Source organism: Rhizobium sp. CB3060 (genome assembly GCF_025200735.1).
Lineage (GTDB): Bacteria > Pseudomonadota > Alphaproteobacteria > Rhizobiales > Rhizobiaceae > Rhizobium.
On sequence record NZ_CP104159.1, the window covers coordinates 1,095,146 to 1,151,484 of the forward strand.

At 58.0% G+C, this 56,339-nt stretch carries 59 protein-coding genes (2 of these 59 running past the window's edge); 28 read left to right on the forward strand and 31 right to left on the reverse strand.

Going from position 1 to position 56,339, the window contains the following annotated elements; all coding sequences use genetic code 11:
* The 8 genes from N2601_RS24410 to copC form a co-directional block, all read left to right on the forward strand.
* A protein-coding gene (locus N2601_RS24410) for a FadR/GntR family transcriptional regulator (RefSeq protein WP_104827900.1) crosses the window boundary here: on the forward strand, nt 1-245 show its final stretch. It extends 451 nt beyond the left edge of the window; 245 of the gene's 696 nt are visible here — the last part of the coding sequence; its start codon lies off the left edge, out of view; it ends in the stop codon at nt 243-245.
* Entirely contained in the window at nt 242-1,408 is a 1,167-nt protein-coding gene (locus tag N2601_RS24415) for a PLP-dependent transferase (protein ID WP_104826889.1), read from the forward strand. Before N2601_RS24410 ends, N2601_RS24415 begins: the two co-directional genes overlap by 4 nt.
* A 42-nt stretch (nt 1,409-1,450) precedes the next feature.
* Entirely contained in the window at nt 1,451-2,710 is a 1,260-nt protein-coding gene (locus N2601_RS24420) for an ABC transporter substrate-binding protein (protein ID WP_104826890.1), read from the forward strand.
* A 90-nt stretch (nt 2,711-2,800) separates the two neighbouring features.
* On the forward strand, nt 2,801-3,736 hold the full coding sequence (locus tag N2601_RS24425; protein WP_104827901.1) for a carbohydrate ABC transporter permease: 936 nt from the start codon (nt 2,801-2,803) through the stop codon (nt 3,734-3,736).
* Between the two features lie 3 nt (nt 3,737-3,739).
* Nucleotides 3,740-4,570 carry a carbohydrate ABC transporter permease gene (locus N2601_RS24430; RefSeq protein ID WP_104826891.1) on the forward strand — a complete coding sequence of 277 codons (831 nt, stop codon included), beginning with the start codon at nt 3,740-3,742 and terminating at the stop codon, nt 4,568-4,570.
* A gap of 4 nt (nt 4,571-4,574) precedes the next feature.
* On the forward strand, nt 4,575-5,633 hold the full coding sequence (locus tag N2601_RS24435) for an ABC transporter ATP-binding protein (protein ID WP_104826892.1): 1,059 nt from the start codon (nt 4,575-4,577) through the stop codon (nt 5,631-5,633).
* A gap of 65 nt (nt 5,634-5,698) precedes the next feature.
* On the forward strand, nt 5,699-6,115 hold the full coding sequence (locus tag N2601_RS24440) for a hypothetical protein (protein ID WP_104826893.1): 417 nt from the start codon (nt 5,699-5,701) through the stop codon (nt 6,113-6,115).
* 294 nt (nt 6,116-6,409) lie between these two features.
* Complete coding sequence (gene copC, locus N2601_RS24445; protein ID WP_104826894.1) at nt 6,410-6,778, forward strand: copper homeostasis periplasmic binding protein CopC; 369 nt, start codon at nt 6,410-6,412, stop codon at nt 6,776-6,778.
* 71 nt (nt 6,779-6,849) lie between these two features.
* Here copC and N2601_RS24450 read toward each other — a convergent pair whose 3' ends face one another.
* Nucleotides 6,850-8,343 (reverse strand): hypothetical protein, encoded by a 1,494-nt coding sequence (locus N2601_RS24450; protein ID WP_158704577.1) that lies wholly within the window; start codon nt 8,341-8,343, stop codon nt 6,850-6,852.
* A gap of 245 nt (nt 8,344-8,588) precedes the next feature.
* Nucleotides 8,589-9,356, reverse strand: coding sequence for a methyltransferase family protein (locus N2601_RS24455; protein ID WP_260305201.1), 768 nt, complete (start codon nt 9,354-9,356; stop codon nt 8,589-8,591).
* 147 nt (nt 9,357-9,503) lie between these two features.
* Here N2601_RS24455 and N2601_RS24460 point away from each other — a divergent pair, with 147 nt between their 5' ends.
* The 4 genes from N2601_RS24460 to ehuR all read left to right on the forward strand — a co-directional run bounded on the left by N2601_RS24460 (nt 9,504) and on the right by ehuR (nt 14,606).
* On the forward strand, nt 9,504-9,998 hold the full coding sequence (locus N2601_RS24460) for an Lrp/AsnC family transcriptional regulator (protein WP_260305202.1): 495 nt from the start codon (nt 9,504-9,506) through the stop codon (nt 9,996-9,998).
* 121 nt (nt 9,999-10,119) lie between these two features.
* Nucleotides 10,120-11,616 carry an NAD-dependent succinate-semialdehyde dehydrogenase gene (locus N2601_RS24465; protein ID WP_260305203.1) on the forward strand — a complete coding sequence of 499 codons (1,497 nt, stop codon included), beginning with the start codon at nt 10,120-10,122 and terminating at the stop codon, nt 11,614-11,616.
* A 34-nt stretch (nt 11,617-11,650) separates the two neighbouring features.
* A complete protein-coding gene (locus N2601_RS24470) occupies nt 11,651-13,030 on the forward strand; it encodes an aspartate aminotransferase family protein (RefSeq protein WP_260305204.1) in 1,380 nt (459 codons plus the stop codon).
* A gap of 145 nt (nt 13,031-13,175) precedes the next feature.
* On the forward strand, nt 13,176-14,606 hold the full coding sequence (ehuR, locus tag N2601_RS24475; RefSeq protein ID WP_260305205.1) for a MocR-like ectoine utilization transcription factor EhuR: 1,431 nt from the start codon (nt 13,176-13,178) through the stop codon (nt 14,604-14,606).
* Nucleotides 14,607-14,627: 21 nt separating this feature from the next.
* Here the strand turns inward: ehuR and ehuA are convergent, their stop codons facing one another.
* From ehuA to N2601_RS24580, 21 genes are all read right to left on the reverse strand, one after another.
* Complete coding sequence (ehuA, locus tag N2601_RS24480) at nt 14,628-15,392, reverse strand: ectoine/hydroxyectoine ABC transporter ATP-binding protein EhuA (protein ID WP_260305206.1); 765 nt, start codon at nt 15,390-15,392, stop codon at nt 14,628-14,630.
* On the reverse strand, nt 15,389-16,081 hold the full coding sequence (ehuD, locus tag N2601_RS24485; RefSeq protein ID WP_260305207.1) for an ectoine/hydroxyectoine ABC transporter permease subunit EhuD: 693 nt from the start codon (nt 16,079-16,081) through the stop codon (nt 15,389-15,391). Before ehuD ends, ehuA begins: the two co-directional genes overlap by 4 nt.
* Nucleotides 16,078-16,743 (reverse strand): ectoine/hydroxyectoine ABC transporter permease subunit EhuC, encoded by a 666-nt coding sequence (ehuC, locus tag N2601_RS24490; protein WP_104826903.1) that lies wholly within the window; start codon nt 16,741-16,743, stop codon nt 16,078-16,080. Before ehuC ends, ehuD begins: the two co-directional genes overlap by 4 nt.
* A gap of 91 nt (nt 16,744-16,834) precedes the next feature.
* Nucleotides 16,835-17,695 carry an ectoine/hydroxyectoine ABC transporter substrate-binding protein EhuB gene (gene ehuB / locus N2601_RS24495; RefSeq protein WP_260305208.1) on the reverse strand — a complete coding sequence of 287 codons (861 nt, stop codon included), beginning with the start codon at nt 17,693-17,695 and terminating at the stop codon, nt 16,835-16,837.
* Between the two features lie 104 nt (nt 17,696-17,799).
* Complete coding sequence (gene doeB, locus N2601_RS24500; protein ID WP_260305239.1) at nt 17,800-18,813, reverse strand: N(2)-acetyl-L-2,4-diaminobutanoate deacetylase DoeB; 1,014 nt, start codon at nt 18,811-18,813, stop codon at nt 17,800-17,802.
* Between the two features lie 15 nt (nt 18,814-18,828).
* Entirely contained in the window at nt 18,829-20,007 is a 1,179-nt protein-coding gene (gene doeA / locus N2601_RS24505; RefSeq protein ID WP_260305209.1) for an ectoine hydrolase DoeA, read from the reverse strand.
* Nucleotides 20,004-21,020 (reverse strand): ectoine utilization protein EutC, encoded by a 1,017-nt coding sequence (eutC, locus tag N2601_RS24510; RefSeq protein ID WP_260305210.1) that lies wholly within the window; start codon nt 21,018-21,020, stop codon nt 20,004-20,006. Before eutC ends, doeA begins: the two co-directional genes overlap by 4 nt.
* A complete protein-coding gene (eutB, locus tag N2601_RS24515) occupies nt 21,020-21,994 on the reverse strand; it encodes a hydroxyectoine utilization dehydratase EutB (RefSeq protein ID WP_445945038.1) in 975 nt (324 codons plus the stop codon). Before eutB ends, eutC begins: the two co-directional genes overlap by 1 nt.
* Before the next feature lie 299 nt (nt 21,995-22,293).
* Complete coding sequence (minE, locus tag N2601_RS24520; RefSeq protein WP_260305212.1) at nt 22,294-22,554, reverse strand: cell division topological specificity factor MinE; 261 nt, start codon at nt 22,552-22,554, stop codon at nt 22,294-22,296.
* Nucleotides 22,551-23,366 (reverse strand): septum site-determining protein MinD, encoded by an 816-nt coding sequence (minD, locus tag N2601_RS24525; RefSeq protein WP_104826908.1) that lies wholly within the window; start codon nt 23,364-23,366, stop codon nt 22,551-22,553. The genes minE and minD overlap by 4 nt, the downstream gene beginning before the upstream one ends.
* Nucleotides 23,367-23,398: 32 nt before the next feature.
* Entirely contained in the window at nt 23,399-24,136 is a 738-nt protein-coding gene (gene minC / locus N2601_RS24530; RefSeq protein WP_260305213.1) for a septum site-determining protein MinC, read from the reverse strand.
* Nucleotides 24,137-24,425: 289 nt separating this feature from the next.
* Nucleotides 24,426-25,130, reverse strand: a complete 705-nt coding sequence (locus N2601_RS24535) for an EAL domain-containing protein (protein ID WP_260305214.1) — start codon at nt 25,128-25,130, stop codon at nt 24,426-24,428.
* A 321-nt stretch (nt 25,131-25,451) separates the two neighbouring features.
* Nucleotides 25,452-25,790 carry a slr1659 superfamily regulator gene (locus N2601_RS24540; RefSeq protein ID WP_104826911.1) on the reverse strand — a complete coding sequence of 113 codons (339 nt, stop codon included), beginning with the start codon at nt 25,788-25,790 and terminating at the stop codon, nt 25,452-25,454.
* Between the two features lie 9 nt (nt 25,791-25,799).
* Complete coding sequence (locus N2601_RS24545) at nt 25,800-26,369, reverse strand: slr1658 superfamily regulator (protein WP_260305215.1); 570 nt, start codon at nt 26,367-26,369, stop codon at nt 25,800-25,802.
* A gap of 4 nt (nt 26,370-26,373) precedes the next feature.
* Nucleotides 26,374-28,734, reverse strand: a complete 2,361-nt coding sequence (locus tag N2601_RS24550; protein WP_260305216.1) for a SpoIIE family protein phosphatase — start codon at nt 28,732-28,734, stop codon at nt 26,374-26,376.
* On the reverse strand, nt 28,731-29,909 hold the full coding sequence (locus N2601_RS24555; protein WP_260305217.1) for a class I SAM-dependent methyltransferase: 1,179 nt from the start codon (nt 29,907-29,909) through the stop codon (nt 28,731-28,733). The genes N2601_RS24550 and N2601_RS24555 overlap by 4 nt, the downstream gene beginning before the upstream one ends.
* A complete protein-coding gene (locus tag N2601_RS24560; RefSeq protein ID WP_260305218.1) occupies nt 29,906-30,427 on the reverse strand; it encodes a ubiquinone biosynthesis methyltransferase UbiE in 522 nt (173 codons plus the stop codon). Before N2601_RS24560 ends, N2601_RS24555 begins: the two co-directional genes overlap by 4 nt.
* A 200-nt stretch (nt 30,428-30,627) precedes the next feature.
* The gene (locus N2601_RS24565; RefSeq protein WP_260305240.1) at nt 30,628-32,298 is read right to left on the reverse strand and encodes a putative bifunctional diguanylate cyclase/phosphodiesterase; all 1,671 of its coding nucleotides are present in this window, start codon (nt 32,296-32,298) and stop codon (nt 30,628-30,630) included.
* 488 nt (nt 32,299-32,786) lie between these two features.
* On the reverse strand, nt 32,787-32,993 hold the full coding sequence (locus tag N2601_RS24570; RefSeq protein WP_260305219.1) for a KTSC domain-containing protein: 207 nt from the start codon (nt 32,991-32,993) through the stop codon (nt 32,787-32,789).
* Between the two features lie 195 nt (nt 32,994-33,188).
* The gene (locus N2601_RS24575; protein ID WP_260305220.1) at nt 33,189-34,049 is read right to left on the reverse strand and encodes an alpha/beta fold hydrolase; all 861 of its coding nucleotides are present in this window, start codon (nt 34,047-34,049) and stop codon (nt 33,189-33,191) included.
* A gap of 342 nt (nt 34,050-34,391) precedes the next feature.
* Complete coding sequence (locus N2601_RS24580) at nt 34,392-35,012, reverse strand: CGNR zinc finger domain-containing protein (protein WP_260305221.1); 621 nt, start codon at nt 35,010-35,012, stop codon at nt 34,392-34,394.
* A 243-nt stretch (nt 35,013-35,255) separates the two neighbouring features.
* Between N2601_RS24580 and N2601_RS24585 the strand changes: the two genes are divergently transcribed.
* From N2601_RS24585 to N2601_RS24610, 6 genes are all read left to right on the forward strand, one after another.
* On the forward strand, nt 35,256-35,441 hold the full coding sequence (locus tag N2601_RS24585) for a hypothetical protein (RefSeq protein ID WP_104826920.1): 186 nt from the start codon (nt 35,256-35,258) through the stop codon (nt 35,439-35,441).
* 647 nt (nt 35,442-36,088) lie between these two features.
* Nucleotides 36,089-36,241, forward strand: a complete 153-nt coding sequence (locus tag N2601_RS24590; RefSeq protein WP_260303997.1) for a hypothetical protein — start codon at nt 36,089-36,091, stop codon at nt 36,239-36,241.
* A gap of 41 nt (nt 36,242-36,282) precedes the next feature.
* The gene (gene rpsU, locus N2601_RS24595) at nt 36,283-36,519 is read left to right on the forward strand and encodes a 30S ribosomal protein S21 (RefSeq protein ID WP_104826922.1); all 237 of its coding nucleotides are present in this window, start codon (nt 36,283-36,285) and stop codon (nt 36,517-36,519) included.
* A 69-nt stretch (nt 36,520-36,588) separates the two neighbouring features.
* A complete protein-coding gene (locus N2601_RS24600) occupies nt 36,589-36,783 on the forward strand; it encodes a hypothetical protein (RefSeq protein WP_260305241.1) in 195 nt (64 codons plus the stop codon).
* A 298-nt stretch (nt 36,784-37,081) separates the two neighbouring features.
* Nucleotides 37,082-37,480, forward strand: a complete 399-nt coding sequence (locus N2601_RS24605) for a DUF1236 domain-containing protein (protein ID WP_260303998.1) — start codon at nt 37,082-37,084, stop codon at nt 37,478-37,480.
* A gap of 340 nt (nt 37,481-37,820) precedes the next feature.
* On the forward strand, nt 37,821-38,498 hold the full coding sequence (locus N2601_RS24610) for a DUF1236 domain-containing protein (protein ID WP_260303999.1): 678 nt from the start codon (nt 37,821-37,823) through the stop codon (nt 38,496-38,498).
* 82 nt (nt 38,499-38,580) lie between these two features.
* Here the strand turns inward: N2601_RS24610 and N2601_RS24615 are convergent, their stop codons facing one another.
* The 3 genes from N2601_RS24615 to N2601_RS24625 form a co-directional block, all read right to left on the reverse strand.
* Complete coding sequence (locus N2601_RS24615; protein ID WP_260304000.1) at nt 38,581-39,240, reverse strand: hypothetical protein; 660 nt, start codon at nt 39,238-39,240, stop codon at nt 38,581-38,583.
* Nucleotides 39,241-39,619: 379 nt separating this feature from the next.
* Nucleotides 39,620-39,841 carry a DUF2934 domain-containing protein gene (locus tag N2601_RS24620; protein ID WP_260304001.1) on the reverse strand — a complete coding sequence of 74 codons (222 nt, stop codon included), beginning with the start codon at nt 39,839-39,841 and terminating at the stop codon, nt 39,620-39,622.
* Nucleotides 39,842-40,024: 183 nt separating this feature from the next.
* Nucleotides 40,025-40,528: a sigma-70 family RNA polymerase sigma factor gene (locus N2601_RS24625; RefSeq protein WP_260304002.1), complete on the reverse strand. Its 504-nt coding sequence runs from the start codon at nt 40,526-40,528 to the stop codon at nt 40,025-40,027.
* Nucleotides 40,529-41,264: 736 nt separating this feature from the next.
* Between N2601_RS24625 and N2601_RS24630 the strand changes: the two genes are divergently transcribed.
* The 3 genes from N2601_RS24630 to N2601_RS24640 all read left to right on the forward strand — a co-directional run bounded on the left by N2601_RS24630 (nt 41,265) and on the right by N2601_RS24640 (nt 46,402).
* Nucleotides 41,265-42,320 (forward strand): chemotaxis protein CheB, encoded by a 1,056-nt coding sequence (locus tag N2601_RS24630; RefSeq protein WP_260304003.1) that lies wholly within the window; start codon nt 41,265-41,267, stop codon nt 42,318-42,320.
* A 39-nt stretch (nt 42,321-42,359) separates the two neighbouring features.
* Complete coding sequence (locus tag N2601_RS24635; protein ID WP_260304004.1) at nt 42,360-45,956, forward strand: CheR family methyltransferase; 3,597 nt, start codon at nt 42,360-42,362, stop codon at nt 45,954-45,956.
* Between the two features lie 62 nt (nt 45,957-46,018).
* Nucleotides 46,019-46,402: a response regulator gene (locus N2601_RS24640; protein ID WP_260304005.1), complete on the forward strand. Its 384-nt coding sequence runs from the start codon at nt 46,019-46,021 to the stop codon at nt 46,400-46,402.
* Nucleotides 46,403-46,441: 39 nt separating this feature from the next.
* Here the strand turns inward: N2601_RS24640 and N2601_RS24645 are convergent, their stop codons facing one another.
* From N2601_RS24645 to N2601_RS24655, 3 genes are all read right to left on the reverse strand, one after another.
* A complete protein-coding gene (locus N2601_RS24645; protein WP_260304006.1) occupies nt 46,442-46,837 on the reverse strand; it encodes a response regulator in 396 nt (131 codons plus the stop codon).
* Nucleotides 46,834-47,091: a hypothetical protein gene (locus N2601_RS24650; protein ID WP_260304007.1), complete on the reverse strand. Its 258-nt coding sequence runs from the start codon at nt 47,089-47,091 to the stop codon at nt 46,834-46,836. Before N2601_RS24650 ends, N2601_RS24645 begins: the two co-directional genes overlap by 4 nt.
* A 203-nt stretch (nt 47,092-47,294) precedes the next feature.
* On the reverse strand, nt 47,295-47,534 hold the full coding sequence (locus N2601_RS24655) for a sigma factor (protein ID WP_260304008.1): 240 nt from the start codon (nt 47,532-47,534) through the stop codon (nt 47,295-47,297).
* Between the two features lie 281 nt (nt 47,535-47,815).
* On the opposite strand from N2601_RS24655, the gene N2601_RS24660 reads away from it, so the two are divergent.
* The 5 genes from N2601_RS24660 to N2601_RS24680 all read left to right on the forward strand — a co-directional run bounded on the left by N2601_RS24660 (nt 47,816) and on the right by N2601_RS24680 (nt 52,865).
* A complete protein-coding gene (locus tag N2601_RS24660) occupies nt 47,816-48,241 on the forward strand; it encodes an HD domain-containing protein (protein ID WP_260304009.1) in 426 nt (141 codons plus the stop codon).
* A 37-nt stretch (nt 48,242-48,278) separates the two neighbouring features.
* On the forward strand, nt 48,279-48,752 hold the full coding sequence (locus N2601_RS24665) for a gamma-glutamylcyclotransferase family protein (protein WP_260304010.1): 474 nt from the start codon (nt 48,279-48,281) through the stop codon (nt 48,750-48,752).
* A gap of 216 nt (nt 48,753-48,968) precedes the next feature.
* Entirely contained in the window at nt 48,969-50,606 is a 1,638-nt protein-coding gene (locus N2601_RS24670; RefSeq protein ID WP_260304011.1) for an alpha-amylase family protein, read from the forward strand.
* A gap of 145 nt (nt 50,607-50,751) precedes the next feature.
* Complete coding sequence (locus tag N2601_RS24675; protein ID WP_260304012.1) at nt 50,752-52,437, forward strand: glycoside hydrolase family 13 protein; 1,686 nt, start codon at nt 50,752-50,754, stop codon at nt 52,435-52,437.
* Nucleotides 52,438-52,655: 218 nt separating this feature from the next.
* Nucleotides 52,656-52,865: a hypothetical protein gene (locus N2601_RS24680; RefSeq protein ID WP_028750383.1), complete on the forward strand. Its 210-nt coding sequence runs from the start codon at nt 52,656-52,658 to the stop codon at nt 52,863-52,865.
* A gap of 45 nt (nt 52,866-52,910) precedes the next feature.
* Here the strand turns inward: N2601_RS24680 and N2601_RS24685 are convergent, their stop codons facing one another.
* Nucleotides 52,911-53,645, reverse strand: coding sequence for an endonuclease/exonuclease/phosphatase family protein (locus N2601_RS24685; protein ID WP_260304013.1), 735 nt, complete (start codon nt 53,643-53,645; stop codon nt 52,911-52,913).
* A 77-nt stretch (nt 53,646-53,722) separates the two neighbouring features.
* Here N2601_RS24685 and N2601_RS24690 point away from each other — a divergent pair, with 77 nt between their 5' ends.
* Complete coding sequence (locus N2601_RS24690; protein WP_260304014.1) at nt 53,723-54,715, forward strand: lysylphosphatidylglycerol synthase domain-containing protein; 993 nt, start codon at nt 53,723-53,725, stop codon at nt 54,713-54,715.
* Here N2601_RS24690 and N2601_RS24695 read toward each other — a convergent pair.
* Nucleotides 54,632-56,053: a phospholipase D-like domain-containing protein gene (locus N2601_RS24695; RefSeq protein ID WP_260304015.1), complete on the reverse strand. Its 1,422-nt coding sequence runs from the start codon at nt 56,051-56,053 to the stop codon at nt 54,632-54,634. The two genes, N2601_RS24690 and N2601_RS24695, sit on opposite strands and share 84 nt — an antisense overlap.
* 182 nt (nt 56,054-56,235) lie before the next feature.
* On the opposite strand from N2601_RS24695, the gene N2601_RS24700 reads away from it, so the two are divergent.
* Nucleotides 56,236-56,339, forward strand: the beginning of a protein-coding gene (locus tag N2601_RS24700; protein WP_260304016.1) for a DUF72 domain-containing protein. Its footprint extends 817 nt past the window's final position; the window shows 104 of its 921 coding nt (coding positions 1-104); it begins with the start codon at nt 56,236-56,238; the stop codon falls past the right edge of the window.

Here is a 56,339-nt window from a genome sequence, read left to right on the forward strand (position 1 = left end):
TTCACCTCGCCGTCTACGACGCCACGCACAATCCGCTGTTCAAGCAGCTCCTCGAACAGATGCGTGGCAGCTTCGAGCGGTTTTGGACCCACCCCTTCGACCGGCAGGATTTTGCCCGCCGGTCCTTCCCCTTTCACCGCACGCTGTTCAACGCGATCGTTGCCCAGGATCCCGAGGCGGCGCGCGCCGAAACATTGAAAATTCTCGACGTCGTCGAGGAAGACATCAAGGAAATGTCCAAATGACTGACGGGCTAGAGCCGTTCGATCTCGCTTCCCTCATCACGGCCCATGACGACGGCAACTATGCCGATGCCGTGGTGCCGCCGATTTTTCAGACATCGCTTTTCACCTTTGCCAATTACGACGACATGATCGCTTCCTATCGCGGCGAGAAGGTGCGGCCGATCTATACGCGCGGCCTCAATCCGACCGTGCGCATGTTCGAGGAAATGCTGGCAAAACTCGAAGGTGCAGAGGATGCGCTCGGCTTCGCGAGCGGCATGGCGGCGATCTCTTCGGCCGTTTTGAGCTTCGTCGAACCCGGCGATCGGATCGTCGCGGTCAAGCATGTCTATCCGGACGCTTTCCGCCTCTTCGGCACGGTGCTGAAACGCATGAAGGTCGAGGTGACCTATGTGGATGGCCGCGACGAGGAAGCCGTTGCCAAGGCACTTCCCGGCGCGAAGGTTCTCTATCTGGAAAGCCCGACGAGCTGGGTGATGGAAGCCCATGATGTCGGCGCGCTCGCCGCACTCGCCAAGAAGCATGGCGCCGTTTCCATGATCGACAACAGTTGGGCCAGCCCCTATTTCCAGCGGCCGCTGACGCTCGGCGTCGATCTCGTCATCCATTCCGCCTCCAAATATCTGGGCGGTCATAGCGATGTCGTTGCCGGCGTTGTTGCCGGCTCGAAGGCGATGATTGCGCGGCTGAAAGCCGAGGCATATCCTTATCTCGGCGGCAAGCTTTCGCCTTTCGATGCCTGGCTTTTGATCCGCGGCCTGCGCACCCTGCCGATCCGCATGAGGGCGCATGAGGCAGCCGCAATGACGATCGCCAAGCGGCTGCAGGAGCTCGATGTCGTCGAGCAGGTCTGCCATCCGGGCCTTGCCAACCGCTTGCCCGCCGGGCTCAACGGCACCTCGGGCCTGTTTTCATTCATCTTCCGCGAAGACGTCGATATCCGCGCCTTCGCCGATCACCTCAAGCTCTTCAAACTGGGTGTGAGCTGGGGTGGGCACGAAAGCCTGATCGTACCGGGCGAGGTCGTGCTTCAGCAGAAGGCACAGCCGAATTCCGCGCATACCTTTGGTATCAACCCGCGGTCCGTACGTCTCCATGTCGGTCTCGAAGGAACCGAGGCGCTGTGGAGAGATATCGAGGAAGCGATCGCCGCCGCCTCATAAGACCATCAACCCGAGAGAAACACCTAAACAGGGGGAACTGACATGAAAACACTGATCACGGCAGCACTCTTCGCCACCATGATGGCGGGTACGGCGTTTGCCGATACCACGCTGAAGCTCGTCGAAGTCATTACCAGCCCGGAACGCACCGAGACACTAAAGTCGATCGTCGCCAAGTTCGAAGCAGCCAATCCGGGCACGAAGGTCGATATCATTTCCCTGCCCTGGAACGAGGCCTTCCAGAAGTTCGCTACCATGGTTTCGGCGGGTGACACGCCGGACGTGATGGAAATGCCCGATACCTGGCTGTCGCTCTATGGCAATAACGGCATGCTCGAAAGCCTCGAACCCTATCTCGCGAAATGGGATCAGACCAAAGAGCTGACGCCGCGGGCGCTCGAACTCGGCCGCGATGTGAAGAATACGGCCTATATGCTGCCCTACGGCTTCTATCTGCGCGCCATGTTCTACAACAAGAAGATCCTGAAGGACGCCGGCATCGCCGAACCGCCGAAGACGATGGACGATTTCGTCAAGGCATCCGAAGCAATCTCCAAACTGCCCGGCAAATACGGCTACTGCATGCGCGGCGGCCCCGGCGGTCTAAACGGCTGGATGATCTTCGCGGCCTCCATGGCCGGCGACAACAAGTACTTCAAGGATGACGGCACCTCGACGATGAACAGCCCCGGCTGGGCCAAGGGCATTGAATGGATGGTCGATCTCTACAAGAAGGGTTATGCGCCAAAGGACAGCGTCAACTGGGGCTTCAATGAAGTCGTCGCCGGTTTCTATTCCGGTACCTGCGCTTTCCTCGATCAGGATCCGGATGCCTTGATTGCGATCGCCGAACGCATGAACAAGGACGACTTCGGCGTCACTCCGCTGCCGAAGGGTCCGGACGGCAAGTCCTTCCCGACGATCGGTTATGCCGGCTGGTCGATGTTCGCGACGAGCCAGAACAAGGATCTGTCCTGGAAGCTGATCGCAACCCTTGAAGGCAAGGAAGGCAATCTTGAATGGAACAAGAAGATCGGCGCCTTGCCGGCCTATACCTCGGCTGAGAAGGACCCCTTCTATGCCGGCGACCAGTTCAAGGGTTGGTTCGAGGAACTGGCCGACAAGAACACGGTTCCGACTGTCATGCCGACCTATCTCGAGGAATTCGCCTTCTTCAAGGATTCGCTCGCCATCAAGACGTCGCAGCAGGCGCTGCTCGGCGATATCTCGGCCAAGGATCTGGCTGATCAATGGGCCGATTATCTGACCAAGGCGCAGCAGAAATTCCTTGCCAAGAAATAAGATCGCCTGACCGGCGGCCGAGCGATCCGCCGCCGCTTTCCGCACATGACACAGACGGCGTCCGAACGCCGCGAATGGGAACATTGGCCGATGACCATGACCGCCGACACGCTCGACAGGCGTCACGACCGCAGGCCGTGGCTGAAGCGCTTTGCCGATGCCTCGGAGCCCTATCTCTACAGCGCTCCCGCGCTCATCCTCATTATCGCCGTCATGCTGGTGCCGCTGGTGATCGGCATTTCCTATGCGTTTCGGGATATTCAACTGCTCAATCCGTTTTCCGGCGGCTTTGTCGGCCTGGAGCATTTCCGCGATCTTTCAAAGGATGCCGCCTTCTATTGGGCACTGAAGAATACGCTCTGGTGGACTGGCGCCTCGGTGGTTTTGCAGTTCATCTTCGGGCTGATCCTTGCCCTCTTGCTGGACAAGCCGTTTTTCGGCAGGGCGATCGTCCAGGCGCTGGTTTTTCTGCCATGGGCGGTCCCCTCCTTCCTTGCCGGCCTCAACTGGTCATGGCTCTTCAATCCCGTGATCGGGCCTATCCCGCACTGGCTCTTCGGCCTCGGCCTGATGAAGGAGCCCGGCAACATTCTCTCCGATCCGCAATATGCGATGTGGGGCCCGATCGTCGCCAATGTCTGGTGGGGCATTCCCTTCTTCGCCATCACGCTGCTGGCCGCTCTCCAGGCGATCCCCAGGGATCTTTATGAAGCAGCTTCGATCGACGGTGCAGGCTGGTTCCAGCGCTTCCGCTCGATCACGCTCCCATTCCTGGCTCCGACTATTGCTATCACGGTGCTCCTGCGCACGGTCTGGATCTCAAACTTCGCCGATTTGATCGTCGTCATGACCGGCGGCGGACCTGCCGACCGCACCCAGATCGTCGCAAGCTATATCTTCACCCAGGCCTTCAAGCGGCTGGATTTCGGTTATGCCTCCGCCATTGCCCTCGTCCTGCTCCTGCTGCTGCTTGCCTATTCCATGCTGATCATCCTGCTGCGGCAGACCCTGCTGAACAAGGATTGAGCCATGAGACGATCCGTCATCCCCACCATCGCGCATCGCCTGGCAATCCTTTGTTATGTGGTTTTTGCGCTCTTCCCACTCTTCTGGCTGTTGAAGGTCTCGGTCACACCAAACGACCTGCTCTATACGGAAGGCGTGCGCATGTGGCCGTCGCGCACGACATGGGAGCACTATGCTTTCGTGCTGCAACACAGCGATTTCCCGACATTTTTTGAAAACAGCCTGATCGTCTCTGCTTCGACGGCGGTCGCGGTGACCGTCTGCGCGTCGCTCTCCGGCTACGCGCTCTCGCGCTTCACCTTCCGCGCCAAATACTGGATCGTGGCCTTGATGCTGCTGACGCAGATGTTTCCGCTGGTCATGCTGGTCGCGCCGATCTTCAAGATCCTGACGCCGCTGCATCTCACGAACAGCCTGACCGGACTTGTCATCGTCTACACGGCTTTCAACGTGCCCTTTGCCACCTTTCTGATGCAGTCCTTCTTCGACGGCATCCCGAAGGACCTTGAGGAGGCGGCGATGATCGATGGCGCGACGCAGTTCACCGCGTTCCGGCAGATCATTCTGCCGCTGACGCTGCCCGGCATTGCCGCGACGCTCGGCTTCGTCTTCACGGCCGCCTGGAGCGAGCTGCTGTTCGCGCTGATGCTCATCAACGGCAATCAGGCAGCCACCTTCCCCGTAGGCCTTCTCACCTTCGTTTCGAAATTCTCCGTGGATTTCGGGCAGATGATGGCGGCGGGCGTGATGGCGCTTATTCCGGCCGGCCTCTTCTTCCTGCTCATTCAGCGTTATCTCGTGCAGGGCCTGACGGCCGGCGCGGTCAAGGGTTAGTCAAATGGCATCGATCGATATCCAGAACGTCAAGAAAGCCTATGGCCATGTGCAGGTGCTGCACGACATCGACCTCAGGATCAAGGATGGCGAATTCGTCGTCCTCGTCGGCCCCTCCGGCTGCGGCAAGTCGACATTGCTCAGGATGATCGCCGGCCTCGAAGACATTAGCGGCGGCGAGATCCGCATTGCGGACAACCGGGTCAACGAGCTGCATCCGAAAGACCGCGACATCGCCATGGTGTTCCAATCCTATGCGCTCTATCCCCACATGAATGTCGCCGGCAACATGAGCTACAGCCTGAAGCTCCGGAAGATCGCGAAAGACAAGATTTCGCGTGCCGTCGCGGGTGCGGCCTCGAAGCTCGGGCTTGACCCATTGCTCGAACGCCGCCCAAAGGCGCTTTCGGGCGGCCAGCGCCAACGCGTCGCCATGGGTCGCGCCATCGTGCGCCAGCCGAAGGCCTTCCTCTTCGACGAGCCGCTTTCGAACCTCGACGCGCGCCTGCGCGAACAGATGCGGGCCGAAATCAAGAAACTACATGGCGACCTGAAGGCGACCTCAATTTATGTGACGCATGATCAGATCGAGGCGATGACGCTGGCGGACCGGATTGTTGCCATGCATGGCGGCGTGGTTCAGCAGGTCGGCAGTCCGCTCGAGCTATACGACCGTCCCGCCAATCTCTTCGTTGCCGGCTTCATCGGTTCTCCGGGGATGAATTTCCTCGACGCGACCTATGAAACCGGCGGTGTTAGGCTCAAGGACGGAACGGTTGTTCCACTTTCGGCAGCGCCGAACCTGCCGGACGGCGCCAAAGTGACGCTCGGCATCCGGCCGGAGCACGTGATTTTGTCCTCGGACGACTCCGGCATCAGCGCCGATGTGGAGCTTATCGAGCCGACCGGTTTCGGCATCATTCTCCACCTTTCGCTTCATGGTCTGCCATTCAAGGTCTTCACGCTCAATCGCGATGTGCTGAAGGCGGGGCCGACGGTAAATGTGATATTCCCGCCGCAGCATCTGCATGTCTTCGATAGCGACGGAAAACGCGCGGGATAACAATGGCAGCAAATTGCCGCATTGAGCTTGCGCGCCGAACATCCTAAAGGTTGCGCGCTAGAGGGATGAGGACGGCCGTGGGGAAGAAGCACTTCTGCACAACACAGTGGATGGTGCGCATCATGTGCGCCCTCGCGCTGGTGCTTGTCGGCTTCGCCCATCAGCCGCCGATTTCCGATGCCGATGAGCTCACCCCTGCGAAGCTGGTGCAATACCGGTTGCCGGACGGGACCCTGCCGATCCTTTGCGTCACCTACAAGGGCACCGACGGTAAGGAACACAGCAAGACACATGCGCCGGGATGCGAAGCATGCCGGATCGCCACGGCAGTCCTGCTTCCCGCGCCGCCGACGGATGTCTGCGAACGTCTTGCCTCTTCCGATCAGGATGTGCTCGCGCCAAGAGCCGAAGCTTTCCATCGCCAGCTCTATCCGCCGAATACCGGCCCCCGCGCTCCGCCCATCCTCCAGATCACTGCTTGAGCCTGCGTTGCGGCACAAGCCGTGACGCTTGTCGTCAACGGCGGCCGGACCATGCACGAGAACTGATCGTGCCGGCTGCGGGCAGATTGCCTCCATGCTGAACATCGCGACGCGAAACGGGCTGCCTCGGCATCCCAAACGCGCGTGCACATCCGCATAAGGCTGCGACCGGAATGGCCGCTCCTCCCCGCAGCGTATCGCTCTACCACGATATGATATCTGCCGCGACCGGCACCGGTCTCGGAAAACCACTCCACAGAAACTGTCAATTACCAACAAAGAAGGAAGACCAACATGCCCATGATGAAGAAGCTTGCTTTTATCACCGTCGCAGCCAGCATTGCATTTGCCGGCCAGGCATTCGCCCATGCCCACCTTAAGTCCGCCGTTCCCGCCGCTGACAGCACGGTGAAGCAGGCACCTTCGGAACTCGATCTTACTTTCACCGAAGGACTAAACCTCAAGTTCAGCGGGGTGAAGGTTACCGGTCCGGAGAAGATGGCGGTGAAGACTGGTGAAACCATGCTGATGAACGGGGACACCACACTGATGGTGCCGGTTACTGACAAGCTGACGGCTGGCAAGTACACTGTGGAGTGGCATGCCCTTTCAGCCGACGGCCATAAGACCGAAGGGACCTATACCTTCACCATCGCGCCATAAGCCTACCGATACGGCGGCAACTTATCTGGGGCGCGCAATCCTTTCTGCTGGCCAAAAAGGTTCTGGATCGCTCACCGAGCAATTGAACTCTGGTCGGCAGGAGCGGCGCGGCCATAGACCGTAAACCGCTCATCCCTAGCAATGGGATGATATGCGGAAAGCAGCGCGGCAAAACGTGCTTGACCAAGCACGTAATCGGTCCAAAGCGGCTCGTCCTGCTGGATGACGATCAGATCGTAGCTGTGGCTGGCGAACTCGGCATATTTGGTGTCCAGATAAGCATCCGATCGCTTCTGGTAGCGAGCGGCATCCGCCACCTCTCCTTTTGCTGACGCCTTCCGAGCCAGAACATACGCAAGGGCGCCGAACCAGTCGCTGTTATTGGCAGACAAAAAGCGGGCCCCGACAATCCTGGCGAGCGGATGGGCAGCGGCGATGTCGCTGCCGATGACGCCGAGCGTCGGCTCTCCCTTCGATGCCGCTTTCACTGCCGCGACGAAAGCGTCGCTCGGCTTCTCCGTCTGTAAAAACGGCAGCCATGCAAACATGACGACAATGACACAAAGAATGCCACGTCCGAGCGTTTCACGGTTGTAACGCCAGCCGGAAGACGCTGCGACCCTACAAAGCACAGCAACAAGGGCCAGCGAGATCGCAGCGAAAGCATGGTAGGCCCACCCCTTACCCTGATAGAGCAACGGCGCGACGGCAGCGAGTGAAGCCAGAAGCGTCACTGCGCAAAGCGGCGTCACTGGTGCCTTGGGTGCAACAATCCGGAACAGAAGCAAAATCAACAGGTACGACGGCCCACAGCTCAGTGCGACCCTGACCGGATCACCTATCTTCATGTAGACATCCGCTACCTGCGGGAGGAGATCTCGCATAAATTCGGGCGTCAGCAAAAAAACGAGCGCGATATAGGCGACACCGACAATGCCGATGATGCAGTTCTCGGGCGCCAGAAGTAGCCACGGGTTTCGCCGCCGCCAGGCCACATAGAGCGCGGGCACGATGTAAGCCACGACATAGTAGGCCTTCACCAGAACAAGAATACTGCCGCAAAGCCCGGCGCCGACAATCAGGGCGATACCGGGTGCGACACGACGCGTGGTGTCGGCCCGCAATGCCATGAGCGCCAACAAGGGCAGAAACAGCACCGTGCCGACGTGATCTCTCTCGGTGAAGGTATTGCCGGGAAAAATCGTGAAAAGTGTGACGAAGAGAGGTAGCAGCCGAAGCAGAGCGTGATTTTCGGCAAAGCCCGCCCGCCGGATGATTAAGGCTGATAAACCCAGACCCACGACCACTGCGAGGCAGGTGTAAAGATAGATACCGATTTCGGGGGCGATCCCTGCCCATCTCGACGCTATGATCGCCGGCAGGAAAAGCCAGATCGAAAACGGCGGATTGCTGTCGATTACATCGACATAGAGCCGCTCTCCATTGAGTACCCGCTCAGTCATTGTAATGAGCCAGCTCGTGTCGACGATGGTTCCCCATCGCTGCTGCCACACCGCCGCCACCAAGAAGACCACGGCACTCTGGATCAGCGCAATCCGCAGCACCGACGACGTCGTCGAACTGAAGCCGGCCGTGTCCGTCGCGCTACTCATGTTCGGCTGCCCCTGTTACCGCCCAACATGGCGGCTGAGGTGTCGCCGTCGCTGCACCATAGATCATGTAAAACGTACCAATGCCCGAGGGAGTTATGACGCGACTATAGCGCGAACTTGCTAAACTCGGCGTTAAGGCTTGGCATAGTGGCAGGGCAGTCACACTGATCGGCGCGGCCACGCTTGGGATACGGGTTCTACCAGACGAAAGGAATGAGCCGATATCGCACGCGGGCCGCATAGGCTTGATAGCCGCTCAGTTCGGCAGTTAGAGCACGCTCCTCATGCACCGCTCGCCAGGCGATACCGAAAATGAATATCACGGAGAATGCGAGGCCCAGCCAGGAACCAAGCAATAGCGGCATGCCAATAAGGAAAAACAACGCGCTCGCATACATAGGGTGACGAACAATGGCGTAGGGTCCGGTATCGATCACCTTCTGATCCTTCTGGATCTTCACCACCGGCGCAGCGAAGGCGTTTTCGCGAAACGTCCACCAGGTACCGAGCATGTTGACCACCATGCCGAGCCCGCCAAGCACCTGCAGCCATGGCGGTACCGCTCGAAAGCCCGTCCGGGCCGCGTCCCAACCCATGAAGGATATCCAGCCTAAGAAGGCCAAAACGAAAAACATCAACCAGACGCGATCCCATGGCTTTTGATCCCGTTGCAGCGGAGAAGCCATACGTTCACGCAACAGGCGCGGGCTGTGCTTCGAAAGCCAAAGGATCATAGCCAAGCCGCCGAGCAGGAAGAATGCGATCACAACCCAGGCGCCTGGAAAAGCCAGCGTGCCCGCCGGCCACAGGATCAGGGCCGCGATGAAGACCGACCAGGCCAGGAGTTGGAGCAAATAGATCGCCATTGCACACTCCAAAAAAACGTCAGCACGAAAAGTCTGGCGCGCGCCTGAACGCAAGCGCTTCTCCCGACAGTGCTGTTTTGACCGATGAATAAAATCCATTTCACGTTGATATTGTTCCTCAGACGATGCGCCCGCCCTTCTGTTGCTGCAACTCCCCCGAAAGCCCAATCCCCGATATGCGCTTGTCAGCCCCGCCTTCGAATGTCATTGGTCGAACAGTCAGCTAATTCACATGCAGTTTTCCAAATGAAACTCGATGCAATCGATTTGCGCATTTTGGATGCCATTCAACGCGATGGCCGCATCACCAAACTCGCGCTCGCCGAAAAGGTAGGACTTTCGCCGACGCCATGCTGGCTTCGTCTGCGGAAACTCGAGAAGGCCGGGATCATTACCGGCTATCATGCCCATCTGGCGCCGCGCCGGCTCGCGCCGGTTGCAAGCGTTATGGTCGAACTCACTCTCGCCAACCATCGTCAGAGCGACTTCGAGCGCTTTGAGCGGGCAATCTCTTCCATTCCGGAAATCATCGCCTGCTGGTCCGTCGGCGGCGGCGTTGATTACATTCTGAAGATCATGACGCCCAATATTGATGCCTATCAGCGCCTGATCGATGGCCTTTTGGATCGCGATCTCGGCATCGAGCGCTATTTTACCTATATCGTGACAAAGACCGTGAAGGAGGAGACCGTGCTTCCGATCGCCGATCTCCTTTCCGCCGAACTTCACGACGACGAATAGAGAATCTCTCTACGGCTGCCCTTCTCTTTGGCCCCTTTCTCTCTTTCTGCGGCGACCAATGGACAATGTCTCGCGACGTTCCGTGAGACCATTGCGGTACCAGAAAAAGAGAGGTTTGCCGATGACCGCAGCGCGCGCCCGTCCCGCCTATCATGAAGCCCTGTCACGACTGAACGACCGGCATCTGCTGCGGGATCTTTCCTATATCGGCGGCCGCTGGGTCGCCGGAAAGACCGGCGCGAGCTTCAACGTCGCCGATCCCGCCTCCGGCACCATGCTCGCCTGGGTCTCCAGTCTCGGCAGGGATGAGACATTCGAGGCGATCGACGCGGCGGCGAATGCCTTCTCAGCCTGGCGCTCCCTTCTGCCGCAGCAGCGCGCATCGATCCTGCGCCGGTGGTATGAGCTGATGCTCGCCGCGAAGGACGATCTGGCGCTGATCATGACGCTGGAACAGGGTAAGCCGCTCGCCGAATCTCGCGGCGAGATCGACTATGCTGCGAGCTTCATCGAATGGTATGCGGAGGAGGCCAAACGCATCAACGCCGAAAGCGTTACCAGCCATCTGCCGGACACGGAAATGATCGTGCGCAGGGAGGCATTGGGCGTCGCCGGCATCGTGACACCCTGGAATTTTCCCTCCGCCATGATAACGCGCAAGGCGGCGGCAGCCCTTGCCGCCGGGTGTACCGTCGTTGCCCATCCATCGTCCGAAACGCCGCTGTCGGCGCTTGCCCTTGCCGAACTCGGAGAGCGAGCCGGCCTTTTCGCTGGCGTCTTCAACGTCGTCACCGGCAATGCTGCGACGATCGTCGGAGCTCTCTGCGAGGATGCTCGGGTGCGAGCACTGAGCTTTACCGGCTCGACGGGCATCGGCAAACTGATTGCCGGCCAATGTGCTGCGACCATGAAGCGCCTGGTGATGGAGCTCGGCGGGCATGCGCCCCTTATCATCTTTGACGACGCCGATCTCGATCGTGCCGTGGACATCGCCATCAATGCCAAATTTGCGACCTCCGGCCAGGATTGTCTGGCTGCCAATCGCATCTTCGTGCAGCGCTCGATCATGGAGCCCTTCGTCGCAGCTTTTGCCAAGCGGATAGCGGCCCTTAAGGTCGGTGACGGACTGACGGACGCGGTCCACATCGGTCCGCTGATGCACGAGCGCGCTGTGGCGAAAGTCGAGGAACATGTGGCCGACGCGCTGAAACGCGGCGCAAGGCTTGCCATCGGCGGAAAGCGCCACGCGGCGGGAACACTCTTTTTCGAACCGACACTGCTTGTCGATCCATCCCCCGACGCACTGATCATGCATGAGGAGACATTCGGACCCGTCGCAGCGGTGAGTTCATTCGATACCGAGGCCGAAGTCGTCGCTCGCGCCAATGATAGCGAATACGGCCTCGTCGCCTATGTCGTGACGCAAAATGGCGCGCGCCAGATGCGCCTCGGCCGGGCGCTTGATTACGGGATGGTTGCGATCAATCGCGTGAAGATCACCGGCGGACCGGTTCCCTTCGGCGGCTGGAAGCAATCCGGTCTCGGCCGCGAAGGCTCGCGTCACGGCATCGAGGCTTTCACCGAGCTCAAATATCTCTGCATTGACACGGCAGCCTGACGGGCCAACCCACTCTCAGCACAAGGAAAATATCATGTTGGACAAGCGGAACGAACTGAATGCCTGGGACAGGGATCACTTCTTTCATCCCTCGACCCATATGGGAATGCATGCACGCGGCGAAACGCCGACCCGCGTCATCGGCGGTGGCGAAGGCGTCTACATTACCGACATCAACGGCAAGAAGAGCCTCGATGCCTTTGCCGGCCTCTACTGCGTCAATGTCGGCTACGGCCGGCAGAAAATCGCCGACGCCATCGCTGCACAGGCAAAGAACCTCGCCTATTATCACGCCTATGTCGGACACGGCACAGAAGCGTCGATCACCCTTTCCAAGATGATCATCGACCGGGCGCCGGAAGGCATGAGCCGTGTCTATTTCGGCCTCTCCGGCTCGGACGCCAACGAGACGAACATCAAGCTCATCTGGTACTACAACAACATCCTTGGCCGTCCGGAAAAGAAGAAGATCATTTCGCGCTGGCGCGGCTACCACGGATCAGGCGTCATGACCGGCAGCCTCACCGGCCTCGAACTATTCCACAAGGCTTTCGACCTGCCGCGCGCACCCATCCTTCATACGGAAGCACCCTATTTCTTCCGCCGCGCCGATCGTTCGATGAATGAGGAACAGTTCGCCCAATATTGTGCCGACAAGCTGGAGGAGATGATCCTCGCCGAAGGTCCGGAAACGGTCGCCGCCTTCATCGGTGAACCGATCCTCGGCACCGGCGGCATCGTTCCGCCGCCGAACACCTATTGGCAAAAGATCCAGGCCGTTCTCGACAAATACGACATCCTGCTCGTCGCCGATGAGGTCGTCACCGGTTTCGGTAGGCTTGGAACGATGTTCGGCTCGGACCACTACGGCATGAAGCCGGATCTGATTACCATCGCCAAGGGCTTGACCTCAGCCTATGCGCCGCTGTCCGGCAGCATCGTCTCGGACAAGATGTGGCAGGTGCTCGTACAAGGGTCCGATCAGCTCGGCGCCATCGGCCACGGCTGGACCTATTCCGCCCACCCGATCTGTGCGGCGGCTGGCATCGCCAATCTCGAACTGATCGATGAACTCGGCATTGTCGAGAATGCCGGTTCGACAGGTGCCTACTTCCGGTCGGAGCTTGCCAAGGCTGTCGGCGAGCACAAGCATGTCGGCGAGGTCCGTGGCGATGGGCTCATGGCGTCGGTCGAATTCGTCGAAGATCGGGACGATCGCAAATTCTTCGATCCCGCAAAGAAGATCGGCCCCCAGGTGGCGGCAGCTCTGCTGGAGCGTGGGGTAATCGGCCGTGCCATGCCGCAGGGAGACATTCTCGGCTTTGCGCCGCCTTTGTGCCTAACGCGCGACGAAGCCGACATAGTGGTCAGGGCCACGGCGGATGCGATCAGAAGCGTATTTTCAAATCTTTGACGTAGTGCGCGGCCGACAATAGAGGCAGCTCAAACGAAGATCGTTCAGTCCGTCGTTGACAATGGACTGAGCCTATCGGCTTGGCCATCGCCATGCCGCATTGAATGGTGTACATGGATATCCAGCAATTGTACCGGATCAATCCATGCTTCGTCATGATTCAAAAGGCCAGCGCAACGATGTCTGGAAGCCCGTCCTTCAGCACCGCAAGGGCGTGACCAAACACAAGCTGCTCACCGACAAGATCATTTCCGATATCGATGAAGGCATCCTGCCGGTTCATACGCGGATGCCGACACATCGCGATCTCGCCCATGCGCTGGGGATTTCGGTGCAGACCGTGAGCATCAGCTACAAGGAGGCCGAGCGGCGCGGCTATCTGCGCGGCGAAGTGGGTCGCGGAACTTTCGTGCGCAGCCGCATCACCGAGCGTGCCGACAGCTTCATGCTTGACCGCGACCCGAGCGGCAGCGCCGACCTTTCCATCATCCGCGCCGTCTATACCGAAGCGCATGAGCGATCGGCGCGCGAGCTGATGCAGGCGCTGGCCGAAAGCGACAACAGCAGTTTCATGCGCCCATGCCGGCCGATCGCCGGCTTGGATGCCCATCGTACCGCGGCGCAGACCTGGCTGGCGCGCCTGTCCGTCAAGGCCGATCCCGAGCGCATCCTGATCACCAATGGTGCCGCTCATGGTCTTTTCCTGGCCGTGGCCTCGGTGGTGCGGCCCGGCGAGGTCGTCCTGACCGAGAACCTGACGGATCACGGCATTATCGGCCTTGCCAACGTGCTGGGCTTTACGTTGCGCGGTCTTCCGACCGATCGTGAAGGCATCTTGCCGGGAGTCTTCGAAGCTGCCTGCGCAGTCGGCGATGTATCGGCCCTGGTCATCGTTCCCTCGCTCAACAACCCCACGAGCCATGTCATGGGTGCGGAGCGTCGTCATGCCATTGCCAACATTGCGCGCCGGCACGGTGTTTTCGTCATCGAGGACGAAGTCTACAAGCCGATGCTGCGCGATCCCCTTCCCTCCATGCCGGACCTGCTGCCCGAACTCGGCTTCTTCGTCACGAGCTTTACGAAATCGGTGATGACGGGCTTGCGCATCGGCTATCTCGTCGTTCCGGCGCACTATTCCATCCGTGTTGCATCGATCCTGCGCGTTACGGGATGGAGTGCCACCAATGTCGTCGCGGAGATGGCATCGCGCTGGGTACTGGATGGTACCGCCGACGCGCTGATCGCAGTTCAGAGAAGCGAGGCCCAGGCGAGACAAGCGATCGTATCGGACGTGCTGGGTCCATTTGTCGCCAGCAGCCATCCTCTCTCCCTATGCGCATGGCTGTCGGTTCCCGAGCGCTGGACGGAGGAAGGACTTGTTCGCGTTCTCGCCCGCAAGGGTGTTGCGGTCACGCCATCAGATCCATTTGTCGCTGGCGGAGAACGGCCGGTCGGCGGAATTCGCATCTGTCTGGGCGGTCGCCTGTCACACTCGGCGCTTCGCTCTGCGCTGGAAACGGTTCGCGGCGCCTTCGAGCAATTGCCGCCGATTTTCGACGTGGGATCGATCGCATAAACCCGCATAGCGGTTCATCGGTCACAGGACGGAATGCAGAAACTCCTTGGTGCGGTCTTCCTTCGGAGTACTGAATATCTGTTCCGGCTTGCCTTCTTCGCAAATGCGGCCCTTGTCGAAGAAGCAGACGCGATCGGATACCTCTCTTGCGAACCGCATTTCGTGGGTCACCAGCAACATCGTCAGATCATGCTCATGCGCGAGATCGCGGATGACGCCAAGCACTTCGCCGACAAGCTGCGGGTCGAGCGCGGAAGTCGGCTCGTCGAACAGCAGGACTCGCGGACGCATGGCGAGCGCCCGGGCTATGGCGACGCGCTGCTGCTGGCCGCCGGAAAGCTGGCTCGGATAGTGATCCTTCTTCTCGGAAAGACCGACCATGCGCAAAAGCTCGATGGCGCGAGCCTCCGCTTCGGCTCGTCCAAGTCCCAGCACGCGCGTCGGCGCTTCGACGATATTGCGCAGCACGGTCATGTGCGGAAACAGATTGAAGCTCTGGAACACCATGCCGACATGGGTGCGGATCTGGCGCAGATGCGCTTCGCTGGCACGGAACCGTCCGCGGCCGTTGTCCTCGTGGTAGGACATTCCGGCCAGGTGCAATGTGCCCTCCTGGAAGGGTTCGAGCGTCATGAGGATGCGCAGAACCGTCGATTTGCCCGAGCCGGACGGTCCGATCAACGTTACCTTTTCGCCGGGTGCGACGTCGAAACAGAAGTTATCGAGCACGGTAAAATCGCCGTAGCGCTTGGTGACGTTGTGAAAGCAGATCAGGGGTTCGGTCATCTCAGAGCAATTCCGTTTTTCGGCAGCGTCTTCTCGAGCCAATGAATAGCCGCAGAGCAGACGAGCGTGAGGATGAGAAAGATCAGGCCGACGAGCGACAGCGGCACCAGATATTCGAAGGTCCGATCGCCGATGAGGTTGGCGAGGTTCAGCATGTCGACCACGGTGACGACGGACAGAACCGGCGTCTCCTTGAGCATGGAGACAAGATAATTGCCCATGGCGGGGATGATGCGGGGGATTGCTTGCGGAATGATAATATCCCTGTAGGTTAGGCCGCGCCCCAGATTAAGCGCCGTCGCCGCCTCCCATTGGCCGCGCGGCACGGCGTCCAGGCCACCGCGATAGACCTCCGACGTATAGGCCGAATATTGCAGGCCGAGCGCCAGCGCGCCCGTAAGAAAGGCCGGCAGGACGATCCCGTAGATCGGCAAGACGTAATAGAGGAAGAAGAGCTGCACGAGCAGCGGCGTATCGCGCAGGAATTCGATGACGAACGCCGTCGGCCAGGAGATCGCCACGAAGCGGCTACGCCGCAACAGCGCGAAGACCAGGCCGAGGACCAGGGCGATTGCAAATCCGGCCGCCGCCGCCTCCAGCGTCACGATCAATCCGATGCCGAGGATCGGCAGGATCGACAGCGCGAAGGAGAGCGTCGAGGACGTATCCCAGGTAAAGCCATACATCATGCCGGCGCCCTCCCCGGAAAGGCGGCGCCCCGGCGAAGGATCGTCTCGAGCCAGCGCATGAAGACGACAAGGATAAGCGCCATGATGAAATATCCGATAAGCGTCAGCGAATAGATCCGGACGCTGTCCAAGGTGATGTTGCGCAGTTGCTGCGCCTGGAAGGTCAGGTCGCTGATCGAAATCAGCGACACCAGCGCCGTATCCTTCAGGTTCTGGACGGCGAGATTGCCGAATGGCGGCATCATCTCCACCACCGCCTGCGGGAGGACGATATGGAAGAGCGTCTGCCCGTGCCCGAAGTTTAGGGCGCGCGCCGCCTCGTGCTGGGTATCGGGAACCGACTGCAGCGCACCGCGCACCACCTCGGCGCCATAGGCACCGATGTTTAGCGCCAGGCCGACGATGCCCGTCGTGATGGGATCGAAGGAGATCCCGATCAGCGGCAGCGCATAATAGAGCCAGAAGAGCTGCACCAGGAGCGATGTGCCCCGGAATATTTCTATGTAAACCAGCGCGATCCAGGAAAGCAGCCGACCGCCGGCGAACCGCGCAAGGCCAGCCGCGAAGGCAAAGATTGCGCCGAGCAGCATCGAAGTGACGCCGATGATCGCCGTCACCTCTGCGCCCTTCAGCAGTGCTGGAAGATAATGGGTCCAGCTCATGTCCGGGTCACCTCCGTCCGCAAGATGCAAGGGGCTGGTCGGCTAGGCCGTCGCCGATGGGCAAAGACCAAGCCGATGGATATTGCCAGCCTCATTTGCCCGCGCACAGGTCTTCCGTGTTTTTGGTTCGCGCGGCCTCGACGCTTTCGGCGCTAAGTCCGTAGGACATCAGGATCTTCTTGTAGTCATCGGTCTTCTTAAAGGCGATGAGTGCGGTATTGAACGCCTTGTAGAGATCCTTATCTTCAGACCGGAAATCGAAGCCGCCATAGCTTCTAACCGACTTGCCCTCGATGACCGGATCGGTGAAGGGGGCCGCCTGCTCAACATTCGAGCCCCCGCCTTGAACCAGCTTGGCGACCGTCAGCTCCGTTGCGGCATAGGCATCGGCACGGCCGGTCTGGATGGTCGAGAGCGCATCGGCATTGGCCTGGATCATGACGATCTGGGACTCCGGAATGCCGAGGCCATGGAAGAAATCGAGCTGATCGGCGCCCGAGACGATCGCGACCTTGAGGGACGGATCCTTCTTGATGTCCTCATAGGAATGCAGCTTCTTCGGATTGCCCTTCGGCACCAGCAGGCCTTCGCCGTAGCTCGAGTTCGGCGTGGTGAACTGCACCTGCTTGCAACGCTCCGGGAGGATGTTCTGCTCGGCGGCGACGAAATCGAAGCGCTTGGCCTTCAGGCCGGGGATCAGCGATCCGAACGGCGTCACGGTCCAGTCGACCTCCTTCACGCCCATCGACTTCAGGACGGCAGCAGCAACATCAGGACCGATGCCCTTGGCCGCCCCGCTCTCGTCCATATAGCTGTAGGGAACCTCATTGGCGCTGGCGCCGCGGATATAGCCGTCTTTCTTGACCTGTTCGAGGCTGGCGGCATGGGCGGAAGCGGCCAGGCCGAGGGTCAGACCCATGGCGGCAAGGCTGCGGTAAAAATTCGATCTCATGGTTCACTCCTCTGTGGTTGGATACCGTCATCGGCTGTCCGGTTTTCCGGATCTTTGCCGTTAGCGGGGTGGTGATCCGCGCCGCGCTATCGCGGCGCGGCAATTCAGGGGGCCTCCGTCAAGGCCGCGACGACGGCGAGGCAATCCCCAGTGTTGATGAGGCCGGGGAAATGACGTGCGGCAAGAACGCCGTCCAGCGCCGCCCGATAGTCAAAGGGTATTGATCCGGTGCGGCCGACCGGATGCACCCGGGCGATGATCTCTCCGGCCGCAACCATGTGGCCAAGATCCTTCACGGGTTCGAAAAGGCCGTCCGCTTCGGCAAAGACGAAGCAATCGGCGGACGGCATGTCGAGCCACTGCGTTGTTCCCGTCTCCGGCGCGCCGGCAACGATACCGGCTTGCTTCAAGACGTTCAGAACGCCGCGCTTGGCAATGGAAGCCGTGCGTGCTGATATGGTTCCACCACCCGAAAGCTCGGTCGTCACAAAGACCTTGCCCATCTCCTCGGCGGTCGTGTCGTACATGCCGACTGCATCGATCTCGATCATCCGCATGGAATAGGGCGCGGAAAACCCGGCGACCGCATCGAAGCAGGCCTTTTCCTGCCGTTTGTCCGGCAGCGCATGGGCGGCCGCATAGGGCAGGAAATCGAGTGTTCGGCCACCGGAATGGAAGTCGAGCACGATGTCTGCCAGCGGCAGTAGGTATCGGGTGAAATAATCGGCGATCTTTTCCGTCACGCTACCGTCGGGCCGACCCGGAAAACTGCGATTGAGATTGCCCTTGTCGATCGGAGACGTGCGGGTACCGGCCTGAAACGCCGGATAGTTCATCGCCGGGACGATAATGACCCTCCCCTTGACCTCTTCCACCTTTAATGTGCGGGCGAGATCGAAAAGCGCGACAGGCCCCTCATATTCATCGCCGTGATTGGCACCGGTCAAAAGCGCCGTCGGGCCATCGCCGTTTTTGACGACGCAGACCGGGATCATGATCGAGCCCCAGGCGGAATCGTCACGCGACCAGGGCAGGCGCAGGTGACCATGTTGGACGCCATCCCGATCGAAATCGACGGTCGGCGTTATGGGTGATGGGCGTGTGATCATTGTCATCATGTTCATGCCGGCCGATCACTTCACGACGAGTTTGCGGGGTACGTTGGACAGGCATTCGACACCGCTCTCGGTGATCACGATGCTTTCCGTGATCTCCATGCCCATGTCTTCCAGCCACAGCCCCGTCATGAAATGGAAGGTCATGCCGGGCTGCAGCTCCGTGCGATCGCCAGGGCGCAGACTCATGGTGCGCTCGCCCCAATCCGGCGGATAGGACAGGCCGATCGGATAACCGGTGCGGTTGTCCTTGACGATCCCGTATTTCTTCAGCACCGCGAAGAAAGCGTTGGCGATGTCTTCGCAGGCGTTGCCAGGCTTGGCCGCGGCAAGGCCGGCCTCCATGCCTTCGAGCGTTGCCTTCTCGGCATCCAGAAAGGCCTGGGTGGGCTTGCCAAGGAAGACGGTTCGCGACAGCGGACAGTGATAGCGGCGATAGCAGCCTGCAATCTCGAAGAACGTCCCCTCGCCGCTCTTCATCGGCTTGTCGTCCCAGGTCAGATGCGGAGCCGACGCGTCAGCGCCCGATGGCAACAACGGCACGATTGCAGCATAGTCCCCACCAAAGCCATCGACGCCACGGATACCGGCATCATAGATTTCGGCGACGAGATCGGATTTGCGGATTCCGGGCTCAACTTTCTCGACGATCCGCTTGTGCATGGCCGCGACGATGCGGCCAGCCTTGCGCATATAGTCGAGCTCGGTCGGGCTTTTGACGGCGCGCTGCCAGTTGACGAGCCCCTGAGCATCCTTGAGGCGGGCATTCGGCAGGTGCTTGACCAAGGAGGCATAGGCCGCAGCGGTGAACCAGTAATTGTCCATTTCGACGGCGATCGAGGCTTTGGCCCAGCCGCGTTCCTCGATGATCTGTGACAGGAGATCCATCGGATGGCGTTCGGTCGACTGCACATAATGATCGGGATAGCCGATGATGTTGTCGTGGCTGAGATAGGCCGTGCGCTTGGCGCCGTTGGCATCCTGGCCGCGGCCATACCAGATCGGCTCGCCGGAGCCGGGCACCAGCACGCATTGATGCACATAGAAGGACCAGCCGTCATAGCCCGTCAGCCAATGCATGTTGGACGGATCGGTCACGATGATGAGATCGATACCGGCCTTCTCCATGGCTCGCCGCGTCTTGGCAAGCCGATCGGCATATTCGGAGCGGGTGAAATTGAGGGTCGGTTCGCTCACGCTGGATCTCCTGATGCTTTTGTCGTTTCAATGGCTTGTCCCGCACCGGCAGCGACGGCGCGACGATGGGCAAGCGTGGCTATGGCCGTGTCCTGCACACCGGTGCCGGTCAGGTCGCAAAGCGTGATTGCCTCGCGTGACCGACGGCCGGCGGCTTGGCCGCAGATGATGGCGCCCAGTTCAGGAAAAGCCGCGTCTGCTCTCACAAGACCTGCTGCGATGGCATGATGCAGTTCGCCGAGCCGGCGGGTCTGCTTCAGGCTATCGGCGACATAGGGAGCGGCTCGTAGGATGGCCGCCGGATCGATCTCGTTCTTGTGCTCAGCATCCGAACCCATGGCAGTGACATGCTGGCCAGGCTCCAGCCAGGAGGCGCCGAGGATTGGTTTGTTGGACGGCGTGGTGGTGACGATGATGTCGGCGCCGCTGCAGGCCTGCTTGGCGTCAGCCTCGGCCGAAACCGGAAAGCCGAGTTCGGCTGTGAGCTCATCTGCGAGCCGTTTGGCCTTTTCCGCATCGCGTGCCCAGATACGGGCAGCTTCGATCGGCCGTACCAAAGTCAATGCGCGAAGCTGCAAGCGTGCCTGCATGCCGGCGCCAAGGATTGCCGCGACCCGGGCATCCGGGCGGGCAAGATGTTTTGCGGCAACCGCGCCCGCGGCTGCCGTGCGCACATCCGTCAGATAACCGTTGTCGAGCAGAAGCGCTTCAACCAATCCGGTATGCGCCGAGAGCAGCATCATCAGCCCGTTGGTGCTGGGCAGGCCAAGCGAGGGATTATTGAAAAAGCCAGGGCTTACCTTGATCGCGAAGCTGTCGACATCCGGTACATAGGCCGTCTTGACATCAACTTCGCCACGATGGGCGGGGATATCCAGCCGCATGATCGGCGGCATCTCCACCGCCTTGGTCGCCAAGGCCGCAAAGGCTTGTTCAACGCAGTCGACTGTATCTGCGTCAAGCTGCACGATTTTACGCAAATCACTTTCGGTCAGCACAAGCACGCGCGCCATCACGCCACCCCAGATTTGATGTCATTGATGATCTGGCGATGGACCGCCGGATCGATGTTGCCGCCGGAGATGACAATCGCTGTTGGGCTATTCAATCTGATCTTGCCGGCAAGCAGCGCCGCGATACCAACCGCACCCGCGCCTTCAACGATCTGGTTTTCGACCGTCGTCGCATGGCGGATACCGGCCGCTATCTCGTCTTCGCTGAGGAGGATCACATCGTCGAGAAGGTCGCGACACATGGCAAACGTCAGGCGATTGTCGAGCCCGATGCCGCCACCCAGCGAATCCGCCAGGGTTTCGACCTCCTGGACTTCAAGCGGCGCACCGACGGCAAGGCTCGCCGCCATCGCCGCTCCCCGCTCCATCGATATGCCGATGACCCTGGCCTGCGGCCGCTTGGCCTTGATGGCAGCCGCAACGCCCGACGCCAATCCACCGCCTGACAGGGGCACGAGGACAAGCGCCACATCCTGCAGGGCATCCGCGATCTCGAGCCCGATGGTTCCCTGGCCGGCTATCACGTTAGCATCATCGAAGGGCGGCACGAAGCTCATGCCCTCTTCCCTCACCAGGCGCTCGACCTCGCGCATGGCATCATCCTGGGATTGGCCAACGATGCGGACCTCGGCTCCAAGGCTGCGGATCGCCTCGACTTTATTGGCGGGAACGAGCGCCGACAGGCAAATGATCGCCCGCGCACCCAATGCTGCGGCGGCGTGCGCGACTGCTCTGCCATGATTGCCCGTGGACGCCGTTGCCAACCCGCGCGAACGTGCTTCCTCGCTGAGACAGAGGATCGCATTGGTCGCTCCGCGAAGCTTGAAGCTGCCGGTCGTCTGTTGATTTTCCAGTTTGAGAAATACGGGTGCGCCGGATTGGCGGGAGAGCGCGTGCGAGCGCATCAACGGCGTACGGACGACCTGTCCGGCAATGAGTCGCCGCGCCTCTTCGATATAGGGCAACGTCACCATCGCGGTCATCGCGCGGTCCGTCGCACAGGAAATGTTGTGACTGACGTCAGCACGATTTCATATCTCTTTCGCCACCGATGTTCTGACATCAGCGTGAAAGAGACAAAAGATCATGTCAATCTTATTATTGTTTCATTACAATTATGAATTGGCGCATGCGGCCAATCTCTCAATTTGGGAACGCGGACATCGTCACCTTATCCGCGTTCCAAATCGAACTTCTCCGCTCTAAGCACGACCGGTGAGTTTAACCTGCCCGGTCAAAACCTGCTGTCGGCTGGATCTATCGAAGCGGCCCTTCACGCAGCCTGAACAACTGCATGCAGCGGGATTTCAACGTCGATTTCCAACGTCGAGACGTGTTCGTCGCAATCCATCTTGACTTGCACCTTATCGCCGTCGAGTTGCACATGCTTTGCTATCACGGCGAGGATTTCCTCCCTGAGCAGCGATACCAGGTCCGAGCCCGCCGACGAGCGTTCGTGGGCAAGAAGCACCTGCAAGCGTTCTCGCGCCGCCGGTGCGGTTCTTTGTTTGCCGAAAAGACGAAAAATGTTCATGCCGCCCTCCGTCCGAATATCTTGCCGAAAATGTTCCGCTTCTCGCCGGGAATCGTGATCGGCAGAACTTCGCCGGTGAGCCGGCGAGCGGCATCGAAGTAAGCCATGGCAGGTGCGCTGCGGCTATCGGCCAGCGTGACAGGAGCGCCGATGTTGGAGGCGCGCAGAACATCCATGCTTTCCGGAACGATACCGAGGAGCGGAATGGAAAGGATCTCCAGAACGTCGTCGACCTTGAGCATGTCGCCGCGCTCGGCGCGGTTGGCGTCGTAGCGGGTCAGGAGCAGGTGCTTCTCGATCCGCTCGCCGCGCTCGGCCTTAGCCGTCTTGGCATCCAGCAAGCCGATGATGCGGTCCGAATCGCGCACCGACGAGACTTCCGGATTGGTGACGACCACCGCCGTATCCGCATGGCGCATGGCGAGAGTGGCGCCGCGCTCGATCCCTGCGGGGCTGTCGCAGATGATCCAATCGAAGTGTTGCTTCAAATCGTTGATGACGCGCTCGACACCCTCGGCAGTCAGGTTGTCTTTGTCCCGGGTTTGCGAGGCCGGCAGCAGGAACAGCGTATCCAGCCTCTTGTCGCGGATCAGCGCCTGGGGGAGCTTGGCGTCGCCATGTATGACATTAATCAGATCGTAGACGACCCTTCGCTCCGCCCCCATGACGAGGTCAAGATTCCGCAGCCCGACGTCAAAATCGACGACAACGACCTTATCATTTCTCTGCGCCAGAGCCGCTCCAAGCGCGGCGGTCGAGGTCGTCTTGCCAACCCCGCCCTTGCCTGACGTGACTACGATGACTTTCCCCATCTTGCTCTCCTCTGTCGTGGCCGGCTGCCGGCTCAGATAAGTTTCTCTGCCATGATCGCATCGCCTTCGAGCCAGAGCTGTACAGCCTGTCCGCGAAGGTTGGGGGCCATGTCTTCTGCCATTTTGTAAATACCGTCGATCGCGACCAGTTCCGCCTCAAGCTTCCGGCAGAAGATGCGCGCCGATGCGTTTCCGATCGAACCCGCCATGGCTCGGCCGCGCAAGCTGCCGTAGATGTGCACCGACCCGCCCGCGATGATTTCCGCACCCGAAGAAACCGATCCGATAACCGTGACATCGCCTTCGGGGAAGATCACCGATTGACCCGAACGCACCGGTTCCCTGATGACGATGGACTGCATGGCCGGTCGGGTCTCGGGAGCCATCGGTCTGCTGCGCACCTCGACGACTGGCTCCTGCACCGGAACCTCGTTTACAGGGACCTCGATATCGGAAACCGGCCGACCTCCTTTGAGCGCAGGAGGCATGCCTGGCCCCAGGATAGAAGGGCGCGCGCCCTCGATACCCATGATGCTGACATTGCGTCGGGCAAGTTCCCCGATCAGATCCTTCAACCCCGATCGGTCGATCGACAGATCCGTGAGGTCGAGCACGACAGGGCGCCCCAAAAAGAAGCCCGCCGAACGCGCGGCGAGATCATCCAGCCTGATCAACCAATCATCGATGGGAAGATCCGGGGAAAGCATGACCGCCAGGAAGGAACGGCCTTTGATGCGGATCGAGCGAGCGTCTGTTAGCACTTTGGTCATCTGTGTAAATATTTCGTTGACCCTGTGTACCGCCGCTATGGTTAACAAATGGTTAACGCGATCAGGATGGCGCCCAGCATTGCATCGCCCTGCTGCAGATTTTATTGTTAAATTTCAGCTACTTACAACCATGACCGCCGATCAGGCCTGCGTTAATGAAGGCACCAAAATGTAAAGCGGCCACGAGAACTCATCGCTTCTATTATTGGGGTCGTCGATACCGGAGCGCCGAAAGAGGCCAATTGGCCGCTTGGTGCGAAAGCGTGAGCAAATCGTCTTCCGACTCAGTTCAATGATTTGGTAGCGCGGCTGGTTTTCCGAACAAAAAACCCTGCACATGAGTCGCGCCTGATGCGCGAGCGGCATCCAGGTGCTCGTTCTTTTCGATGCCTTCGGCAACGATGATCGGGGCGACGCAAGATGCAAATCCGACCAGATATTGCAGGCTGCTCTGTCCCTTTTCTGAGGTCCGCACGTTCCGCACCAGCGAAGCGTCGATCTTGATTATATCGGCCGGGACCGTCAGCAGTCGCGCAGGCGTGGCCATACCCGCTCCGAAATTATCGATGGCCACCCGGCAGCCAAGCGTGCGCACGGCTGCCAGCCTCTCGACGCCCTCACCCACCAGTGGGTAGGTTTCCGTGATCTCCAGCACAAGTCGCGGAGCGAGTTCCGAATGGCGCTCGATTTGCCGGAGCATCTGTTTCCAGTGATCTGTGACAGCCAAATTGGCGGCGGAAATGTTGCATCCGAGTACGAGATTTGGATCCCGAGCCAAGCTCGCCAGGATCAAGTCCAGCATGCGCGCATCAAGATCGAAGGACGCGAGGGAGGATTCCAAATAGGGCGCAAAGGATGCAGCACGATGGACAACGCCACGGGCATCCGCAATCCGGGCAAAGCACTCCCAATAGAGCACCTTTTCCGGAATATCGATTTGGCTGACCTTCTGTGCGGCGAAACTCAGTCCGCGATCGGAAACAGCCTTGGACATAGTGAGGAATACCTCCAGCGATGCTATTCCCAGTCATTGTTTTCGACTGTGGCAGGCCGCCAAATCGTTGGCGCGTACGTCCTTACACGGAAACCTACAACCGAACGGCGTCGTCGGGTTATTTGAATTTCGTATGTTAGTAACTTATAAGTACATCGGGACGACTAATGGTGTCAAATCCTCAATCACTGCGAGCTTTTATGCAACCTTTCTTTTGCGTCGAAAGGCGGCCCGTGTTCCTTGTCCACAGGCAATCGGTCACCTAAAGCTTACACGATTCGGCCTTCCAAGACAGAATCAGAGGCCGCCAGCATTGCGTAACTAGCTGAGTCGGAGATCGAGCTCGCGATAGAGCTTCTTCAAATTCGGCAATGATTTGAGCTGCCACGAAATCTGTTTGGAACCGCGCACCGTCATCTGCACGTCGGCACGTTTGCGGGCCTCTATCGTCAGTTTCGCAAGCAAGTTTATGCCCGACGAATTCAGAAACTGAAGGCCTGTCAGGTCGAGCGTCAACCGCTCCGGGTTTTTCTCGAGCAAATCGGTCGCCAACTGGAAGATCGGAGCATAGGCATCCGATCCGGCCAGACGCATGGAACCGTCAAAGAACACGACATGTCCTTCAGTCCAAACGCGAAATGCCTCTCCTCTGATTTCCATGGTCAAAACTCAGCCATTCTGGACGGAAGGGATCGGTAAGGAGGCATATGTCTCCAGATGAGTCGGACCGTTGGGCCGATTCGCATCAAAAGTCCACGCCAAGTCAGTCTCATAGTCACTCATCAGCGTCAGCAGGCCAAGGCCCGACTCGCTGCCGAAAGTCGACGCCGCGTTCTTCTCGATTTGCCGAATAAGGAGGTCCGCGGGGTCATCATTGGTTATCTGGGCAAGCAGATGCTGAAAACGCGCAGCATTTTCGTTGTCGATAAAATTCGAAACCCTCATGCGAAACCGCTCTCCTTCTATCGAAGCCGCAATGCCAATTTCACCGGATACACGAAACTTCACGGCATTTTCAATAAGTTCGTTGGCGACGTAACCGATGTCATGGCGAACCTGATGATAGACCTGACGTAACCTCTTGTAACGCAAAGCCGTTATTTCAGCGATAAAATCGGATGTCATGGAACAATGGGACCAGCTTAAAGCGAGCGGTCCGTCAAGCAATCGGAGGAAAGTAGCGCTGTCTGCACTGCTGTTTGCTACAAGATCTGCGAGCCCAAACACGACGGTCGCCATGCTATCACCTATGTCTCATTACAACCAGAGTTATATCGTCGTGAATCTTCTGCGACCCGATATAAGTCATGAGGTTTTCTAGAATACCGTTCATTACGTCCTGGGCAGTGCCGCCATAAAGATGGCGCGCCGATTCACAAAGCCGTTCAATTCCATACAATTCGCCGCTTCTGTTCTCAGCTTCCGTGACCCCGTCGGTGTGCAGAACGATGATGTCGCCACGGCCGAAGGCGACTTCTCTGGTGTCGACAAATTCGGAAATATCCGAATCGAGCCCCACGGGAAGCCCGAGGTCGCCTGTTTCTATCCGCTCGACCTCTCCACCTTGTCTCACGACAATCAGATCCTCGTGTTGGCCGGAAAGCGTCAGTCGCTCCCCGTCATAATCGAGAAAGGCGAGGGTTAAATGTTTGTCGGTCTTCGTTCGTTCGATGTTCTTGTAAATCGTGCGGTTGAGATCGGTCAGGAACTTCGTCGGATCGGTCTCCCCGGCCTCCTGCAAGGCGCGCGCGACGGACTGAACCATCAGCATGAGCACGCCGCTTTCAAGGCCATGGCCGGTGACGTCCCCTATTCCGATCTTCAGTCTTTTTCCGTCCTGCAGGATGTCATAATAGTCGCCACCGACCTCGTCAGCGGGGCGCATAAAGGCAGCGATCTCCAACTCTTCGATGGCCGCAAGTTCGTTTTGGCGCGGCAGGACCATGAGCTGTATCCGCTGGGCGACGGCCAGCTCGGCACCAAGCCGCACGTTCTCGCTCTTCAATTGCGTGTTCAGCGCCGAAATTTCCTCTTTCGCCTCGGCAATTTCCTTGGTTCTTTCCTCCACCAGCGATTCCAGATTTTCCGTGTGGAAGCTTATCTCTTCCGCCATGCGGTTGAATGCAACGCCAGCCTGACCCACTTCGTCTTGCGACGGGATATCGACCCTGACCGAATAGTCTTTCGCCTGAATGCGCCGTGCTGCCCCTGCGAGCGCGCTGATACCGCTGGTAATACGCTTGGAAACCGCAAATACCGCCCCGATGACGATCATCAGCGATATGGAGATCGCCAGGATCTGGTAAATAAGGATGCGGTTTGTCGCTCGCGATATTTCTTCCTGCGCAGCAAAAAGCGAGGCATAAATCTCTCGCTCCGGCACCACAATTCCAAGCGACATCGCTTCCTTTTGAATGGGACCGGAAACCCAAAGGTTGGTCGGCGCTATCTGCTTGACGACAACCAGATACGGAATCTTCTCTCCCTGCTCGTCCAACATAATATGCTGAATGACGCCGTCACGGTCCAAGGGAAGCGTTGTCAGCGCCTTTTGCGTGCTGTTGCGGAAGGAACGATCAAGGCCGGTCACGCCCTTGTCGCCGGTCTCGCTCGAGGAGCGCAAGCCAATGGTCTTTTCGCCTGCGTGGTTGATGGCGACGACATTGCCGTTCGACATCGTCAGGAAGCCGAAGCCGGTGTCGGCAACCTTCACGCTTTCGACGATACCGGCCAGTTGATCCAGCGTGATATCGGCGCCGGCGATGCCGGCAACCTCCTTGCGGTCGGAAGACCAGAGAGGATTGAAGAAGCTGACGATCAGCTTACCCGTGATGGCGTCAGTATAGGGTGCGGTTTGCGTGATATCGTCCGCGACAGGACGCGAGCCCGGCTCACGGGCCCATTGTTGCCAGGATTCATAGATGCCCGGAAAGAAGAAATCCCAGAAATTGGCATCGTTGTGGCCCGGATATAGCTTGTCAAAGGTCTGCGCCTGGTCGGTATAAGGCACCGTCCTGAAGATCGGCCGCTCTTTGGGTCCGATGTAATACATCTGCAGCTTGGAGTAGCCGCTCTTCAGCAGGTTCGGCGCGACGAGATCGACAACCGTACTGGTCTCGATATCCTTTTGCACCGCAGGCAGCGGCTGATGATTTTGGTCGAGCAGGTAGCCCCAGACGCTGATTACGGACGGCGTACCGGGAAGATTCTGCGCCCATCGGCCTTTTGGATCGTAAGTGAGCTTGATGGCGCCAGGTTCGGATTGCGCCAGCGCCTCGCCAACCGCATTGTTTCGGTTGGGATGATCTATCTGCGACTGGAGAACGCCCGCGAGCGTTTTGACATCGGAATGCACCTGATTGAGAAGCAGCCCCACGCGAGCAGCCGTCGAGTCCGCATAGGATCGAATATAATCCTGGCTCGCACGTTCAAGACCCTGGCCCACTTCGGACGTCGCGTCGCGGGACAAACGTTGCACATTCCACAGTGCCAACCCGCCGCTGACGAGAAGGTCAAAAAGGACGGCTCCGCCAACCACGAGGACAAATTTCGCGCGAAACGACCGGATGCCGGGAAAGAAAAATCGGCCAGTTTTTCTGCTCATAGCGGCTTCCGCCCAGAGGCGGCCCAGATCGGCCAGCCGGCATAACCCTTCGGATGAAGGGCGGCGAAGATATGATCCTGGAAGCCTTGGCGGAAACGCTTGATGAATTCCGGCGTATCACCCCGGCGAACCGACATTTCGCCGGCATAGACATTTTCCCAGGCGGTGATGACATCGGCGAAATCTTGCGGATCGCCATCGAGGTTGCTGACCATGAAGTTTTCCATCTCAATGGCCTCGAAACCCGCATCCAACAGCAGCCGGCGGCTTTTCGGGCCCATTTCGACATCCATATCAAAATGGGCGAACAGCGTCGCCACCTCATTGTAGGTCCATTGTATGCTGGCCGCCCGCGGCTCGCCAAGACAATGAGAGTTTTTTTCATTGGTTATGTATACGCGGCCGCCCGGCTTGCAGATGCGGTAGAGTTCCTTGAGCAATATATCGGGCCGATTGAAGATTTGCAGTGAATGGCGACAGGTCACCAGATCGAACTGATTGTCTTCAAGCAGCATCTGTGATGCATCGCCATAGGTATATTCGATATCGCGGATATCGAAATCGGCGGCGACCTTGCGGGCGTATTCGAGACTGGCCACTGAATGATCGAGCGCTACGATCCTAGCTGGTTTGAATTCCTTATGGGCCAACACGGCGAAATCACCGATTCCACAGCAAATGTCCGCCATCGCAATGCCGGCCTGCATGCCGTGGCGCGGTAAAATCTCGCGTTCATGGCGCCAGGTCATTTTCGTCTGCGTCCGCAGGATGGGAATGAAGCTCTCGTCTTCGACAAAGGTCTGACCCGGATAAAAAGCGGAATCATACGCCTCGACGGCAATCCTCGGTTCGATGGCATGCAGATGACGGAATGTCCTCGTCGCCCAGCCAACAACACTGGACGTCACCACGACAAAGCGAATGTCCCGTCGCGTCCGGCTGGCATTGACCAAGAGCCGTGCCAAGGCGTGATACGCCGTCGCATTCATGTGAATGAGGCGTTTTACATTTATATAGAGGACGCCTCTGACTTGATTGATGCTCTTTTCGAGCAAGGCGGTCGTATCGGCGATGTCGACGGGTGATAACGGCCGCAGAATGCCTGAAAGTGAAAACTCCTGGCTGTTTAGATCGAACTGAGCCGAAAACAGCGGAACCGGTTCGTGTGAGCTCAATTCAGTAGTCCCTCCACTGGAATGTCCACGACCACTGTGAGAGCTCGATCTTCCACCTGCTGCAGCGATAGCGATGCGTCATAGTTGATCGCTAAGCCGAGCAGAATGACGTCCTCTTCCGAGACTGAGTTTTCATCGGCGAGTGCGTCGAGATATCTTTGCAGAGCGTCACCTCCCGTCGCCCTTGCACTTGCGTCACAGTACCGGTGCTGTTGTGCGGGGCCACAGGGAAAGGTCAGGGCAATCCGCTCCGAGCGATCCCCTCGGGAAACATTGCAGTGAAGTCGCCCGGAAGCGCAGCCGGAGCGAAACGAGATTTCAAACAGCTCGTTGAGTGCGGATGAAAGCAAATTGGCGTGCCGGACCGGATCGCCTCGGTCGTGGCTCACCATGCGCGCAACGTAGTTTGAGAGCTGATTGCAGTGGAGCCAATCCGACATGAAAACTTCCATTTCCATCTCCAGCTCCAGCATCGGATGAAATGGTAATGCAGTGCGGCCTGCGCTTTGCTCGCTCAATGCCGATCCCCTATCGCCTGGAACGGTCAGCTTCTCGTGGATGCACAGAACCGCTCTGTCTTCATGGTTTCACAATTCCGGACGGAAACCGCTGCGCAGTTTTCCTGGAATTGTTCTAGAGCATCTTATGAAAGAAGATACTCCAATATTCGCGACTACCCACGGAACAGGTCCGACGCGTCCCGTCAACTTCCCACCACCTATTTTTCCTGACTTTGCCACTTTGCCGTATCGTTACGCTGGAGGAACTCTAGGACGGACGATGCCGGCAGAGGTCGACCAAGGAAATATCCCTGCAAACGATCACAGCCGGCGGCAATGAGCCATTCGGCTTGAGCTTGGTCTTCCACACCTTCGGCGGTGACCTTCATGCCCAGCCCATGCGCCAACGCGATGATAAAGCGAACGATCGTCTGGCTTTTATCGTCGTTCGTCAGATCCTTTATGAAGTACTTGTCGATCTTTATGGAATCGAAGGGAAAGTTCTTCAGATAGCTTAGGGAGGAATATTCGGTGCCGAAGTCATCGAGCGAGATCTGAATCCCGAGGACATTGAGGGTATTCAACGTATCGAGATTGTTGATCGTGCGCTCGAGCAAAACACCTTCGGTGATTTCGAGCTCAAGACGTTCAGCCGAAAATCCGATCGTGTCGAGCGTCTGCGATACCCGGTCGGTGAAGCCTCCGGTCAAGAATTCGGCGGGCGAGAGATTGACCGCGACCATGCAGTGCGGCGGCCACGTCATAGCCTGCCGGCAGGCTTCTTCCAGGACCCATTGGCCGATTTCCGGCATCATTCCATCGGCTTCTGCCATTGGGATAAATGCGGAAGGTGGGATGATACCCATCATCGGATGATGCCACCGCAACAAGGCTTCGAAACCGGCGACAGACCCCGAACAATCCACCAACGGCTGATATTCGATAAAAAATTCGCCATGCTGCAGCGCCACGCGCAGGCTTCGCCTCAGCAATTCCCGCTGCTCCAGAACCATCATCATGGCCGGCTCAAAAGTGCGCGCGCGGCCTCTTCCCTCACTTTTTGCAGCGTAAAGAGCAATATCGGCGGCACGCATGAGCTGGTCCTCCTCATTGCCATCCCGCGGGGCAAGCGCTACGCCGATACTTGCGCCTGAAAACACCGCGATCCCATTTACCAGGAACGGCTTCTTAAAAGCGTTCACCAACGCATCAGCCAGTCGCTCCGCCTCTGACGGCTGGTCCTTGCGGAGCTGAATTACGGCAAACTCATCGCCCGCCAGCCGGTATGCGGTCTCTCCCGGTCCCAGAACGTTGCGTATGCGCTCGGCGGTTTGCTGCAAGACGATATCGCCGGCAGCGTGACCCAGAGTGTCGTTGATCGGCTTGAACTCATCGAGATCGAGCTGCATCAGCGCGATGCCGTTCTTTCCGCCTGATAAAGCCTCGTGCAGACGCGCACCGAACTGCCGCCGGTTCGGCAGGCCGGTCAAAGCATCGTGATTGGCTTCATGCAGCAGAAACGCCCGGTCTGCTTCGTCAGGGGACGGATCCTGACGAATCGGGTTCCTCGTCTCAACGACTGCGAAACCATTGGCGGGCCGGAATATGATAAGATCGCAGAGCGCCTCGCCTGCTCTTTGGAACTGCACATTTCGCAGCCATCCGGTATTGCCCGTCTGCTCAGTGAACATATCCATGCTGGGATCATCCAGCTCCGGGTATATTCCGAAAAGCGTGGCCTGAGAGGTCTTTTCGTCGCCGTAGAACGCCCGGAACCTCTCGGACGACATAATGAGATTCAAATCGCAGTCGTAAAACGAGAAAAGCACGTCGGGTGCGCTGCTGGCCGGCAAAGGAATGTCAAACTTAATGACGCTACTGACTGCCATTCCGGTCTCCGTCCTGTCCTGGGAACTTTCAGGCTTCGTAATCGCTTTCAATCTCCTGTCGTCTTAGGATCTAACGGACCGAGCCGACACTTGCCATTGAACAAGTATCAAATGGTTATGTTTCAAATATTACGCATAAATAATTTAACAATTGCCGAACTTAAGCCCCACACCTGATTGATTCCGACGACGCTCCCCTCGTTGGGAACACTGTGTCCAGCAGTCATTTACATTATGCTAATGAAGTTAGTCCTGTCAAATGTTCAATCAAAAATTGCAGACCGCCACAAAGACAGGCATGGGTTATGCCTGCGAAATAACGCGCTTTTCGCGCAATTTTTCCACGGGAATGATACCCGCATGATAGCCTATCTGACATCCTCGAACGCCGAAAGCGGTTCGGCTTTTCAAATAGCCGAACCGCTCCACTTTTTTGGTCTTTCGCAATCCGAATGAGAAACCGCTCTGCGGCTTCCTTGGCCCCCCCTTCAAGCAACGCGTTCGAAGCGAGTACGGATATGTTCGATGTAGTGCTGGCCGGGCGAGGAAGCCTCAACCATGGCCTGGGCAGCCTCTTCTGGAACGCCGGTAAAGAGACGCTCCTCGCCGTTCTTGAAGCGAATATAAAGACGGCCATCGTCTGGATGAAAAAAAACGGATTTAATAATCCGCGATGAAACTGGGAGTTCTTTCATAGGTCACCTCGCCTTCGACGCGGTTGTGCCATGAAAATCAAAATATCGAATGAAGTGAACTAGTTAAGAAAACGTAGTGCTTTGGCGCAACCCTCCTAAATACCTCACGGGGCAAAAAGCGATTTGTACCAGCCCGGCACACGGCCGATCGCACCGCGAGACCGGGGCCCGGTTGCCCGAGCCCCCATCGGAAACTCACTCGATGCCTGAAAAGACATTCTTGATTGCGGCTGCGATCTCCTCGCAATGCGTCTCAGGGGCGAAGTGGCCCGTGTCGAAGAATCTGATGTCCGCGCTCGGAATATCTCGCTTGAACGCTTCCGCGCCTGGCGGCAGGAAGAACGGATCGTTCTTGCCCCAGACGGCCAGGAACTTCGGCTGGTGCTTCCTGAAATACGCTTGGAATTCCGGATAAAGAGCGACATTGCTCTTGTAGTCGCCGAAGAGGTCGAGTTGGGCGTCGGTCGCCCCTTCACGAGCGAGGTAGTGATCGTCGAGGGAATAACCGTCCGGCGAAACCAGCGTCGTATCCGTCACGCCATGGGTATATTGCCATACCGTCGCCTCCGGCTGGAGGAACGATCTCAACGCATCGCGATTGGCAGGAGACGGATCGTTCCAGTAAGCCCTGATCGGGTTCCAGCCTTCGCTCAATCCCTCTTCATAGGCATTGCCGTTCTGGGAAATGATCCCCGTAATCCGATCCGGGTGCCAGATCGCCAGCCTGAAGCCGGTCGGCGCGCCGTAGTCGAACACATAGATCGCGAACCGCTTCAGCCCGATCACCTCCGTAAAGCGATCAATCACCTTGGCGACATTGTCGAACGAGTAGGAGAACGCGGAACGCGGTGGCAAATCGGTCTGACCGAAGCCCGGCAAATCGGGAGCCACCAGATGAAAATCCGCCGCCAGAGCCGGGATCAGGTCGCGAAACATGTGACCGGAACTTGGAAACCCGTGCAGGAGGAGAAGTGTGGGATTCTTTCGACCGCCCGCCTCCCTGTAATAGACGCCGAGCCCATCCACATCCACCTTCCGATAGTGCACCTTCGTCATGGAACCATTCCTTTGGTAACCCGATTAATGACACCGATATGGTTACACCAAGTTAGTAACCAGTCAAGTGCCTTTAAAAGGGTTACGTTAAAATCGCACGCCCATACGGCACAGCGTTGCAGACTGCTGCCCTGAAATCTGTTTCGATCTCGGAAAGCTAAGTTACTGATTTGGAAATCGAATTTTCGTCTTGGATCGCAGAATCGGGCGACCCATTTAATGGGTCTGTATTGGTTATTTCAACGAAGCGAGATGACCATGAGCGTTATGGCCGGCGTCTATTTTCTGCAGCCATCGGGAACCCCTATGGGCACCCCATGCATCTTGGCCGCCATTTTTCCATCAATTGGCTCGGGCGCGGTGGGCGGCCTGCTTCGCGCGGTTGCCGCAAACCGCCATGCTGCACCACCGGCGCTTCTTGCCGCGCGTGCGATCGATGAAGAGAAGCGTGCAGTTCTGACCTTCACACGCTTTGACATCCGAGAATTCCTCGGTGCAGACAAGTTCACCCATCGCTTCCGCAACCGGGGATAAAAGAGCGTCTGGCGATTTCCACTGGCGTTCCGTGCTCCAGCGCAATCCGCTCGTCCCCTTCTCCTCTTCCGCGGTGACGATTTGGCGAAATTGTTCGTCCCGCGACAGCAGGCGGTTTAATGGTTCGAGCTGCTCGAGCGCGCTCGCATCGAGAGGCCTTCCTTTGTGTTCCCTGACGAATTCGCGGAACCATTCGCGCAACGAACGCGCCTGCGCCGCCAGCGAGTCGAGTTCTCCGGGCATGGCGTTCCTGGCAATGGACTGCAATCTGCGCTCCGGAACGAGACCCGCCTCGCGAAGCCACCGGATGAACCCCTCTCCGTCGTTGAGCCATTCGAAAGGCCTGTCGACCGGGGTTGCTAAAGAATTTAGAAAATCAAGACCAGCGGCGTCCCCGACGAAGATTGCTGGTGGATTGCGTTCGGCCATGACCTACCTCACTTGAAGCTTGTTTCATGCTATGATCGCTTCGCTCAGCCTTTACCGGCGTCGCTACTTTCAGATAGCGTAATAACCCCTTAAAATCCAGTAAAATGGTTATTATTTCATCGTTCGATCCGAGGACACGAAGCAGGTCGCGCGGAACTGCACGGATCGAACGTCATCCGATTTAGAAATAACTAATGAACAATGAGCATACTGGCAGCGTTTCTTGGCCAGGAGGAGTGTCCCATGAAGAGTATGCAAAACCGACAGGTCAAAAGACCCGGCCCGCGCGAGCTGGACGTGGAACAACATTGCAAGAAACACGGCGTTGACGCAGCCGAAACCAAGAAACTGGTCAAGCTGCTGGGCCGGCATGCTCCGCTGCACGAGCTACATGCCAACGCACCGCCGAAGCAACCTCGGTGGCGCTAAGGTTTCTGCCGGCGGCGTCCGGCTTTGCGTTTGAGACCGCCGCCGCGACGTGCCCGCGGTCTCAATGCTGCATTCGACGGTTGACGTGACTGCTCGCCTTTACGTCCGTCAGCCAAGATGAGGAAGCAGATGCATTCACATCATCCGAGGCGTACAATTGTGCATGGATAAGCAACTCGTAGAACAGCATTTAAAATTGGCAAAGCAGCATGTGGCTCAAGGCCGCAGACATATCACTCGGCAAAAGCAAATCATTTTCGAACTTACGCAAGGCCAACACGACACCTCGCAAGCGCGTCGGCTGCTATCCACCTTCGAGGAATTGCAACAGATGCATGTTGCCGAACGGAACCGGCTCCAAAAAGAGTTGGAGGCAATGAGGCCGTAGGCACAGCCGGGACGCGGCGCTCGGGACAGACCGGAGATCGAGGCAGGCTGAGGCACCGTCTCTACCTTGCAAAGGCTTATCCTACTACCCATTTAGAGCCGTGAGGGCTGCGAAGCCGTGCGAATTGTATCGCGCCAGATGCTTCGCCGGAACCATGGCAAGAGCATTCGTTTGCAGCCAACGCCGCTCATTTGCGTAATGGGCCTTCCTGCTATTTCTTATCGATTACGCCGGCCGGACGGTCGGCAGAGGACTTCTATTGAACAAACCGAACATCGCTGCCGCGCCCGCGGCGGTGAAGCCGCGCGAGCGCGATGGGGCCGTTAACCGGCCTGACAAAAACTGGAAACCGTATCCCTGCCTTCTCACACGTCGAGAACTGCAGGAATTGATCGCCGAGCAGCTCGGCTGACCGGCAACCATTTTATCAACCGCAACAACAAGGAGAACAGAATGCAGGTTCTGGTACGAGACAATAACGTCGAGCAGGCGCTCAGGGCGTTGAAAAGAAAGATGCAACGCGAAGGGCTGTTCCGGGAGATGAAGGAACGGCGGGCTTACGAAAAGCCCTCTGAGCGCCGTATCCGTGAAAAGGCGCAGGCGGTCAGCCGGTATCGCAAGGCCGCTCGCAAGAAGATGCAGCGCGAAGGTCTTCTTGCCGCATCCAAACGAAGATCATCGGCACGATAGCACGATAGAGAAATACCTCCCGGGCCGCCCTTCAATGCGGCGGCTCGCGGTTGAAGGAAAGGTTGAATGATGGACGAATTGTATAGCGTGACCGTTTCCGAAGAACGGCTTGAAGATTGCCGCGATGTCATTGAGCCCGACTTGCAGGACCTGATCGAACGAACGATCTGCTCCGGCTTCTCGCGTGAGGAGGTGTTGATCGCAATCAGCGAATTGGCGGCCGAGGATTTCGCCGCGGCCACAAAGATCCCGAGCGTCCACTGACCGCCGGCAATGCGGCGGCGAACGTCAGATCCCTATTCGCGGCGGAAGAGCTGCGACGACAGAGCGCTTTGCTGATCTCCAGGATCAGGTGACCGACTGCTTCCAGGAAAGCTCGCCTGCCGCATACAAGTCACGATAGCAGATGTTGAGCGTTTTGAGACCTTAGTCCGTACCCCCAGGGACCAAGGTCTGACCACGCCCCGACTGAAGCCTCAAAACAGGAACAGACGAGGTTCTCAATGGTTTTACCGAAAGCTCCGTTACCCGCGGACAAGTAGGAAAGACAAAGGAGAATCTGATGAAAACCAAAGTATTTAGTATAGCAGCCCTTTCCCTTGCATTGGCGAGCGGGTACGCCTTCGCACAGCAGTCGACCGTCAACGGCGCGGCAGGCGGGGCAGTCACGGGTGCCATCGTAGGTGGTCCAGTAGGTGCCGCAGTCGGTGGTGTTGCAGGCGCTATCGTCGGCACCGCTATCGATCCGCCGCCACAGAGGGTTGTTACCTATGTGCAAGAGCAGCCGATGCCCGAGGACACAGTTGTCGTTAGGGAGAAGGTCGTGATCGGCCAACCGCTGCCGAGAACCATCAGAATCAGAACGATTCCGGAAAATCCGAAATACGCCTATGCGGTGGTCAACCACGAGCGTGTGATCGTCGAGCCATCCTCACGGAAAGTGATCCAAGTGCTCCACTGATCGACCAGAGGAGAGCCTGACGGCTCTCCATCATCCCTCACAGTAAGACGCAGAACCACGGCGCCTTTGGCGCCGCGGCCGGCGTGTGCCCTGAATGGAGAACGAATGAAGACACTCCTTATCGCATATGCGCTCGGATTGGGCGCTTTGACAAGCAGTTCCGACCCACGCCCGGTCGGTTGCGATCACGACCAACGATAGCTCCGGCTATTACAACGAGGGCTATCACTCGGGATCGACGTATCGCGTCCGAGGCGATGTCCACCATCATGGCCGGCTCATCATGAAGCAACAGTGCTTTTGCCGTTGATTGGCATCAGCGCACCAGAAGGAGTTCAAGATGACTCGCAATCTGTTCTACATTCTCTTGGCGTCCGCCGCCCTTAGCCTCTCCCCGGTGGCTCAATCCGTTGCGACCGCTCAAGATTCACAGGATACGACTATCCTACCGAAAACCGGCACCAAGAGCGGATCGGGTGAGACGCAGAAGCAAAAAACGCCCGACACAAAATCCATGACCAAGCAGAGCTCTGGGGAATCCGGATCGTCCGACACTCAGTCAACAGTCAAAACCCCGAAGGCCGAAACGACCCAGAAATCCGGATCGGGCACCGATACCCAGCAATCGACAACATCAACCAAAACGCAGACGGACGCGGATCAGTCCAAGTCCTCCACTGACACCAGCGGTACGGCGAAGACTGGCAGCCAGACGAACACGACCCAGGAGAACACCGCCAAGAGCTCAACCACCAATACAAATATCACCGTTGAGCAGCAAACGCAGGTGCGGCAGGTGATCAAGGAAGTTCATGTCCAGCCGGTACGCGAGACGGAAATCAAGACCGTGTCGGTAGGCGTCAGCATTCCACACTCGATTAGGCTCGAGCCACTTCCGCCGCGAATCGTCAAGATCATACCGCAATATAAGTCCTATCGGTTCTTCGTTCTTGCCGATGGTCGTATCGTAATCGTCGACCCCAACACGTTTACGATCGTCTATATCCTCGAGGCTTAACAAAGCCAACAGCAGCGAGAGTCATCGAATACGCCACCGGCAGAACGATGACTCTCTCGCCGCGCCTCATGAACTGCACCTGTTACCATTTGATGCGATAATCGACCCGCACGTTGCCCGCCGGCGTCAAAAGCAGCGGATCGGTGAGTGACGCCGTAAGATTGAGATCGGGCGCGATCGCTTGTTTCAAGGCAAGCGTACTCGAGAAGGAGCCCTTGATGTCCGTCAGCTCTCCGCTCGCCGAAATCGCTGTCCCGGTCGAGGGAAAGATCATCGTTACCGCCTGCGAGGCGGTCACGGAGGTCGGCGCAGTCTGCGTCGTCGCGTAGCTGACGTTCAACGATCGCAACATCTGCATGTCGAGATCCTGCGAGACTATCCACTTTTGCGAGCGGCCAAGATACAACATTCCGCTCCCCTTCAGCGTATCCACCCGCACAGCGACCTCGCGCCGCGAATTGCTGGCAAAATTGCTGCGATCGTCTACCGCGCGTCCCCATAGCGTGGCGAGTTCGGAACCGTTCAGGATCTTTCCGCCGGGCGCGCCTGCGAGACCGATATCCGCACCCGCGCTCATTTCCCAGGCCATGGGCAGCCGAAAGCCAATTGTCGTGTGATAGGTCCGCGGAGCAACCTTAACCGGCGTCCAGATCACCAGATCGCCGGCATGGGCGGCCTTATGCGAGAGCGACGCAGCACTTACGAAGGCACCAAGAAAAATACCCGTTGAAACGAATCTCATTACAAAAGCCCAATTGCATTTGTATCAATGCCAGCGCGCTGAAACGCTGCATCGACAGCCGAACCATGCGAAAACGCACGTTCAGCCTTGATTGATTTGGTTGGTTAGAGCCGAGCCGACGGCGCGCTGCCTGCTTTTTGGCCTTCGCACCGCCGCCACGCGAGACAAATACTTCGCGCGCCTCAAGCAACTCTCGATGACCAGACTCCCATTCAAGGGATTGCTTGTAAACCCCTCGGGCCGAAGTTTTTTGCTGCGGTGCACATGTGCCGCCCTCCGCACTCTCCGGCGATCAGCCTCATGCGGGGAACAACCGTGACATGTCGTGGTTCGGAACCCCTAACCATGCAGGCTTGCCGATTGGTTTTTCCATGTAGCCCTAAGGTGCCTGCACAGCCTGCGTCGCCGCATTTGTTTCTCTCATGTCAGCGGGTTTCGCATCCTGTTCGGCCTGCATCTGGTATTGTTCCTGTTGGATTTCACTATCGGCACGGTTCCAATGATTGATATCCTGGCCTTCCGGCCGCCCTTCTTGCTCCCAAATCTGATAGGCGCGCAGGCGGATTTTGTCGTCCCTTGAAGCTTGCATGTTCTTCTCCATCACTAGGTCTTTAAGGAAAAATCAGTTCTTAGCAGCGGGCCGCACAAGCGACTTCGAACTATGGCGCACGGCGAATGTTCCCACATTCTTCGGTCGCTGGAGCTTTTTCTTCACATATCTTTTGAGTGCGGTCGGCGCTTTGTTGTTTCCCGGATCATGGGAAGCGGCGACCGTTTCCAGATGTTAGCCGAAGTCCTCGTCGAGCTGAGCGGCGAGCTGCTGGCGAGCCCGGTTGATCCGGCTCTTTACCGTGCCGATCGCGCAGCCGAATTTTTCCGCCGCATCGTCGTAAGAGCGGCCCTCGATAACGACATATTCCAGCACCGCCCGATAAGGCTCTGGCAGCCGCTTGCAGGCTCGCTCCAGTTCCTTGGCGCGGATCGTCCATTCCTGCGGCGGCGCTTCCACGCCGAAGCCGGAGACGCATTTCTTGCTGCCGGGCGACTCGCGCTTGGCTATGCGGAACTTCGTGCAGAATGTGTTACGCATGATGGTGAACAGCCAGGATTTCAGCCGTGTACCGGGGTCAAACTGGCCAAGATTGGCGAGCGCCTTTGTCAAGGTTTCCTGAACCAAGTCGTCGGCATCGGCCGAGTTCCTATGGAAGGTTCTGGCGAAGGCGCGAAGAGCCGGAATGAGATTTACGATTTCAGTCTCTAAATCGGTGGATCGGGACGTATCGTGCACAACGCTCTCCTTATAGCCGCGTCATCGGCGAAATTGATGCGATGTTTGCGTCGCCCGGTAATGCAAACGTCACGAGTACCGGCCCGGCGTCCGTGCGGATGCCGGCTGGATCTTTCCGATGATCTGTATTAAACGAGTTGCCGTGATGAAGCCTGAAGCCCTTCAGACAGACTTTCTCAAGCACTCTTCACATCCCCTAAAAAACGACTCCGTCTCGCGCTTGGTTCCGTGCAGACTCTTAAAATTCTTCGACATCGTCTCATGCCGGTTGTGAGACAGAGGTCATGAATAGCGATGTGAATACGGGCGTGTTACAGTCTCAGAGGAGGGTGGACCGCGCAGGTGGCGACAGGGCCTAGCAGGAAGGGACAAAATCCACGCGATCCAGCTTCCGAACCGACATCTCGGCCTTAGGTTCCCGTTCGGAAAAAATACAGTCCAGCCCCGTCGGGAACATTTCTCGCCGCGAGACGTTCCAGGCCCTTTCGGAGGTAGGCCATTCGCGACGAGCGGATGATCACCGCCAATCAGGCTTTTGCTTGAGACAAAGAACGCAACCGAAGCTCATGCTCCGGCGCTGCAGGTAGATCCGTCGTCACGGGCACCTGGCGCGTTCCCGACATCATGGACAGCAACCGAGGGCCGAACTGCGCGAGATGTCCGGCGATGAATCATCTGTCCGTTCACCAATGGAACAAACTCTGCCCCCGCCTGTTCCTCTCGCATGTGAGGTGTGATGGCCAATCGCGATATCATCGTTATCGGCGGATCGGCGGGATCGTCCGATCCTCTGAGAACCATACTAGCCGCCCTGCCCCACAATCTCAGGGCGGCGGTAATCATCATTGTTCACATTCCCGCAAACAGCACCGGAATATTAAGGTTAGTCACTTCCGCTTCCAGCAATTTGCCTGTGAAGAATGCTGAAGATGGCGAGGCCATTCTACCCGGCCAAATCTACCTTGCTCCCTCCGACTACCACCTGCTGGTGATAAAGGATAAGCTGACCCTGGGAAACGGGCCTCGCGAAAATCTCGCGCGTCCCTCGATCGACTCGCTCTTCCGGTCAGCCGCTCTTTCCTATGGTCCCAGAACGATCGGAGTGCTTCTCAGCGGCAAGATGAACGACGGCGCATCCGGCCTGGCGACGATCAAGCAGGCCGGAGGCGTCGCCCTGGTTCAAGCGCCGGAGGATGCGGCGACGCCTGAAATGCCGATGTCGGCATTGGAAGCCACTCCCGTCGATCTCAACGCCACATCGGAAGAATTGGCACGGGCGATCATTCACTTCTCGGCGGAGCCGCCGGGACCAGCGCGGCCATTGCCGGCAGGCGTCAGGATTGAAGTGGAGATTGCGGCAGGCGGCCGCTCAGACACGTCTAAAATCAAGCAACTAGCCGACGCTTCCCCCTTGACATGCCCGGAATGCGGGGGGGTCTTATCGGAAGTGAGGGATTCGCAACCCCTGCGGTTTCGTTGCCAGATCGGACACGCCTATACCGCCAAGGCATTGATTGCCGAACAGCGCGATTCTGTCGACGTTGCCATGCGCGTGGCGCTGCGAATCGTCGAGGAACGTGCTGCCCTGGTCGATCGCCTGGCCAAGGAAGCCACAAAGGCAAACCGCCTGGGTATGGCGGAAATGCATGAAGAGCGGGCCAGCGAATACCGAAAGCATGTAGATATCTTGCGCACCGCCATTCTTCAGGGCATGGAAGACAAGGCTCCTAACGAGAGTGGGTCGGAGGTCGTTGACCTGGAAATGCGTGCGGGAAGGAAGCCGGAATCGTAATGGGCCGTCTCGGCGGCTCAACACCATGGAACGCCAGACGTGACAAAGAAATCTCGGGTAAAAAAAAGCGACGAGCTTTTGACCGATGCTGGAGTTGAGATCAACGAAGGTGCTGCCTCGCGGTCGCCGATCATCGTGGGGATTGGAGCTTCCGCGGCGGAGACCGGCAGTCTCGAAATCTTCTTTGAGCAGATGCACTCTTCCCCAGGCGCCGCCTTTGTTATCGTGATGCAATATCGCGACGCTTTCGACCAGGAAGCATTCCAGGCCCGTTTGGCGACAGTGAGCGGCCGCACCGTGCGGCTAGCCTCAAACGGGGAAACGATAGAATCCGAGCGCATCTATATCGCTCCGACCGGCGTGATCGCCACCTTGAAAAACGATCGGCTGCTGACCCATCATGGGTCCGACACATCGGGTGAACGCGGGACCATGGACAGCTTCCTGGTCTCCCTGGCCGAACAGGAGCAAAAGCGGGCCATCGGGCTCGTCATGGGCGGCTGCGGGACCGACGGAACCCTCGGTATCATTGCCGTCAAGGAGCAAGGCGGGTTGGCGCTTGCCGAAATCTGCCAGGAATCCGTCGATATTTCCCATCCGTCATCGCAGCCCAAGAGCGCGGCTGCGGTGGCGGATCTGGTTTTGCCTGCCGAGGAGCTGGCGACCCGCATCAAGGCTCAGATCCGCAGCATTCAACGCCAGACGCTGGCGCAGGACTTCGACGAACTGGTCGTTCAGGTTGGCCCGCAACTGACGCGGATCGCCGCCGTGCTTCGCAACAGAACAGGTCACGATTTTCACGGCTACAAGCCCAATACCTTCCTGAGGCGGGTGCAACGCCGCATCCAGGTAACGCAGACCGATACCATCGAAAATTACCTCGAATATCTGCGTTCCGACGCCGACGAGGCAAATAATCTGTTCAACGACCTGCTGATCGGCGTGACGCATTTCTTCCGGGATACCAAGGAGTTCGAACACCTCGAACGGGAGGTCATTCCCAAACTTTTCGAAGGCAAGGGCGCGAGCGATCACATCCGTGTCTGGGTGCTTGGCTGCGCCACGGGTGAAGAAGCCTATTCGATCGCCATCCTTTTGCGCGAACAGATGGCACGGCTCGACATCGTGCCGCATATCCAGATCTTCGCGACCGATATCGATAATCGCGCGCTGGCGCAGGCGCGTGTCGGGCGATACGCCGCCTCCGCGATCAAGGATGTTACACCCGAGCGGTTGGCGCGCTGGTTCGTCAAAGAGGGCGAAACCTATTCCGTGGTCAAGGAACTGCGGGAAATGTGCTTGTTTTCGCAGCACAATCTCATCAAGGACGCGCCCTTCTCAAGGCTCGACATGGTGTCATGCCGCAACCTTCTGATTTATCTGGGCGCAGAACTTCAGAACAGGGTCATTCCGCTCTTCCATTTCGCCCTCAGGCCGGGTGGTTATCTTTTCCTTGGCAATTCCGAGAATGTCAGCCGCCATGGGAAGCTTTTTACGCCCGTGGATCGCCGCTTCCGGATATTCCGGCAAATCGAAACCATGACGCGTCTACTGCCGGATTTTCCATTGTCGGCGACCACCGAACGCAACGCGCCGCCGGGCATGCCGTCCGGAATACGTCCTTCCGTCAACAACGTATCCGTGCTCACGAAACAGGCCGAGCGGATCATGGAGCGATATGCGCCCGCTTACATGATTGTCGACGAAAACCATGACGTGCTGCATTTTTCCGGGCGCACCGGCAAATTCATCGATCCGCCTTCGGGCCATGCCAGCCTCAATGTCTTCAATCTGATCCATCGCGATCTGCGCATAGATCTGCGCGCAGCCCTCCATAAGGCTGAGACCGACAAGGCAACCGTCAAGGTCGGCGGCTTGAAAGTCGGGCAGAACGGCAGCGCCTTAGTGGTAACCATGTCGATCGAACCGATTGACCCCGCGCCGGGACAGCCACGCCGTTTCATGGTGATCCTCCAGGATGGTCAGGTGGTTGGGGAGGATGACGCTGGCACGATCATTCCCTCCGCCGGTCAGGAGGAGCATGTACGGCGCCTGGAGGACGAGCTTCGCCAGGCGCGCGATCGGCTACAGGCAACAGTCGAAGAGCTGGAAAGCACCAATGAAGAGTTGAAGGCCTCGAACGAGGAGTACCAGTCCGTCAACGAGGAACTTCAATCGTCAAATGAGGAATTGGAGACCTCCAAGGAGGAGCTCCAGTCGCTCAACGAAGAACTCCAGACGGTCAATGGCGAACTGGCTCATCGCGTGGAAGAGCTGGCACGGGCGAATTCCGATCTTAGAAATCTGCTCGACAGCACGCAGATTGCCGCCGTCTTTTTGGACAATGATCTGCGCATCAAGAGTTTCACGCCCGCAATCACCGACATATTCCACCTGATCGACACCGATCTCGGCAGACCGATCCATCACATCGCCGCGAGAATTGCCTATGACGATCTCGAGCAGGATGCGCGGCGCGTTATCCGGACGCTGAGCAGCATGGAACGGGAGACGAAAAACCCGCAGACCGGCTCGCAGTATCTGATCCGCGTGCTCCCCTATCGCAGCGTCGACAACGTCATTGAGGGCGCCGTTTTGACCTTCATGGACGTAACCGCGCTCGTCCGAGCAGAGGAGCGCCTGCGGGATCGCGAAGCGCTTCTGCGCTCTGTTGTCGAAGGCATTCCGCAGCTTGTCTGGCGCGCGGCGGCGGAGGGCAATTGGACCTGGAGCAGCCCGCAATGGACGGCTTATACCGGCCAGACCGAGATTGCATCGCTGGGCAAAGGCTGGCTTGATCCCATACATCCCGATGATCGCAAGAAGGTCCTGGAAGCCTGGAAGGATGCCGAAAAAACCGGACTGCTCGAATTGGAGCATCGCCTCTTCAATGCTGAAACGAATACATACAGGACCGTGCATCTACGAGCCCGGCCAGTGAAGAACGATTCCGGCAAGGTGGTCGAATGGTTTGGCACAGCGACCGATGTGCACGAAATGCAGCTCCTTCAGGAGCATCAGCAAATCTTGCTGCACGAGCTTCAGCACCGGGTCCGCAATACGCTTGCGATCGTCCGCTCGATTGCCGCCCATACCGCGGAAACGAGCGACACGGTCGTAGACTACGCCCGTCATCTGGAAGGCCGCATCAACGCAATGGCCAGAACGCAGACCTTGCTGACGAGCGCGCCCGATGCCGCCATGGACCTGAAAGACCTGATCAAAAGCGAAATATCCGCGCAGACCGGCAAAGATGAAAATCCGGTGACGATAACCGGCCCAAATGCGGCTTTGTTCGGCAAAGCGGCGGAGAACATGAGCCTCGCGATCCATGAGTTGACAAGCAATGCCGTTAAATACGGCGCATTGTCGCAAGACGGCGGAGAATTGCACATCTCCTTCCATAATCACGGTGACGGCAAGAAGCCCTCTCTGAAGCTGGTCTGGCAAGAGACAGGGCTGACTGGATTGCCGAAGAGGCCGGCCCGGCGCGGATTTGGGTCCGAACTGATCGAAAATGTCGTGCCGTATCAGTTCGGTGGTAGCGGACGAATGGAGTTCACGCCGGAAGGATTGATCTGTACCATCGAACTTCCTCTTTCCGAAAAGATCAAACTGCATGAGCCAAGTCATTGAGAGTAATGCGCTGCAGAGGCCACACTCGCGAAACTTCCCCACCGTTTGTTCGGTCTGACGAGATGAGCCAGCGCTACAGCCACCTCTTTTCCGGCCGACGGATTTTGATCGTGGAAGATGAGTATCTTCTTGCAAACGAGGCGCGGCGCCAGTTGCTAAAGCTCGGGGCTATCGTCATCGGGCCAACGGCAAGGGTCGACCAGGCTCTCGAATTGATCCAGGATGAAGATGTCGATGCGGCGATCCTCGACGTCCACCTCGACGGTGAAATGGTGTTTCCCGTGGCGGAGAGACTGGATGAACTGAAGATCCCTTATGTCTTTGCGACCGGTTATGATCCGTCGATCATTCCCGCCCGTTTCACCGGTTTTGTTCTTTGCGAGAAGCCGATCGAAATCGAGCATATTGCACGAGGCCTTTTTGGCCCTCGGCAGCAGGATACGTGACGAACGTCTTGCCAGGCATTTCCCGAGAGCCAGACCGCTTTACGCATGCCCGCGCTTGACGCAGTGATCATGCGCCAAAGTGGAGATTTCCGTCGTAAGGCGTTCGATATCGAGCGGCTTCGAATAGACCTCGATGTCCGTGAACCGTTCGCCAAAAACGGATTTTTCATAGCCGGTCGTAAATACGAACGGTATTCCTCGCTTCGAGAGCGCCTCGGCCACGGGAAAGACCATTTCACCTCTGATGCTGACATCGAGGATGGCGCAATCGATCTCATCGGTCGCAGCGATAAGAGACAAAGCCTGAGCGATTGTCGGCGCAGGCCCAAGAACAGCAAGATCGCGATCGCCGAGTGAAGCCGCAAGGTCGAAGGCGAGCAGATATTCATCCTCCACGACCAAAACGATTGGTTGCTCTGCCGGTTCTTTACTCATGAGATTCTGGACGTCCTAGATCGATTAACGATGGCCTTGGCCCAGGCTCGACGCGCCAGCTTTTCAAGACGTTCCGCGTCGATTTCATCTTCAATGATATGCAGGTGGCCTCTCATCAGATCCAGGGTGACGTTGAAGGTGTTCAACAACTCTACAGCCTGCGCACTCGGATGACCGCCGGCCTCCAACCGGCCGATGAGCGCCTCTTGCTTCAGAACGCGCTTTTCACCGTCGCGAACATGGCCTACAGCCATTGCAAGTTCCTCGCGTCTGTGCACGGTCGCCTCCTCAGGGAGATTCCTGCACATCATGAACTCAGTTATGCCTCAAATCCAGCCACTTCCATTGTAGGAACGCTGGATACGCCATTCCGTCAGGTTCGAGGACGGAGTTTACTCAATCCTCCGAAGTTTGTGGGATCTCCTTCCTGCAAACGGCTTCTATATCCTCCTGGATCTTACTGGGAAATGTCGAACTTTCGCCGATAGATGTCGTGCATATTCGCAAACATCCAAGATTCGAGTGACATCTCGTCGGTGAACTGATCGAGGCTTGCAACGGCCCTCGCCACGGTCTCCTGCACCAGATCGTCCGCATCGGCCGGGTTCCTGCAGAACGCTTCCGCCAATGATCGAAATGTCGGCATAAGTTCCTCCATTTCAGCCTGCAATCGGTGGTGTCGGGAAATATCAGTCACGATATTCTCTTTTCACTAACTCACGATTGTTCCGTCCATTTCCATTCGGAGGCATCCGCGCCTGTCCGATATTTTTTAACGGGTATGATCCTCGGCTTGTTCCTGATTGGCCCAAGAAATCTGGAGATCCTGCATCTTCCTTGATGTCGCGGCCAACCTTCCAACAACCGAGCGCCACCACCAGCCGCGGCGGGAACTTCCGGCCGTCTCCACCGTTGAGCTTGATTATTCGAGATACGAAGCGGCGATGCTCAATTTTGAGTTCGCCGACGAGGGTACAGATGTCATCAATCGACCCGCAAAACCGTGCCATGGAAATTGCGACCGAAGCGCATGCGGACCAGACCGATAAACTCGGCAATCCCTATGTCGAGCATTGCCGTCGCGTGGCATCGGCGGTTTCGGGGGAGGACCAGAAAATCGTGGCATATCTGCATGATGTCGTGGAGAAAGGGCCTGGCTGGACCATCGAACGCCTCCGGCAGCAAGGCTTTTCTCGTTCAGTACTCGCAGCCGTCGATGCCCTCACCAAACGCGTTGGCGAGGATGACGATGCCTTTGTCCGCCGCGCGATCGCAAATGCCATGGCAAGACCGGTCAAGAAGGCAGATCTCGAGGACAATCTTTGGCAGCAGCAGCGGATTGGCGGTGACATCGGCAAGTATCGGCGTGGCCTCGATATCATGCGGGAACAAGATGATCGCTGAAGGTGGAATACTCTGACCGATTTCTGAAAGGACCACGATGTCGGCGACTATTCGTCTATTTGTATTCGGGACGCTGAAAAGGGGTTTTGCGTTGCATGAGCGGGGACTGGCGCGTGCGCACTACCGCGGTCTCTTCAAAACCCGCAAGCCCTATCCCATGCTGATCGCCGGTCGCTGGTTTGCACCCATGATGTTTGACGAGCCAGGAAACGGCACGACCGTGAAAGGTGAGCTTTATGAAGTCGACGATCGGACTCTGCGACATCTCGATCTGTTGGAATCGATCGGTAAGCCGGGACATTTCCGCGGATTGATCGAACTGGAACGGGTAGCCGGCGGCGATCCTTGCATCGCATTCGTTTATTTCAAGTCGCGAAGCTTAGCAAAGCCCATACATTCGGACTATCTTTCCACATATGACGATCGCCGTTTCATCCCGCCGGAACAACGCATCGAAAGAGCGCCGGACCAGAGCCGCGGGACATATTCCAAAGATGCCGGGCTCCGATGAAGTCTTTCTGTTCCGACACGGACCAAACGATCGCTCTTGCGTAAGCTCCCCGGAACATTTGCCATTCGATACGGTTTACATCAACGACCTCAGCATGTGCCGGCGGTCGAATGGCGCATAGCGCGACCAGCAATCTCGGGACCACGAGCGTGGTCGAAGAGAGCTGGCATCGGGTGCCCGCTCAGCGGCATGTTGCCCAATGTCGGACGCCCGAACGTGATTGATCTCTGGTACAAGAATTCTGTCATCTACAGCCTCAACGTCGGCACCTTCAAGGACAGTGACGGTGATGGAATTGGCGATTTCAAAGGCCTGACCGATCAGCTCGACTATATCGCACGGCTCGGCGTCACCTGCCTGTGGTTGCTGCCATTTTATCCCAGCCCCGGAATGGACTATGGCTACGATGTTACCGACTACTATAATATTGCCCCGGAGCTCGGTACGCTTGGCGATTTCGTGGAGTTCAGCCATCAGGCGCGGTTGCGCGGCCTGAAACTTATCATCGATCTGCCGATCAATCATACGTCCGAGCAGCATCCCTGGTTTCAACAGGCGCGGACCGATCCTCGCTCGCCCTTCCGCGACTACTACAACTGGTCGAGATCCAAGCCGGCAAACGTCAATCACGGCATGGCCTTTCCCGGCCACCAATCAAGCGTATGGACCTTTGATCCGCTGGCGACGGCCTGGTACTATCATCGCTTCTATCCGCATCAGCCGGACCTCAACATCAGCAACCCGGCGGTCCGGGAAGAGATTTTCAAGATCGTTGGCTTTTGGCTCGAGCTCGGCGTATCGGGATTTCGGATAGATGCAGCACCGTTCCTGGTCGAGGAAATCAGCCCTAACCGCCCCTCGTCGCGGCACTATGAGTTTTTCGGCGAGTTGCGCGACTTTCTATCCTGGCGGCGCGGCGACGCCGTCCTGATTGCCGAAGCAAACGTGCCTCCGAAAGAGATGCCGCAGTTCTTCGGCGGCGGTTCCCGCCTTCACATGCTATTTGCCTTTCTTGCAAACCAGTATCTGTTTCTGGCGCTCGCCACCAATTCCGCCGCCCCCCTTGCGCGGGGTCTCGCCCGGCTTCCGAAATTGCCGCAGCTTTGCCAATGGGTGCAGTTCCTGCGCAATCACGATGAGCTAGACCTGGGCCGCCTGACGGAGAAGGAGCGGAACGAGGTCTACACCGTCTTTGCTCCCGACGCCGACATGCGCCTTTATAACCGTGGCATTCGCCGCCGCCTTGCGCCGATGCTCGGCAACGAGCGCCGGAGGATCGAAATGGCGTTCAGCCTGATGTTCAGCCTTCCGGGCATACCCGTCATTTACTATGGCGACGAACTCGGGCTGGGGGACGTGCTTTGCCTGCCGGAGCGCTGGCCGGTGCGCACCTGCATGCAATGGTCCGATGATGAAAATGCCGGCTTCTCCACCTGCGCGGAAGAATATCTAATCCACCCGGTCATCATGACTGGCGATCATGGAGCCGACAAGATCAACGCCGAGGCTCAGCAGCGCGATCCGGACTCGTTACTCAACTGGGTAAGACGGCTTGTCGACACACGGCAGTCTTGCCCCGAGGTCGGCTGGGGCGAATGGCGCTGTATCGAAACGCATAACCCAGCGGTGTTCGCCCAGAGGTTCGCCTGGGAGCAAGGCACGGTCCTGATCGCTCACAATCTTGCGCCGCGAAATTGCTCCGTGAAGTTGGATCTCGATAAGGATGAGATGAAACAGCTTATCGGATTGTTCGGCAACAGGGTCTATCCCGAGAAAAAAGGCAAGGGCACCACGATCGAGCTCGATGCCTACGGTTACCGTTGGTTTCGGAGCAATCTACCGGCCGCCTCATAGACAGCTCCCTTAAAAACGGGAAATGGCAAGCTCGGCACGGAACCTATGCGCGCGGCAGCGGTTGTGCCTAACCTATACCGCCGAGGGCGCCAAGATGACGCCAGGGAAAGGACGCGGCTTGCCGCGACAATCCGGAGAGGCTCCCATGACCGCCAAACCAGCCACTAGATGGTGGCATGCCAAGACGGCCTATCAGATCTATCCACGCAGCTTCTTCGACAGCAACGGAGACGGCATCGGCGATATTCCGGGCATAACCTCGCGACTCGATTATCTCCACTCCCTCGGCATTGGCTTGATCTGGCTTTCGCCGATCTTCAAATCGCCGATGGACGACAACGGCTACGACATCTCGGACTATCAGGATATCGCGCCGGAGTTCGGAACGCTTGCGGATTTCGATGAGCTGCTTGCGGAAGCGAGCAAACGCGGGATCGGCATTATTCTCGATCTTGTCGTCAATCACACGTCCGATGAGCACCCCTGGTTCCTCGACGCCCGCGCGTCCAAGGACAGCCCATATCGCGACTTCTATATCTGGCGCTCCCCCAACGAGGACGGCAGCCTCCCGAACGACCTTCTTTCCGTGTTCGGAGGACCGGCCTGGACGTTCGAGGCCGCGACCGGCCAATATTATTTCCATCAATTCTCCCACCGGCAGCCGGATCTCAACTGGCACAATCCGAGCGTTCGGCAGGAAATCTACAAGATGATGAATTGGTGGCTGGACCGCGGCATCGCCGGCTTCCGGATGGACGTCATCGACCGCATCGCCAAGGATGTCGATCGCGCGATCACCGCCGACGGCCCGTGTCTTCACGACTACATTCAGGAGATGCATCGAGAAACACTGAAGGACCGCGATGTCGTCACCGTCGGCGAAGCCTGGAGCGCCACCCCTGGCTCGGCTCTCTTATATTCCGGCGCGCAGCGCGGGGAATTGTCCATGGTCTTCCAGTTCGAGCATGTCCTCCAACAGTGGGATAAGGTCTATGGCAAATGGCGGCCACAGCCGTTTGACCTCGTCAGTTTGAAGGCAGTCCTCAGCAAGTGGCAATATGCGCTCTCGGACGATGGATGGAATTCTCTTTTCTGGGGCAACCACGATCTGCCGCGTGCCGTTTCGACCTATGGCGATGCCACGGGTTACCATCGGGAATCCGCGACGATGCTGGCAACCGTCCTTCATTTCCTGAAAGGCACGCCCTTCGTCTACCAGGGCGAAGAAATCGGCATGACGAACGCCACCTTCACCTCCATCGATCAGTACAGAGATATCGAAACGCTGAATATGCATCGCCTGCATGTCGAGGCAGGGCTTTCGTCGGAGGAATTCATCACTGTCGCCAATCGGAATGCGCGCGACAATGCCCGTACCCCCATGCAATGGAGCACGGCGCCGCATGGCGGCTTCACCACCGGCGTTCCGTGGATACAGACAAATCCCAATTTCAGTAGCATCAACGCGGCACAGAGCATGGGTGACGACCGCTCGATCTGGAATTACTACCGGCGGCTGATTGCGCTGCGTGCCATGCATCCGGTCATCGTCTACGGCACCTATCAATCCCATTTCGATCAACACCCGCAGGTTTTCGCCTATACAAGGACATTCGAGGACCAGTGTGTGATCGTGCTCGCAAATTTCTCGGTGGAGACCGTAACACTGCCTCTGCCCGACGAATTGCAGGTGGAAGGTCGATGCCTTATTGCCAACTATCAGCCCGTAAGCCGTTTGCAAGAGACGGTCGAACTCAAGCCATACGAGACTTTGGCGATCCTTCATACGATCGAGCTGCCCAAGGAAAATGTGGCCGAGGCTTCGGCCTGAGCGATGTTTACGGGCTCTTCGGCGATGCAGCGCTACCGACGCCGGAGCGGACGCTGCACCAAACCTCGCCTTCTCGATAATGCTCCAGCACGTGACACATGCCGGCGCGTCGCCGTGCATTTCTACGGGAACCGACATCAATATTCGCGAGTTTGAATTCCTGAGTGCAAGCGAAGCGGGGCGAGCAAACGCATGCCATTTCACGAAGGAGATTGGTCATGGTCACGAAGGCAAACGGCGACCCGCGCCACCACACACAGAAGATGCAGGCGCGGCTGAAAGAAACGATGGATCATTTGCGCGAGGACATCGAAAAGGTCGATGAGCCGCAACTCAAGGCGATGTTCGAAACCGCTGCAGAAGTGCTTGGGGGACTAAGAAAGGCCTTCAGCGATTACGAGAAGAAGAACGAAAGCGCATGGCGATAGCGCGTCAGCACCAGTAGATCGAAAGATTGATACGGACCGGTCGCGTCAATCGCCAAGGCCGATTTCCGCAATCAATGGAAGATGATCGGAAGCCAGGCTCGTCAGACGATTTCGCGGCACGCTCGTGCCAAGGACAGCAAGATCGGCGCTGACGAAAATATGATCCAGCCGCATCAGCGGATAACGCGAGGGAAAGGTCGGCTTCGCCGGCTGATTGCCGGAAAGTTGGGCGTCCTTCAATGTGCGGACGGCAAGCCGGTAGGCTGCGGAGACGGGAACGGCGTTGAAATCCCCGCAGAGAATGGTCGAAGCAAGGTCCTTGCCGCTATCCGGCAGCCATGCCGGCCCGAGAAGCGTCGTCATTTGCTGGACGCGATCGCGTCCCCGAAGGCCGAGATGGGTGTTGACGAGGTGCAACTGCCTGTTTCCCACCATGACTTCGACGGAAACTGCCCCACGCGGCTCGCCCAACGAAGGCAGCGGCCCGGCCTTGATCGCCTTTGTCGGCAGGCTCGTTATGAGCGCGTCTCCATATTGCTCCTCGGCTATCGTCAGGGCCGGATTGAAATGCGCCTCCATCTTCAGCAAGGAGGCGATCATGCTCGCCTGATCGACGCCGCCGGTTCTGTGGCGACGCACATCGATCTCCTGCAGCGCTACGATATCCGCTTGCGTCTCCGCGATCACAGCGGCGATCCGGCCGGGGTCGATCTTGCGATCCGTGCCAATGCAACTGTGCACGTTATAGGTCAGAATTCTGATCGTTCTTCCGCGGGACATGGCCGGGGAACACCGAACTCGCCCAATCGTTCCGCTTCATCGGGGCGGTATTCCCAGCCGATGCAGAAGGATAGCCGATGACCTTGAAAAGCCTGATTTGGAATGGTCTGCTCATCGCAGCGACATGCCTTGCATTCTGGCTCCTGTATCGCATCCTTCATCACTACAGCTTGGATGACATCAGGAACTCGCTGCTGAGCATCCCGCTCCGGCATCTTTGCTTGGCGCTTCTCTGCGCGGCGGCCTCCTACCTTTGTCTCACCGGTTTCGATCTGCTTGCCATCTTGTCGCTCCGCAAGTCTTTGCCTTATCGCAAAATTGCGCTTGCCTCCTTCGTCAGCCTCTCGATAGGCCACAATATTGGCTTTGCCGGCCTCAGCAGCGGCGCCTTCCGATATCGCTTTTATTCACGCTGGGGTCTAAGCATCGAGGAAGTCACGAAGATAGTGCTTTTCTGCGGCGTCACGGTCGGCCTGGGGATGACCACGCTCGGCGGAATCGCGTTGCTGGTCGACCCTGCGGATGCCGCGGGCCTGCTGAGGTCGAATACCAGGGACATCCGAACGGCAGGTGTCATCCTTCTTGCCGTTCCGGTTCTCTATGCGTCGCTTACCATGATCCTGCGGCAAAGATTGACTTTATGGCGCTGGTCATTCGAGCTGCCGCGGCCCCACATAGCCTTGCTGCAAATCGTCATCGGTACTTTGGATTTCGTCTGCGTCTCGGCGTGCCTGCATCAGTTGCTTTCGGCCTTCGCGGATGTTGCATTGTTCCGATCAATCACCGCCTACGTGCTAGCCAATACGGCTGTCATGGCGACCCATGTTCCTGGCGGCTTGGGCGTGATCGAGACAACCGTCTCCTATATCGTGCCGAATGCGGCCTCCATTGGCGCCTTGATCGCCTTTCGCTGCATCTACTTCCTCATCCCCCTCATCCTGGGACCGACCCTTCTGATCGCCAGCGAACTGGTGTTTCGGCACCGCTCAGCTCGAACGAAGGATCCGGCGAAGGTGGCCGACAAGACGACGAGGACCCAGGCGCCCCAGCGGACGGGCGGGATCGAATAGCGCGGTCCCCGCAATCGGCCCTGTCTTTTGGCAGGTCGTTGCCAGCGGCTTGAGGCATCGGGCTCCGACATTCAGCTCAGCGATTGCGTGGATTAGCGATCCGCTCTGTTGAAAGGCATTTCGAACGGCGCCAGCGGCGCAGCCGAGGTACTCCGCCACCAGCATATTGCGCAGCTCATCGATCGCCAAACGGTGAGTGGGCTTATGTGCCTGAAAAAGAATATCGCATTCGGTGTCGAGTCCCTCGGACCGGTGGTTGAGATTGGAGGAACCAATGCGGAGCAGATTGTCGTCGGCGATCAGAAGCTTCGAGTGAACGAGCAGTTCGACCTGCTTTTCGCCATCGGGGACCACCGGATAGAAGATGCGCAGCCGACCGTGACGATCCGCATCCATGAGACGTCGGACGATCCTGTCGCGGTTCTTTCCCATTATAAAGTTCTCGATCAAGCCATGGGATTTGCGTGTGCAGATGATGACGACTTCCGGCCCGTCCTCTTCCCGCAGGCGAGCGGCAATGGCTTCCGCGACATTGAACGACGCAAGGTATTGCGTCTCGATGTAAAGCTGACGTCTCGCCTTGGCGATCACGTCCTTTGTCACGGCAATTCCCTGACGCAGACCGCGCTTGAAGAAGGTCACCGGTTCCGTTATCGCAAGCCTGACCGGCACATTTTCAAGCGACGCGGTGAGATCGTTTGGCCAGTCGACGGCGGTCTGCGCCGTCAAGGCCCTGCACTCCTCTCCGGTGGCATCCATCCATCGTCGCCTCGCCACGGAGGCGATGAGCCTGGCCGCATCCCCCGTCACCATGGTTTGCAGGTCGTGAAGCGGTTCGTAAAACACGCCGTCGGGATCGCGCTTCAGCTTATCACGAACCCTGTGTACCCAGGTGTCCCAACGCCGCGACGTCAGATCGATTCCACCGATGAAGGCCACGGAATCGTCGATGCAGACAAGTTTCTGATGGTGACATCCGCGAATGGCGGGCTGCATGGCAAAGCGCAGGTCGATGCGAGAGTTCTTTGGAAAATTTATCTTGCGCAGTACCTTCAAGGATTTTTCGGAATAAAGCGGTCCCAAGGCCCAGATCAAAATTCGAACCTCAAGATCGGGATTGGCATCCACTAAGGCATGCAGAAGATCGCCGAGTGTTTCTTTGGAGTTCTCAGGCTGCAGGTGGATATCGGGGTTGAAGTCCCATCCGATGATCCAGACCCGTCTCCGCGCACGGCGTAAAATGTGGGCCAATCGCGAGAAATAGGCGCTACCGTTGATGAGGAAGGCCGTCCGTGCCGCAATACCTTCCAATCGCATATCTTCGGCTTTCAGCGACATGGCAGAACCATTTACACCTCTCTGTTTCCGACAGCCGATCGTGCCCCGACAGGTCCTTGTCGCTTGCCTCTTACGAGACGCAAACGCCTGAATTTTCCCAATGTTCCGCCGACGAACGCTTGATGATGCGTGGCTCCACGAAAGCTGGAGGAACAAGTCGCCAGCCGCGCAGTTCCTATGGAATGGCAAAGACAGGCACGATCCGCATCGGTATCTCGGGCTGGACCTACGCCCCTTGGCGCGGCGTCTTCTATCCGGGGGATGTGGCGCAGAAGCGCGAGTTGGC

Coding starts and splice junctions, on each gene's coding strand:
- N2601_RS24415 (WP_104826889.1), top strand. CDS start 242: ATGACTGACGGGCTAGAGCCGTTCGATCTCGCTTCCCTCATCACGGCC.
- N2601_RS24420 (WP_104826890.1), top strand. CDS start 1,451: ATGAAAACACTGATCACGGCAGCACTCTTCGCCACCATGATGGCGGGT.
- N2601_RS24425 (WP_104827901.1), top strand. CDS start 2,801: ATGACCATGACCGCCGACACGCTCGACAGGCGTCACGACCGCAGGCCG.
- N2601_RS24430 (WP_104826891.1), top strand. CDS start 3,740: ATGAGACGATCCGTCATCCCCACCATCGCGCATCGCCTGGCAATCCTT.
- N2601_RS24435 (WP_104826892.1), top strand. CDS start 4,575: ATGGCATCGATCGATATCCAGAACGTCAAGAAAGCCTATGGCCATGTG.
- N2601_RS24440 (WP_104826893.1), top strand. CDS start 5,699: ATGAGGACGGCCGTGGGGAAGAAGCACTTCTGCACAACACAGTGGATG.
- copC (WP_104826894.1), top strand. CDS start 6,410: ATGCCCATGATGAAGAAGCTTGCTTTTATCACCGTCGCAGCCAGCATT.
- N2601_RS24455 (WP_260305201.1), bottom strand. CDS start 9,356: ATGGATTTTATTCATCGGTCAAAACAGCACTGTCGGGAGAAGCGCTTG.
- N2601_RS24460 (WP_260305202.1), top strand. CDS start 9,504: ATGAAACTCGATGCAATCGATTTGCGCATTTTGGATGCCATTCAACGC.
- N2601_RS24465 (WP_260305203.1), top strand. CDS start 10,120: ATGACCGCAGCGCGCGCCCGTCCCGCCTATCATGAAGCCCTGTCACGA.
- N2601_RS24470 (WP_260305204.1), top strand. CDS start 11,651: ATGTTGGACAAGCGGAACGAACTGAATGCCTGGGACAGGGATCACTTC.
- ehuR (WP_260305205.1), top strand. CDS start 13,176: ATGCTTCGTCATGATTCAAAAGGCCAGCGCAACGATGTCTGGAAGCCC.
- ehuA (WP_260305206.1), bottom strand. CDS start 15,392: ATGACCGAACCCCTGATCTGCTTTCACAACGTCACCAAGCGCTACGGC.
- ehuD (WP_260305207.1), bottom strand. CDS start 16,081: ATGATGTATGGCTTTACCTGGGATACGTCCTCGACGCTCTCCTTCGCG.
- ehuC (WP_104826903.1), bottom strand. CDS start 16,743: ATGAGCTGGACCCATTATCTTCCAGCACTGCTGAAGGGCGCAGAGGTG.
- ehuB (WP_260305208.1), bottom strand. CDS start 17,695: ATGAGATCGAATTTTTACCGCAGCCTTGCCGCCATGGGTCTGACCCTC.
- doeB (WP_260305239.1), bottom strand. CDS start 18,813: ATGATGACAATGATCACACGCCCATCACCCATAACGCCGACCGTCGAT.
- eutC (WP_260305210.1), bottom strand. CDS start 21,020: ATGGCGCGCGTGCTTGTGCTGACCGAAAGTGATTTGCGTAAAATCGTG.
- eutB (WP_445945038.1), bottom strand. CDS start 21,994: ATGGTGACGTTGCCCTATATCGAAGAGGCGCGGCGACTCATTGCCGGA.
- minE (WP_260305212.1), bottom strand. CDS start 22,554: ATGAACATTTTTCGTCTTTTCGGCAAACAAAGAACCGCACCGGCGGCG.
- minD (WP_104826908.1), bottom strand. CDS start 23,366: ATGGGGAAAGTCATCGTAGTCACGTCAGGCAAGGGCGGGGTTGGCAAG.
- minC (WP_260305213.1), bottom strand. CDS start 24,136: ATGACCAAAGTGCTAACAGACGCTCGCTCGATCCGCATCAAAGGCCGT.
- N2601_RS24535 (WP_260305214.1), bottom strand. CDS start 25,130: ATGTCCAAGGCTGTTTCCGATCGCGGACTGAGTTTCGCCGCACAGAAG.
- N2601_RS24540 (WP_104826911.1), bottom strand. CDS start 25,790: ATGGAAATCAGAGGAGAGGCATTTCGCGTTTGGACTGAAGGACATGTC.
- N2601_RS24545 (WP_260305215.1), bottom strand. CDS start 26,369: ATGGCGACCGTCGTGTTTGGGCTCGCAGATCTTGTAGCAAACAGCAGT.
- N2601_RS24550 (WP_260305216.1), bottom strand. CDS start 28,734: ATGAGCAGAAAAACTGGCCGATTTTTCTTTCCCGGCATCCGGTCGTTT.
- N2601_RS24565 (WP_260305240.1), bottom strand. CDS start 32,298: ATGGCAGTCAGTAGCGTCATTAAGTTTGACATTCCTTTGCCGGCCAGC.
- N2601_RS24570 (WP_260305219.1), bottom strand. CDS start 32,993: ATGAAAGAACTCCCAGTTTCATCGCGGATTATTAAATCCGTTTTTTTT.
- N2601_RS24575 (WP_260305220.1), bottom strand. CDS start 34,049: ATGACGAAGGTGCACTATCGGAAGGTGGATGTGGATGGGCTCGGCGTC.
- N2601_RS24580 (WP_260305221.1), bottom strand. CDS start 35,012: ATGGCCGAACGCAATCCACCAGCAATCTTCGTCGGGGACGCCGCTGGT.
- N2601_RS24585 (WP_104826920.1), top strand. CDS start 35,256: ATGAAGAGTATGCAAAACCGACAGGTCAAAAGACCCGGCCCGCGCGAG.
- rpsU (WP_104826922.1), top strand. CDS start 36,283: ATGCAGGTTCTGGTACGAGACAATAACGTCGAGCAGGCGCTCAGGGCG.
- N2601_RS24600 (WP_260305241.1), top strand. CDS start 36,589: ATGGACGAATTGTATAGCGTGACCGTTTCCGAAGAACGGCTTGAAGAT.
- N2601_RS24605 (WP_260303998.1), top strand. CDS start 37,082: ATGAAAACCAAAGTATTTAGTATAGCAGCCCTTTCCCTTGCATTGGCG.
- N2601_RS24610 (WP_260303999.1), top strand. CDS start 37,821: ATGACTCGCAATCTGTTCTACATTCTCTTGGCGTCCGCCGCCCTTAGC.
- N2601_RS24615 (WP_260304000.1), bottom strand. CDS start 39,240: ATGAGATTCGTTTCAACGGGTATTTTTCTTGGTGCCTTCGTAAGTGCT.
- N2601_RS24620 (WP_260304001.1), bottom strand. CDS start 39,841: ATGGAGAAGAACATGCAAGCTTCAAGGGACGACAAAATCCGCCTGCGC.
- N2601_RS24630 (WP_260304003.1), top strand. CDS start 41,265: ATGGCCAATCGCGATATCATCGTTATCGGCGGATCGGCGGGATCGTCC.
- N2601_RS24640 (WP_260304005.1), top strand. CDS start 46,019: ATGAGCCAGCGCTACAGCCACCTCTTTTCCGGCCGACGGATTTTGATC.
- N2601_RS24645 (WP_260304006.1), bottom strand. CDS start 46,837: ATGAGTAAAGAACCGGCAGAGCAACCAATCGTTTTGGTCGTGGAGGAT.
- N2601_RS24650 (WP_260304007.1), bottom strand. CDS start 47,091: ATGGCTGTAGGCCATGTTCGCGACGGTGAAAAGCGCGTTCTGAAGCAA.
- N2601_RS24660 (WP_260304009.1), top strand. CDS start 47,816: ATGTCATCAATCGACCCGCAAAACCGTGCCATGGAAATTGCGACCGAA.
- N2601_RS24665 (WP_260304010.1), top strand. CDS start 48,279: ATGTCGGCGACTATTCGTCTATTTGTATTCGGGACGCTGAAAAGGGGT.
- N2601_RS24675 (WP_260304012.1), top strand. CDS start 50,752: ATGACCGCCAAACCAGCCACTAGATGGTGGCATGCCAAGACGGCCTAT.
- N2601_RS24680 (WP_028750383.1), top strand. CDS start 52,656: ATGGTCACGAAGGCAAACGGCGACCCGCGCCACCACACACAGAAGATG.
- N2601_RS24685 (WP_260304013.1), bottom strand. CDS start 53,645: ATGTCCCGCGGAAGAACGATCAGAATTCTGACCTATAACGTGCACAGT.
- N2601_RS24690 (WP_260304014.1), top strand. CDS start 53,723: ATGACCTTGAAAAGCCTGATTTGGAATGGTCTGCTCATCGCAGCGACA.
- N2601_RS24695 (WP_260304015.1), bottom strand. CDS start 56,053: ATGTCGCTGAAAGCCGAAGATATGCGATTGGAAGGTATTGCGGCACGG.